The 57,098-nt window shown below is 73.9% G+C and carries 49 protein-coding genes and 3 tRNA genes; 28 read left to right on the top strand and 24 right to left on the bottom strand.

The features are described 5' to 3' along the window. Window positions 1–470: 470 nt before the first annotated feature. The 3 genes from AW16_RS0108065 (at window position 471) to AW16_RS0108055 (ending at window position 1,891) form a co-directional block, all read left to right on the top strand. Window positions 471–929 carry a hypothetical protein gene (locus tag AW16_RS0108065; RefSeq protein WP_029289504.1) on the top strand — a complete coding sequence of 153 codons (459 nt, stop codon included), beginning with the start codon at window positions 471–473 and terminating at the stop codon, window positions 927–929. 78 nt (window positions 930–1,007) lie between these two features. After that, window positions 1,008–1,391, top strand: coding sequence for a hypothetical protein (locus tag AW16_RS0108060; protein ID WP_156044112.1), 384 nt, complete (start codon window positions 1,008–1,010; stop codon window positions 1,389–1,391). Between the two features lie 203 nt (window positions 1,392–1,594). Next, complete coding sequence (locus tag AW16_RS0108055; protein WP_156044111.1) at window positions 1,595–1,891, top strand: hypothetical protein; 297 nt, start codon at window positions 1,595–1,597, stop codon at window positions 1,889–1,891. Between the two features lie 98 nt (window positions 1,892–1,989). Here the strand turns inward: AW16_RS0108055 and AW16_RS0108050 are convergent. After that, window positions 1,990–2,062, bottom strand: a tRNA-Arg gene (locus AW16_RS0108050). A gap of 135 nt (window positions 2,063–2,197) precedes the next feature. On the opposite strand from AW16_RS0108050, the gene AW16_RS0108045 reads away from it, so the two are divergent. The 7 genes from AW16_RS0108045 (at window position 2,198) to AW16_RS0108015 (ending at window position 12,103) form a co-directional block, all read left to right on the top strand. Continuing rightward, entirely contained in the window at window positions 2,198–3,880 is a 1,683-nt protein-coding gene (locus AW16_RS0108045; RefSeq protein WP_051681775.1) for a GTPase domain-containing protein, read from the top strand. Then, entirely contained in the window at window positions 3,877–5,328 is a 1,452-nt protein-coding gene (locus AW16_RS0108040) for a GTPase (protein ID WP_034648421.1), read from the top strand. Before AW16_RS0108045 ends, AW16_RS0108040 begins: the two co-directional genes overlap by 4 nt. A gap of 202 nt (window positions 5,329–5,530) precedes the next feature. Then, complete coding sequence (locus AW16_RS17665; protein WP_156044110.1) at window positions 5,531–6,112, top strand: single-stranded DNA-binding protein; 582 nt, start codon at window positions 5,531–5,533, stop codon at window positions 6,110–6,112. A gap of 196 nt (window positions 6,113–6,308) precedes the next feature. Beyond that, entirely contained in the window at window positions 6,309–7,991 is a 1,683-nt protein-coding gene (ettA, locus tag AW16_RS0108030) for an energy-dependent translational throttle protein EttA (RefSeq protein WP_029289495.1), read from the top strand. A 68-nt stretch (window positions 7,992–8,059) separates the two neighbouring features. Continuing rightward, the gene (locus AW16_RS0108025; protein WP_081861536.1) at window positions 8,060–10,000 is read left to right on the top strand and encodes a dynamin family protein; all 1,941 of its coding nucleotides are present in this window, start codon (window positions 8,060–8,062) and stop codon (window positions 9,998–10,000) included. After that, entirely contained in the window at window positions 9,997–11,583 is a 1,587-nt protein-coding gene (locus AW16_RS0108020) for a GTPase family protein (RefSeq protein WP_029289491.1), read from the top strand. The genes AW16_RS0108025 and AW16_RS0108020 overlap by 4 nt, the downstream gene beginning before the upstream one ends. Window positions 11,584–11,605: 22 nt before the next feature. Continuing rightward, window positions 11,606–12,103 carry a thioesterase family protein gene (locus AW16_RS0108015; RefSeq protein ID WP_029289489.1) on the top strand — a complete coding sequence of 166 codons (498 nt, stop codon included), beginning with the start codon at window positions 11,606–11,608 and terminating at the stop codon, window positions 12,101–12,103. Here AW16_RS0108015 and AW16_RS0108010 read toward each other — a convergent pair. The 5 genes from AW16_RS0108010 to ptsP form a co-directional block, all read right to left on the bottom strand. Then, window positions 12,081–13,700: an SDR family oxidoreductase gene (locus AW16_RS0108010; protein ID WP_081861535.1), complete on the bottom strand. Its 1,620-nt coding sequence runs from the start codon at window positions 13,698–13,700 to the stop codon at window positions 12,081–12,083. The two genes, AW16_RS0108015 and AW16_RS0108010, sit on opposite strands and share 23 nt — an antisense overlap. A 51-nt stretch (window positions 13,701–13,751) precedes the next feature. Continuing rightward, window positions 13,752–14,753, bottom strand: a complete 1,002-nt coding sequence (locus AW16_RS0108005; RefSeq protein ID WP_029289485.1) for a DNA topoisomerase IB — start codon at window positions 14,751–14,753, stop codon at window positions 13,752–13,754. An 82-nt stretch (window positions 14,754–14,835) separates the two neighbouring features. Next, window positions 14,836–15,705, bottom strand: a complete 870-nt coding sequence (locus tag AW16_RS0108000) for an acyl-CoA thioesterase II (RefSeq protein WP_029289483.1) — start codon at window positions 15,703–15,705, stop codon at window positions 14,836–14,838. 55 nt (window positions 15,706–15,760) lie between these two features. Next, the gene (locus AW16_RS0107995; protein WP_029289481.1) at window positions 15,761–16,144 is read right to left on the bottom strand and encodes a globin; all 384 of its coding nucleotides are present in this window, start codon (window positions 16,142–16,144) and stop codon (window positions 15,761–15,763) included. 41 nt (window positions 16,145–16,185) lie between these two features. After that, the gene (gene ptsP, locus AW16_RS0107990) at window positions 16,186–17,877 is read right to left on the bottom strand and encodes a phosphoenolpyruvate--protein phosphotransferase (protein ID WP_029289479.1); all 1,692 of its coding nucleotides are present in this window, start codon (window positions 17,875–17,877) and stop codon (window positions 16,186–16,188) included. Between the two features lie 203 nt (window positions 17,878–18,080). Here ptsP and AW16_RS0107985 point away from each other — a divergent pair, with 203 nt between their 5' ends. Then, the gene (locus AW16_RS0107985) at window positions 18,081–18,311 is read left to right on the top strand and encodes a glucose PTS transporter subunit EIIB (protein ID WP_029289477.1); all 231 of its coding nucleotides are present in this window, start codon (window positions 18,081–18,083) and stop codon (window positions 18,309–18,311) included. 50 nt (window positions 18,312–18,361) lie between these two features. On the opposite strand, the gene AW16_RS17025 is transcribed toward AW16_RS0107985, so the two are convergent. Both AW16_RS17025 and AW16_RS0107975 read right to left on the bottom strand, forming a co-directional pair. After that, on the bottom strand, window positions 18,362–19,408 hold the full coding sequence (locus AW16_RS17025; RefSeq protein ID WP_029289475.1) for a mechanosensitive ion channel family protein: 1,047 nt from the start codon (window positions 19,406–19,408) through the stop codon (window positions 18,362–18,364). Continuing rightward, window positions 19,405–21,597 carry a prolyl oligopeptidase family protein gene (locus tag AW16_RS0107975; RefSeq protein WP_051681773.1) on the bottom strand — a complete coding sequence of 731 codons (2,193 nt, stop codon included), beginning with the start codon at window positions 21,595–21,597 and terminating at the stop codon, window positions 19,405–19,407. Before AW16_RS0107975 ends, AW16_RS17025 begins: the two co-directional genes overlap by 4 nt. Before the next feature lie 111 nt (window positions 21,598–21,708). On the opposite strand from AW16_RS0107975, the gene malQ reads away from it, so the two are divergent. Both malQ and AW16_RS0107965 read left to right on the top strand, forming a co-directional pair. Further along, window positions 21,709–23,835 carry a 4-alpha-glucanotransferase gene (gene malQ / locus AW16_RS0107970; RefSeq protein WP_029289472.1) on the top strand — a complete coding sequence of 709 codons (2,127 nt, stop codon included), beginning with the start codon at window positions 21,709–21,711 and terminating at the stop codon, window positions 23,833–23,835. A 242-nt stretch (window positions 23,836–24,077) separates the two neighbouring features. After that, the gene (locus AW16_RS0107965; protein WP_029289470.1) at window positions 24,078–25,646 is read left to right on the top strand and encodes a glycoside hydrolase family 6 protein; all 1,569 of its coding nucleotides are present in this window, start codon (window positions 24,078–24,080) and stop codon (window positions 25,644–25,646) included. A 74-nt stretch (window positions 25,647–25,720) separates the two neighbouring features. Here AW16_RS0107965 and pepN read toward each other — a convergent pair whose 3' ends face one another. Next, window positions 25,721–28,306 (bottom strand): aminopeptidase N, encoded by a 2,586-nt coding sequence (gene pepN, locus AW16_RS0107960; RefSeq protein ID WP_029289468.1) that lies wholly within the window; start codon window positions 28,304–28,306, stop codon window positions 25,721–25,723. 188 nt (window positions 28,307–28,494) lie between these two features. On the opposite strand from pepN, the gene AW16_RS0107955 reads away from it, so the two are divergent. Further along, entirely contained in the window at window positions 28,495–29,118 is a 624-nt protein-coding gene (locus AW16_RS0107955) for a DsbA family protein (RefSeq protein ID WP_304412822.1), read from the top strand. Between the two features lie 108 nt (window positions 29,119–29,226). After that, window positions 29,227–29,766, top strand: coding sequence for a DUF6636 domain-containing protein (locus tag AW16_RS0107950; RefSeq protein WP_029289465.1), 540 nt, complete (start codon window positions 29,227–29,229; stop codon window positions 29,764–29,766). Between the two features lie 9 nt (window positions 29,767–29,775). Here AW16_RS0107950 and AW16_RS0107945 read toward each other — a convergent pair whose 3' ends face one another. Together AW16_RS0107945 and AW16_RS0107940 are read right to left on the bottom strand one after the other, a co-directional pair. Beyond that, the gene (locus AW16_RS0107945; RefSeq protein WP_029289464.1) at window positions 29,776–30,180 is read right to left on the bottom strand and encodes a YchJ family protein; all 405 of its coding nucleotides are present in this window, start codon (window positions 30,178–30,180) and stop codon (window positions 29,776–29,778) included. Continuing rightward, entirely contained in the window at window positions 30,177–32,153 is a 1,977-nt protein-coding gene (locus AW16_RS0107940; protein ID WP_029289462.1) for a M13 family metallopeptidase, read from the bottom strand. The genes AW16_RS0107945 and AW16_RS0107940 overlap by 4 nt, the downstream gene beginning before the upstream one ends. 59 nt (window positions 32,154–32,212) lie before the next feature. On the opposite strand from AW16_RS0107940, the gene AW16_RS0107935 reads away from it, so the two are divergent. Beyond that, window positions 32,213–32,662: a ribose-5-phosphate isomerase gene (locus tag AW16_RS0107935; RefSeq protein WP_029289460.1), complete on the top strand. Its 450-nt coding sequence runs from the start codon at window positions 32,213–32,215 to the stop codon at window positions 32,660–32,662. A gap of 4 nt (window positions 32,663–32,666) precedes the next feature. On the opposite strand, the gene AW16_RS0107930 is transcribed toward AW16_RS0107935, so the two are convergent. The 9 genes from AW16_RS0107930 to AW16_RS0107890 all read right to left on the bottom strand — a co-directional run bounded on the left by AW16_RS0107930 (window position 32,667) and on the right by AW16_RS0107890 (window position 39,689). Beyond that, window positions 32,667–33,932 (bottom strand): GNAT family N-acetyltransferase, encoded by a 1,266-nt coding sequence (locus AW16_RS0107930; protein WP_029289458.1) that lies wholly within the window; start codon window positions 33,930–33,932, stop codon window positions 32,667–32,669. 53 nt (window positions 33,933–33,985) lie between these two features. Next, on the bottom strand, window positions 33,986–34,312 hold the full coding sequence (locus AW16_RS0107925; RefSeq protein ID WP_029289456.1) for an MGMT family protein: 327 nt from the start codon (window positions 34,310–34,312) through the stop codon (window positions 33,986–33,988). 64 nt (window positions 34,313–34,376) lie between these two features. Next, on the bottom strand, window positions 34,377–35,408 hold the full coding sequence (locus AW16_RS0107920) for an LLM class F420-dependent oxidoreductase (RefSeq protein ID WP_029289454.1): 1,032 nt from the start codon (window positions 35,406–35,408) through the stop codon (window positions 34,377–34,379). Window positions 35,409–35,492: 84 nt separating this feature from the next. Next, entirely contained in the window at window positions 35,493–36,464 is a 972-nt protein-coding gene (locus tag AW16_RS0107915; protein WP_029289452.1) for a DUF1648 domain-containing protein, read from the bottom strand. Beyond that, complete coding sequence (locus tag AW16_RS0107910; RefSeq protein WP_029289450.1) at window positions 36,461–36,808, bottom strand: GntR family transcriptional regulator; 348 nt, start codon at window positions 36,806–36,808, stop codon at window positions 36,461–36,463. Before AW16_RS0107910 ends, AW16_RS0107915 begins: the two co-directional genes overlap by 4 nt. Before the next feature lie 51 nt (window positions 36,809–36,859). After that, the gene (locus tag AW16_RS0107905) at window positions 36,860–37,195 is read right to left on the bottom strand and encodes a DUF4180 domain-containing protein (protein WP_029289448.1); all 336 of its coding nucleotides are present in this window, start codon (window positions 37,193–37,195) and stop codon (window positions 36,860–36,862) included. A 4-nt stretch (window positions 37,196–37,199) separates the two neighbouring features. Next, entirely contained in the window at window positions 37,200–37,775 is a 576-nt protein-coding gene (epsC, locus tag AW16_RS0107900; protein WP_029289446.1) for a serine O-acetyltransferase EpsC, read from the bottom strand. An 83-nt stretch (window positions 37,776–37,858) separates the two neighbouring features. After that, the gene (gene cysK, locus AW16_RS0107895) at window positions 37,859–38,794 is read right to left on the bottom strand and encodes a cysteine synthase A (RefSeq protein WP_029289444.1); all 936 of its coding nucleotides are present in this window, start codon (window positions 38,792–38,794) and stop codon (window positions 37,859–37,861) included. Between the two features lie 508 nt (window positions 38,795–39,302). Next, complete coding sequence (locus AW16_RS0107890; protein ID WP_029289442.1) at window positions 39,303–39,689, bottom strand: PASTA domain-containing protein; 387 nt, start codon at window positions 39,687–39,689, stop codon at window positions 39,303–39,305. A gap of 484 nt (window positions 39,690–40,173) precedes the next feature. On the opposite strand from AW16_RS0107890, the gene AW16_RS0107885 reads away from it, so the two are divergent. Together AW16_RS0107885 and AW16_RS0107880 are read left to right on the top strand one after the other, a co-directional pair. Then, window positions 40,174–41,322 carry a peptidoglycan DD-metalloendopeptidase family protein gene (locus AW16_RS0107885; RefSeq protein WP_029289440.1) on the top strand — a complete coding sequence of 383 codons (1,149 nt, stop codon included), beginning with the start codon at window positions 40,174–40,176 and terminating at the stop codon, window positions 41,320–41,322. 80 nt (window positions 41,323–41,402) lie between these two features. Then, window positions 41,403–42,422 (top strand): LacI family DNA-binding transcriptional regulator, encoded by a 1,020-nt coding sequence (locus AW16_RS0107880; protein ID WP_231495978.1) that lies wholly within the window; start codon window positions 41,403–41,405, stop codon window positions 42,420–42,422. Between the two features lie 49 nt (window positions 42,423–42,471). On the opposite strand, the gene AW16_RS0107875 is transcribed toward AW16_RS0107880, so the two are convergent. Both AW16_RS0107875 and AW16_RS18400 read right to left on the bottom strand, forming a co-directional pair. Further along, window positions 42,472–45,354: an AAA family ATPase gene (locus AW16_RS0107875; protein ID WP_029289438.1), complete on the bottom strand. Its 2,883-nt coding sequence runs from the start codon at window positions 45,352–45,354 to the stop codon at window positions 42,472–42,474. A 29-nt stretch (window positions 45,355–45,383) separates the two neighbouring features. Next, on the bottom strand, window positions 45,384–45,548 hold the full coding sequence (locus AW16_RS18400) for a hypothetical protein (protein ID WP_156044109.1): 165 nt from the start codon (window positions 45,546–45,548) through the stop codon (window positions 45,384–45,386). A gap of 177 nt (window positions 45,549–45,725) precedes the next feature. Between AW16_RS18400 and AW16_RS0107865 the strand changes: the two genes are divergently transcribed. Next, on the top strand, window positions 45,726–46,184 hold the full coding sequence (locus AW16_RS0107865) for a hypothetical protein (protein WP_051681772.1): 459 nt from the start codon (window positions 45,726–45,728) through the stop codon (window positions 46,182–46,184). Between the two features lie 15 nt (window positions 46,185–46,199). Beyond that, window positions 46,200–48,248, top strand: a complete 2,049-nt coding sequence (locus AW16_RS0107860; RefSeq protein WP_156044108.1) for an alpha/beta-hydrolase family protein — start codon at window positions 46,200–46,202, stop codon at window positions 48,246–48,248. 4 nt (window positions 48,249–48,252) lie between these two features. Here AW16_RS0107860 and AW16_RS0107855 read toward each other — a convergent pair whose 3' ends face one another. Then, entirely contained in the window at window positions 48,253–49,527 is a 1,275-nt protein-coding gene (locus AW16_RS0107855; protein WP_029289434.1) for an FUSC family protein, read from the bottom strand. Between the two features lie 55 nt (window positions 49,528–49,582). Between AW16_RS0107855 and AW16_RS0107850 the strand changes: the two genes are divergently transcribed. Beyond that, window positions 49,583–50,065, top strand: coding sequence for a MarR family winged helix-turn-helix transcriptional regulator (locus AW16_RS0107850; protein WP_029289432.1), 483 nt, complete (start codon window positions 49,583–49,585; stop codon window positions 50,063–50,065). A gap of 39 nt (window positions 50,066–50,104) precedes the next feature. Beyond that, complete coding sequence (locus AW16_RS0107845; protein ID WP_029289430.1) at window positions 50,105–50,671, top strand: sugar O-acetyltransferase; 567 nt, start codon at window positions 50,105–50,107, stop codon at window positions 50,669–50,671. Between the two features lie 17 nt (window positions 50,672–50,688). On the opposite strand, the gene AW16_RS0107840 is transcribed toward AW16_RS0107845, so the two are convergent. Next, window positions 50,689–50,759 (bottom strand) — tRNA-Gly (locus tag AW16_RS0107840). 244 nt (window positions 50,760–51,003) lie between these two features. On the opposite strand from AW16_RS0107840, the gene AW16_RS0107835 reads away from it, so the two are divergent. The 6 genes from AW16_RS0107835 (at window position 51,004) to AW16_RS0107810 (ending at window position 56,992) form a co-directional block, all read left to right on the top strand. Beyond that, window positions 51,004–53,229: an MMPL family transporter gene (locus AW16_RS0107835; protein WP_081861531.1), complete on the top strand. Its 2,226-nt coding sequence runs from the start codon at window positions 51,004–51,006 to the stop codon at window positions 53,227–53,229. Window positions 53,230–53,295: 66 nt separating this feature from the next. Then, a tRNA-Pro gene (locus AW16_RS0107830) sits at window positions 53,296–53,369 on the top strand. Window positions 53,370–53,484: 115 nt separating this feature from the next. Next, window positions 53,485–53,862 carry a DUF2809 domain-containing protein gene (locus tag AW16_RS0107825; protein ID WP_029289426.1) on the top strand — a complete coding sequence of 126 codons (378 nt, stop codon included), beginning with the start codon at window positions 53,485–53,487 and terminating at the stop codon, window positions 53,860–53,862. 123 nt (window positions 53,863–53,985) lie between these two features. Beyond that, the gene (tig, locus tag AW16_RS0107820) at window positions 53,986–55,386 is read left to right on the top strand and encodes a trigger factor (protein ID WP_034648415.1); all 1,401 of its coding nucleotides are present in this window, start codon (window positions 53,986–53,988) and stop codon (window positions 55,384–55,386) included. Window positions 55,387–55,638: 252 nt separating this feature from the next. Then, window positions 55,639–56,235 carry an ATP-dependent Clp protease proteolytic subunit gene (locus AW16_RS0107815; RefSeq protein WP_197021589.1) on the top strand — a complete coding sequence of 199 codons (597 nt, stop codon included), beginning with the start codon at window positions 55,639–55,641 and terminating at the stop codon, window positions 56,233–56,235. A gap of 43 nt (window positions 56,236–56,278) precedes the next feature. Continuing rightward, window positions 56,279–56,992 carry an ATP-dependent Clp protease proteolytic subunit gene (locus tag AW16_RS0107810; RefSeq protein WP_029289420.1) on the top strand — a complete coding sequence of 238 codons (714 nt, stop codon included), beginning with the start codon at window positions 56,279–56,281 and terminating at the stop codon, window positions 56,990–56,992. Window positions 56,993–57,098 lie beyond the last annotated feature (106 nt).

Below are 57,098 nucleotides of genomic sequence, written 5' to 3'. Positions count from 1 at the left end.
CTGGCAGTCCTTGCAGGGGTCCACAGACACGAGGCGCGACGGCGCGTCCGCGTAGATGGCGCCGTGGTTACACACGGTCTGCCAGGCGTTGATCGTGGTGACGACGCCCCACTTGCTGAGGTCCGGGTCGTCCTTGTGGCTGCAGCCGCCCTCAAGGTGCGCCTTGCGGCTGGGAGCGATCAGAACACGTGCGCTCGGGGAGCCACGGAGTGGCGTTCGGGGAGCGCAGAGCCCGCACGTCTCGAGCGCCATGTCGTGGATGCAGAGGTCCGTTGTCATGCCCGATGAATCGGCATCACGCGGCCGAAGCATGACTGCGCGCTCCTGAACGATGGCGCTGATGGGACAGACCCGCTCGCCCCTCCCCGTTTCTCATCGCCTTCTGGTCGCCCTGGTTGTTCCTCCGGCCCACGTGAGCGCGGGGCGGCAGACGGTGTGCCGCCCACTGGCGTCGTCGCTATCGTCGCGACATGGACGCAATCTTCGAGATTGATTCGCTGCCGTCACCGTTCCTGGTCGAGGACCAGGTGGTCGACGCGGTGTGCGCGTACCTCGACCGCGCTGGCTGGGCTGATATTCGTCCGAAGTACAGCCACGAGCGGGGCAACGACATCGAAGCGAGCCTCGGGGACCGACGGCTCTTCGTCGAGGCGAAAGGGGCAGGCAGCGCACGAGCCACGTCGAAGCGGCACGGCCAGCCGTTTGAGCGTAAGCAGGTCTACAGCCACGTTGGCGTGGCGACCGTCCGAGCGCTGCGATGGGTCGCAAGCGGCGACGTGCACGCCGCGCTGGCCTTCCCAGACAACGAGGACCATCGCCAGGAGGTCGTCGCCATGCTTCCCGTGCTGAAGCAGCTCAACGTCACTGTGTTCTGGGTAGCCGCGGACCTCTCGGTGAGCGTCGAGGGAGCGTCGTTGCCGACTCTGTAGGACCCGCGCGATCGGGCTCCCGAAATCACCCTGTGCAGCGGGTTGGCGGCGCTGTGCGCTCGGACGAGGATGCTGCTCATGCGCCGTTCGTTCAGCCTTTTGAGCGTCACCGCCCTCGCGGTTGCACTGTCGGGCTGTACATCAGGTGGTGGTGGCTCCGACGCGACACCGAGCCCGAGCATGTCGCTGGTCGATGCACTCGTCGTCGTGCTGTGCGGGGACTATGGAGCGGCGGAGTGGACGGCGCCGCCCGGCGCGAAGGGTTATCGCTGTAGTGAGACCAGCCACCAGGGATTCATCAAGGTGTTCCCTGACAACGCCTCCCAGGTGGCGTGGATGACGTCGTTGAACGACTGCGTCGGCGGCATGGTCGCCGGCGATGGTTGGGTCGTGCACCAGTACGGCGGCAACCTCGCCACGAAGACCCTCCTGATCAGGATGGGTGGCACGGTCATCTGCTGAGCCCAGCAATCCTCCCTCTCCGTTCCCTCATCGTCCTGGTTGCACCTCCGGCCCGCCTGGGTGGGGCGGCACACCGTCTGCCGCCCCGGGTGAGGTGCGGGGAGGGGGCCGAAAAGCGACGAATAGCGTCTAGTCGAGCACCTATCGTTTCTCCACAGAAAGCCCTAAACGGGGCGAATCGTTCTAGTGGTGGAGAGACGAAAATGTGCGATTGGAAACCGGGCGTGCGGTGCTCGGGGCATGCCGAGACCAAGGCGGCGGTGACCCGAGGCGCGTACAAGGAGGCGCACCCGGACGGGCCGGCCATTCACCCGCTAACCGGCGCGACTGAGACGCTCACCGAAATCAACGCGGAGCGCGTCGTCGCTCGCAGGGAAGCCCGGCGTGCGAGCGCCATGTTGCGCAGCGGCGAGCTCACGGACGAGCAGCGGGTGTTCTGGTCTCGCTACCGCGAAGTCCCGGTTCTGAGCGTCGAACTCGAACAGTGCGACGGTCGCTGACGTCGCGTACTCGAGCACGGCGGTCGTGTAGCCGCTCAGCGAGTAGAAGACGCATCGACGGGCGGAGTGGCCGGCGCCGCGCAGTCGACTTGTACGGGCGCCCCCGGCAGGACTCGAACCTGCAACCTACGGATTAGAAGGCCGTTGCTCTATCCATTGAGCTACGAGGGCTGGGCGGTCACCCAGCGTAGTGCGCCCCGGGACGGCGGCCGCGGCGCCTGCCGCAGGCCTGCGCGAGCATCCCGGAGCGGGGTCACCCGCGTGGCGCGTTTGTCCAGGTCACGTCCAGACCGGGAGAATGGCCGGGTGAGCGCGCTGGCAGGGACGGGGTCGGCGTCGGCCATCGCAGCCGACGACCCGCGCTCAATGCTGGCCCGGCCGCTCGCGGCGACGTCGCTGCTGGACGCGGTCGTGGACCTGCGCCGGGACGTCGCGGCGACGAAGTTCCCGCTCGACCTGGAGTCCACGCCCGACGCCGTCGCGTCGCGAGACCGGCTCGTCGACCAGCTCGACGAGCACCTGGTGCCGCGCCTCACGGAGCTGTCCGCGCCGGCGGTCGTCGTGGTCGCCGGGTCCACCGGGGCGGGCAAGTCGACGCTCGTGAACTCGCTGGTGGGAGCCGAGGTGAGCACCGCGGGCGTGCTGCGGCCCACGACGCGTGAGCCGGTCCTCGTGCACCACCCGCTCGACGCCGACCTCCTGTCGCACCACCCGGTGCTGGAGTCGGTGGAGGTCGTCGCCGACGATCACGTGCCGCGCGGCATCGCGCTGCTGGACGCGCCCGACCTCGACTCGGTGCTCGAGTCGAACCGCGAGTCGGCGCACCGGCTGCTCGAGGCCGCGGACCTGTGGCTGTTCGTCACGACCGCCTCGCGGTACGGCGACGCGCTGCCGTGGCAGGTGCTCGAGACCGCGGTCGAGCGCGGCGCGACGATCGCGATGGTGCTCAACCGCGTGCCCTCGGACTCGATGCCGACCGTGCGCGGCGACCTGCTGGGGCGACTGCGCGAGCACGGGCTCGCGAACTCGCCGCTGTTCGTCGTGCCGGACGTCGGCCCGCACCAGGGTCTGCTCTCGGCGTCCGCGGTGTCGCCGATCCACCGCTGGCTCATGACGCTCGCCGGACCGGACCGGGCGCGCACCGTCGTCGGGCGCACGCTGCGCGGCTCGCTGACCGCCCTGCGCGGCTGGGTCGACGAGCTCGCGGAGGCAGTGCAGGAGCAGGCGGACGCGGCCGCTCGCATCGGCACGGTCCTGGACGGCGCGGTCGCGGGTCCGACGAGCGACGCGGCGGACGCGATCCGCGGCGGCGCCGTCGCCGACGGCCCGGTGCGCGCTCGCTGGGCCGAGCTGTCCGCGCCCGACGGCCCCCTCGACGGGCTCGTGAACGCGCGCGGGAAGGTGCGCGGCTCGGCGCGACGCGGCCGCGCGCGCTCGGCGGCGCTCGCGCCGCTCGTCGCCGACGTCACGCGGTCCGCCGCAGCCGTGCTCGCGCAGGCCGGAGCCGAGACGGAGTCCGCGCTGCGGTCCGCGCTCGACGGCGCGGGGGCTCCCGCCGGCGGCGCGTCGATCGTGCACGCGTGGCCGCGCGACGCAGCGGCGTCCCGCAGGACCTCGGCGGCCGACCTCGCAGCCCGTGGCTGGGCGTCGCAGGGTGGTCGCCTGGTGCGTGCGGCGACCGCCGCGAGCGGGTCTGCGGGCCGACGAGCCACGCGCGCCGTGACCGCCGTGGGGGAGGACGGGCTCGCCGCGATCGCGCTCGCGGCGGGCGCCGGGGTCAGCGACGCGCGCGTGCTGCTCACGTCGCTGCTCGGGACCGCCGCCGACGCCGTCGTGGACGAGCTCGTCGACGACCTGGCCGGGCGCGCCGCGTCGCAGGCGGGGCTCGAGCGCACGGTCGTCGGCGAGCTGCTCGACGACCCTCACCTCGCCGACGACGCCGCCTCCCGGCTGCGGCTGCGGCTCGCCGTCCTCAAGGGGCTGACATGACCGACGACGACGCGCTGCGGTCCCGGGTCGACGCGCTGGTCGGAGCGGTCGACGCCGCGGGGGACCGGGTGGAGCCCGCGGTCGCCGAGCGGGTCCGCACGACCGCCGCGGGCGTGCGCGAGCGGCTCGCGCTCGGGGTCGACCACACGATCGTGGCGCTCGTCGGCGGCACCGGGTCCGGCAAGTCGAGCCTGTTCAACGCGCTCTCGCGGCTGCAGTTCGCCGACGTCGGCGTGCGTCGGCCGACGACGTCGCAGGTCACGGCGTGCGTCTGGGGGCCGGGGGCGGGCGCGCTGCTCGACTGGCTGGGCGTCGCCGAGGACCGCCGCATCCAGCGTGAGAGCGCGCTCGACGGCGAGGCGGAGACCGAGCTGCGCGGGCTGGTCCTGCTCGACCTGCCGGACCACGACTCGATCGAGCCCGAGCACCGCGCCGTCGTGGACCGGCTGCTGCCGCAGGCGGATGCGCTCGTGTGGGTCGTCGACCCGCAGAAGTACGCCGACGACGCGCTGCACACCGGCTACCTCCAGCGCCTCGTGGGCCACGAGGCCTCGATGCTCGTCATGCTCAACCAGCTCGACACCGTGCCCGTGCCGGAGCGGACCTCCCTGCTCACGGACGTGTCCGACCTGCTCGTGGCCGACGGTCTGAGCGGCGTGCCCGTGTGGGGCGTCTCGGCGCTCACCGGCGAGGGCGTGGGGGACGTGCGTGCGGCGTTCGCGTCCGCCGTCGCGGCGCGCTCGCTCGCGGCGACGCGTGCGTCGGCCGAGCTGGACGACGCGGTGCGCGCCCTCGGGCCGACGGTCGCGGAGCGCGAGCCCGCGGCGCTCACGGTGTCCTCGGTCGTCGACACGCTCGCCGATGCGGCGGGCCTGCCGGCGGTCGCCTCGGCGGTGGGGGCCGCGTCGCGAGGCCGCGACACGACCGTGCCCGACGTCGGCCCGCTGCAGGCGCACACCGTGGGTCGGGCGCGCGCGGCGTGGCTGGACCCCATCGCGTCCGCGCTGCCCGCGCGATGGTCGGCGGACCTGCGTGACCGTGCGGCGACCGCCGCCCGGCTGGGCGAGGAGTCGGCGCACGCGCTCGCGAGCCTGCGGGTCGAGGTGCAGCGCTCGCGTGCGGCGGTCTCGCTGACCGTGCTGGCCGTGGTGCTCGGGGTCGCCGCGATCGCGCTCGGTGCGGTCGGCGTTGGCTCGCTGACGGGTGCGGGAGCGACCGCGACCTGGGCGTTCGTCGGTGCGGCGGTCGCTGTGGCCGGTGTGGTCGCGTGCGTGCTGGGCGCGGCTGCGGCGCGGCGTTCCGCGGGCCGACGACGCGCCCGGCAGACGCTGCAGGACGGGCGCGCGGTGCTCGAGGACGTGGCGCGTCGGCTGCTGCTCGAGCCGACGCAGGCCGTGCTCGCCGAGCACCGCGCGGTGCGTGAGCAGATGGAGCGGGCGCGCGGCTGACGAGACGCCGGCGGCCTTGGTCGTCGGACCTGCGAGCGCCGGGCGCCCCGTCGGACGCGTCGTCGTCGAACCGTCCACAGGCACGCCTCGGGCCGTGCCCGTCCACCGGTGCGCACGGCCGCGGGCCCGCGGGCCGCAGGTCTCGGGCAGCGTCGCTCGCACGAGCCCCGCGTCTGGCCGGGGCGTGGCCAAGGAGGCACTCATGAGCACGCACAACCTCGACGTCACGGTCGTCGGGTGGGTGGGCAGCGACGTCCGGTTGTTCCCCGCGCGCGACGGTCGGCAGGCGTACGCGACGTTCCGGCTGGGGAGCACGCGACGCTACTTCGACCGCGGCACCGGGCAGTGGCGCGACGGGCGGACCGAGTGGTTCCGCGTGAAGTCGTGGCGGGCGCTCGCGATCAACGCGGAGGTGTCGCTCGTCAAGGGCGACCCGGTCGTCGCGCACGGCCGGCTCTCGACCGAGGAGTGGACCGCCGGCGACGGCACGCCGCGCAGCGGACTGGTGCTCGAGGCGACGAGCATCGGGCACGACCTGGCGTTCGGTACCACCCGGTTCCGCCGCACGATCGCGGGCGCGCAGCGCGCCGCCGAGGGCCCGGTGGACGTCTCGGGCTACGAGGAGGCGCCGCCGGAGGAGGGCGACCGTTGGGTCCCGGGCGATGCCGTCGCCGACCCGGAGCAGGAGGCGCACGTCGACGAGGTGGACGACGACGAGCACGACGAGGTCGACGGCCTCGTCGGCGCGCTGCGCGAACGGGAGCGCGAGCTCGTCGCCCGCTGAGACCGTCGGCGGGCCCGCGCTGCCGCCTCGCCCCCCATCGAGCCGGCTCGAGCGGGTCCGCCGACGCCCCGCGTGGGTCGATCGCCTAGGCTGGTGGACCGGATCGCCGGCGCCACCGCACGGCGCGCGACCGGCCCACCATCAGACCAGCAGCCCCACCCGGGGTCCCCGAGCACGCGAGGCGGACGAAGAGCCAGTGGCTGAGTTCATCTACTCCATGATCAAGGCGCGCAAGGCGCACGGCGACAAGCTGATCCTCGACGACGTCACCCTGAACTTCCTGCCGGGCGCCAAGATCGGCGTCGTCGGCCCCAACGGCGCCGGGAAGTCCACGATCCTGAAGATCATGGCGGGCCTCGACCAGCCGTCGAACGGCGAGGCGCGCCTGAGCCCGGGGTACACGGTCGGGATCCTCCAGCAGGAGCCGCCGCTCAACGACAGCAAGACCGTGCTCGGCAACGTCGAGGAGGGCGTCGCCGAGATCAAGGGCAAGCTCGACCGCTACAACGAGATCTCCGCGCTCATGGCGGAGCCCGATGCGGACTTCGACGCGCTGCTGGCCGAGATGGGCCAGCTGCAGGAGGCGATCGACGCCGCCGACGCGTGGGACCTCGACGCCCAGCTCGAGCAGGCGATGGACGCGCTGCGCTGCCCGCCCGCCGACGCCGACGTGTCGGTGCTCTCGGGGGGTGAGCGTCGCCGCGTCGCGCTGTGCAAGCTGCTGCTCGAGAAGCCGGACCTGCTGCTGCTCGACGAGCCCACCAACCACCTCGACGCCGAGTCGGTGCTGTGGCTCGAGCAGCACCTCAAGGACTACGCGGGCGCGATCCTCGCGGTCACGCACGACCGCTACTTCCTCGACAACATCGCGGAGTGGATCTGCGAGGTCGACCGCGGCCGCCTGTACCCGTACGAGGGCAACTACTCGACGTACCTGGAGAAGAAGCAGGAGCGCCTGCAGGTCCAGGGCAAGAAGGACGCCAAGCTCGCCAAGCGCCTCAAGGAGGAGCTGGAGTGGGTGCGGTCCAACGCCAAGGGCCGGCAGACGAAGTCCAAGTCGCGTCTCGCGCGGTACGAGGAGATGGCGGCCGAGGCGGAGCGCACGCGCAAGCTCGACTTCGAGGAGATCCAGATCCCGCCGGGCCCGCGCCTGGGCAACGTCGTGCTCGAGGCCAAGGACCTGGTCAAGGGCTTCGACGGGCGCACGCTCATCGACGGTCTGAGCTTCACGCTGCCGCGCAACGGCATCGTCGGCGTCATCGGTCCCAACGGCGTCGGCAAGACGACCCTGTTCAAGACGATCGTGGGCCTCGAGCCGCTCGACGAGGGCGACCTGAAGATCGGCGAGACCGTCTCGATCTCGTACGTCGACCAGTCGCGCGGCGGGATCGACCCGAAGAAGACGCTGTTCGAGGTCGTGTCCGACGGGCTCGACTTCCTCAAGGTCGGCAACGTCGAGATGCCGTCGCGTGCCTACGTCGCGGCGTTCGGCTTCAAGGGCCCGGACCAGCAGAAGCCCGCCGGGGTGCTGTCGGGTGGTGAGCGCAACCGCCTCAACCTGGCGCTCACGCTCAAGCAGGGCGGCAACCTGCTCCTTCTCGACGAGCCCACCAACGACCTGGACGTCGAGACGCTCGGCTCGCTCGAGAACGCGCTGCTCGAGTTCCCCGGCTGCGCGGTCGTCGTCTCGCACGACCGGTGGTTCCTCGACCGGGTCGCGACGCACATCCTCGCCTACGAGGGCACCGAGGAAGACCCGGCGAGCTGGTACTGGTTCGAGGGCAACTTCGCCTCGTACGAGGAGAACAAGGTCGCGCGCCTCGGCGCCGACGCCGCGCGCCCGCACCGCGTGACGCACCGCAAGCTGCGCCGCGACTGACGTGGGCCGGGCGCGTCACCGCGGGTCGGCGACCAGCGGTGACGCGCCCCAACGGCCAGACTGAGGGCATGGACGAGCGGTCCGGCACCGGGCAGGACGGGCAGCGCGCGGACCTGCGGGCCGACGAGGGCGGCTCGCAGCTCACCGACGCGTTGGAGCACCTGCGCGCCCGGCTCGGGGCCACGACGCTGCCGCTCGACGTCCCCGGCGCCGAGAGCGCCCGACGTGAGCTCGCCGCCGCGAGGGACCAGCTCGACGACTACGTGCTGCCGCGTCTCCGCTCGCGCGGTGCCCCGATGCTGGTCGTGGTCGGCGGCTCGACGGGGGCGGGCAAGTCGACGCTCGTGAACTCGCTCCTCGGGCGCCAGGTGAGCGACCCGGGCGTCCTGCGTCCCACGACGCGCGCCCCCGTCCTGGTGCACCACCCGCAGGACGCGCGCTGGTTCAGCACCGACCGCGTGCTGCCCGGGCTTGCCCGCGTCTCCAGCGAGCCCGGCCGGCGAGACGACGAGCGTCCCGGTCAGGACCGCGCGGTCCGGCTCGTCGCCGACGACGCGCTCCCGCCCGGTCTCGCGCTGCTCGACGCCCCGGACGTCGACTCGGTCGAGACCGGCAACCGCGAGCTCGCGGCGCAGCTGCTCGCGGCGGCTGACCTGTGGCTGTTCGTGACGACCGCCGCGCGCTACGCGGACGCCGTCCCGTGGGACCTGCTCGACGCGGCGGCCGCGCGCCGCGCACAGGTCGCGCTCGTCGTCGACCGCGTCGACCCCGGTGCCGAGCCCGTGGCCGACGACCTGCGCCGCATGCTCGAGGAGCACGGGCTCGGGTCGGCGCGGCTGTTCGTCGTGCCGGAGGCGACGCTCGTCGAGGGTCTGCTGCCCGAGGAGGCCGTCGGCGAGGTCGCCGCGTACCTCTCGGACCTGGGGGCGGACACGGGCGCCCGCCAGGCCGTCGTCGACGCGACGTTCGACGGCGTCGTCGACGACCTCGTGCGTCGCTCGCACGCGATCGCACGCGCGAGCGACGAGCAGGTCGAGGCGGACGCACGCCTGCGGGCCGTCGTCGGGCGCTACGGCGACGACGCCGTGCGTGCGGTCACCGAGGCGACGTCGGACGGCACGCTGCTGCGTGGCGAGGTGCTCGCGCGCTGGCAGGACTTCGTCGGCACGGGCGAGCTGCTCCGCTCGATCGAGCACGGCGTGGGCAAGGTGCGCGACGCGGTCGTCGGGTTCTTCCGCGGCCGGCCGGCGCAGGCGCCGCGCGTCGAGCAGGCGCTCGCGCAGGGGCTGGAAGCGGTGGTCCTCGACGCGCTCGACGACGCCGCGGAGCGCACGCACGCCGCGTGGCGCGCCGACCCCGCGGGTGCCGCGCTCCTCGACGGGCTCGACCTCGCACGCGCGTCACGCGGCGCGCGGATGCAGGTGGGAGAGCAGATCCGGGCGTGGCAGGGCGACGTGCTCGACCTCGTGCGTGAGCAGGGTGCGGAGCGTCGCGGCACGGCACGCGCGCTGTCGTTCGGGCTCAACGGGCTCGGTGTGGCGCTCATGGTCGCGGTGTTCGCGTCGACCGGTGGGCTCACCGGAATCGAGGTCGGGATCGCGGGCGGGACGGCGGTCGTCGCGCAGAAGCTGCTCGAGGCGGTGTTCGGCGACGACGCGGTGCGCAGGCTCACGACGCAGGCGCGCGAGCGGCTCGACGAGCGGGTGCGCGGGCTCGTCGACGCCGAGCAGGTGCGCTACCTCGCGCAGCTGGATGCGCTCGGGAGCGATCGCGGCACAGGGCAGGACCTGCGCGGCGCGGGGGCACGTGTCGAGCGGGCGGCAGCGATCGCGGTCCGCGACGACGCCCCGTCGGCCGCGCCGATGTCCGGGGGTCCCGAGCTGCGCGGTGCCGCGTCGTGGCGCACCGGCGGGCGCGCGGCCGGCGTCGGGGCTGGGCAGCCGACGGGCCCAGACGAGCCGGCCGCGACTCGGCCCGGCTTCTGGCGTCGGCTGCTCGGGCGCGCATGAGCACCGACCTCGCGCAGCGCACCCAGGCGCTGCAGGACGCCCTCGACGCGGCCGGCGAGCGCCTGCCTGCGGACCTCGCCGCGCAGGCGCGCGCGGTCGTCGCCCGGACGAGAGAGCGTGCCGGCCTGTCCGCGGAGCACACCGTCGTCGCCCTCGCGGGGTCGACGGGATCGGGCAAGTCGTCGCTGTTCAACGCGATCGTCGGCGAGGACGTCGCAGGCGTCGGGGTGCAGCGGCCCACGACGTCGCACGCCCTCGCGATGGTGACGGGCGACGGCGCAGGCCCGCTGCTGGAATGGCTCGAGGTAGGCCGGCGGCACGAGCTCGCGGTCCCGCCCGCCGGCCGTCCCGACGCGGGCTGGGTGCTGCTCGACCTGCCGGACCACGACTCGGTCGTGACGGAGCACCGGGTGCGCGCGGAGCGGCTCGTGGAGCGTGCCGACCTGCTCGTCTGGGTCGTTGACCCGCAGAAGTACGCCGACGCCGCGTTGCACGAGCGCTACCTGCGGCCGCTGGCCCAGGAGCGCGAGCTGGTCACCGTCGTCGTGCTCAACCAGGTCGACCGCCTGGCGCCCGCGGACGCGCAAGCGTGCGTCCGTGACCTGCGCCGACTGCTGGCACAGGACGGCCTCCCGGGTGCGCGCGTGCTCGCGGTGTCCGCCCGGACCGGCCAGGGGCTCGACGAGCTGCGCACGTTGCTCGCCGACGCCGCGGCGCGCCGCGAGGCCGCGACCCGGCGCTGGGCGGCCGACCTGGCCGCATCGGGGCGGGCGGTTCTGGAGTCGCTCGGCGACGGGCCGCCCCGGCGCGGCGCACCGGACGCCGCGCGCCTCGTCGACGGGCTCGAGGCGGCGGCGGGCGTGCCGGTGGTCGTCGACGCCGTGCGTGCCTCGGCGCGCAGGGATGCCGCCGCCTCGACGGGCTGGCCGGTCACGCGCTGGGTCGGCAGGCTCCGGCGTGACCCGCTGCGCAGGCTCGGCCTGCGGACGCCGAGCGCACGGCCCGACCTCGCGCGGTCGTCGCTGCCGGCGGCGTCGCCGAGCTCGTCGGCCGCGGCCCGCACCGCGGTGCGCGACCACGTGGCAGCCGCGACGGCGGGCCTGCCGGATCCCTGGGTGCTCGACGCACGCGCGCGCACGGCCGCGTCGACCTCCGCGATCACGGACGCGCTCGACCAGGCCGTCGTGGGGACACGGCTCGACGCCGAGCGGCGACCGGCCTGGTGGCGTGTCGTCGACGTGCTGCAGCGCGCGCTCGTCGTCGTCGCGGTGGTCGGGCTCGCGTGGCTCGGGCTGCTGTGGGCGGTCGGCTACCTCCAGCTCCCCGAGGTCGGCGTGCCGCACTGGCGCCAGATCCCGGTGCCGACGCTCCTGCTCGTCGGCGGCCTGCTCACGGGGCTCCTGCTCGCGCTCGTGTCACGCGCCGTCGCCGCGCTGGGCGCGCGCCGCCGAGCCGCCCGGGCCCGGCGTCGGCTGCGCCGCTCGGTGCAGGACGTCGCGGACCGGCTCGTCGTCGGACCGGTGGCCGAGGTCCTCGCGGACTGGCGCGGGGCCCGCGACGCGGCCTCCAGGGCGGCGTCCTGACCCGCGGTGCGAGAATCCCCGGGTGACCCGTCTGCACGTGCCCGTCGCCCTGCGCTGGTCGGACCTCGACGCCTACCAGCACGTCAACAACGTCGAGATGTTCCGGCTCCTCGAGGACGCCCGCATCACCGCGTTCTGGCGGCACCCGGACGCGGCCGACGAGCCGTGGCCGACCGCCGTGCTCGACACCGGCCCGCACGCGTCGTCGCACACGCTCGTGGCGCGCCAGGAGATCGAGTACCTGCGGCCGCTCGGGTTCACGCGCAACCCCGTGCGCGTCGAGATGTGGATCGGGCACCTCGGGGGCGCGAGCCTCGAGGTCTGCTACGAGGTCCACGCCGGCCCCGCGCGCTTCGACCGTGTCGGGCCTGCGTCCGGTCAGGTTCCGTACGCGAAGGCGGCGACGACGATCGTCGTCGTCGACGCCATCACCGAGCAGCCGCGTCGCATCACCGCCGACGAGCGCGCCGCTTGGGAGCCGTTCGTGGGGGAGGCCCTCACGTTCCGTCGTCGGCGCTGAGGCCCGGCCCCCGGGCCGGACGGTCCGTGCGCGCCGCCTCGGCCCGCTCCGCCGCGCTCGCGATGTTGCGCTGCATGCCGCCGAACACCACCCCGTGGAACGGGTACACGGACCACCAGTAGAGCTGGCCGGCGAGCCCGTGCGGGTGGAACAGCGCGCGCTGCGTGAACGTCGTCGGCCCGACGAGCGGGTCGTCGGAACCGTCCACGCGCAGCTCGAGCCACGCAAGTCCGGGGAGCCGCATCTCGGCCCGCAGGCGCAGCAGCCGCCCCGGCTCGATCGCCTCGACACGCCAGAAGTCCACCGCGTCGTCGACCAGCAGCCGTCCCGGGTCCCGCCGCCCGCGACGCAGGCCCGGGCCCCCGACGAACCGGTCGAGCACCCCCCGCACGCGCCACGCGAGCGCCCACGAGTACCACCCGCGCTCACCGCCGACGGCCTCGACCACGCGCCACAGCGCCGCCGGGGACGCGTCGACCTGCTCGGAGCGCTCGTCGACGTACAGCGAGCCGCCCGCCCAGTCGGGGTCGCTCGGCAGCGGGTCGCTCGGGGCCCCGGCCAGCGCGGCCGACGACCAGCGCGTGCTGACCGCGGCCTCCTGGATCCGCTGCAGCGCGAGCCGCACCGCGAGGTCGAAGCCGACGAGCCCGTCGGGCGGGTCGGGGACGTGGCGCGCGATGTCGTGCTCGTCGCACACCACCTCGTGCACGAGCGACTCGACGAGCGGCCGCGCGAGGCCTCCGGGGACCGGCGTCACGAGCGAGACCCACAGGCTCGAGAGGCGGGGCGTCAGCACGCCGACGCCCACGATCACCCGTCGGGGCAGCCCCTCGGCCTCGGCGTAGCGCTGCATCATCTCGCGGTACGTCAGCACGTCCGGTCCGCCGATGTCGAAGCCGCGGCTGACGTCCGGCGGCATGGACGCCGACCCGACGAGGTAGCGCAGCACGTCCCGCACGGCGATCGGCTGGATGCGGTTGTCCACCCAGCGCGGCACGGTCATCGCGGGCAGCCGCTCGGTGAGGTAGCGCATCATCTCGAACGACGCGGAACCCGACCCGAGGATGACGGCGGCGCGCAGCACGGTCGTCGGGACGCCCGACGCGAGCAGGATCTCGCCGACCTCGGTGCGCGAGGCCAGGTGCGGCGAGAGCTCCTCGCCCTCGGGGTAGAGGCCACCGAGGTACACGATCCGGCCCACCCCCGCCTCGCGCGCGGCCTGCGAGAACACGAGGGCCGTGTGCCGGTCGCGCTGCTCGAACGAGCGTCCCGAGCCGAGCGCGTGGATGAGGTAGTAGGCGACGTCCGCGCCAGCGAGTGCGGCCGCGATCTGCGCCGGCTCGCCCGCGTCGGCACGGACCACGTCGACCTGGTCGTACCAGTCGCGCCCACGCAGGCGGTCGGGGTTGCGGGCGATCGCGCGCACTCGGTACCCGGCGGCGAGCAGCTCCGGCACGAGCCTGCCCCCGACGTACCCCGTGACGCCCGTGACGGCGGCGAGCGGCGCGTCGGGTCGCGGTCGGCCATCGGGTCCGGTGCCCGGCACCAGGCCGACGAGCGTCGCGGCGGCCGTGCGGGGCTCGAGCGTCGGTTCCATCCGGGCAGTCTGCGTGCGCCGGGCCGTGCCCGCACCCGCAGCGGGACGGCTTCAGCCGCCGAGCAGCTCGAGCGTGCGCCGCTCGGCGACGTGCTGCGACCTCGTCGCGCGGATGGTCTCGCCGTGCTCCCACAGGTCGAACAGGCGCGGGTCGATGTACGACGCGCGGCACACCGCGGGCGTGTTGCCGAGCTCGTCGGCGACATCCGTGACGACCGCCGTCGCGACACGACGCCGCGCGCGCTCGGAGCCCGGGGGAGGTCCGGCGTCCGCGAGGCCGCGTGCGGCCAGCACCGTCGCGTGCCACGTGCGGAAGTCCTTCGCGCTCGCGTCGTCGCCCAGCCGCTGCTTGACGTACGACGACACGTCGGCGCTCGTGACGTCGTGCCACGTGCCGTCGTCGTCGCGCCACGCGAGCAGCTCCGGTCCGTCGTCGCTGCGCCGCACGAGCGCACGGCCGAGGCGTGCCACGTCGTCGTCCTCGACGACCGTGTCGCGCACCTGGCCCGACTTCGCCGGGAAGTGCAGGTGCACGCGCCCCTCGTCGCCATCGTGCGCCGGCGGCAGCACCGTGACGTGCTCACGCAGGAGCGTCGCGAGCCCGTACGAGCCGTGCTTGCTCGCGTACCCCTCGCCGCCGACACGCAGGTATGCGAGGTCGAGCAGCCGGAACGCGAGCGCGAGCACCTTCTCGCGCCCGAAGCCGTCGAGCTCGAGGTCGCGACGGACCCGCCGGCGCGCTGCGGGCAGCCGGCGGGCCACGTCGAGCACGTGGTCGTGCTTGAGCCGGTCGCGGCGCACGCGCCACTGCTGGTGGTACAGGTACTGGCGGCGTTCGGCGGCGTCCAGCCCGGCGGCCTGGATGTGGCCGTTCGGCAGCGGGCAGATCCACACGTCCGTCCATGCGGGTGGGATGGCGAGGCCGACGATGCGCTCGAGGTGCTGCTCGTCGACGATGCGCACCGCGTCGAGGTCCAGGTACACGAACGAGCTGCCGCGTCTGCTCCGTGACCATCCGGGGGAGTCGATCCGTACACGCCGCAGCCGCACCATGTCCCGCAGTGTCACCCGCCGCGACGGCGCCCGCACGGCGGGCGGCACCGGGGCGGGGCGGACCGCGCACGAGCCGGCCGTGCTAGGGAACCCGCACCATGCCCTCCTGCGCGACCGACGCCACGAGGTCCCCGTCACGCGTGAAGACGCGCGCGGCGCCGAGCCCGCGCCCGCCCTGCGCCGAGGGCGACGACTGGACGTACAGGAGCCAGTCGTCCACTCGTACATCTCGGTGCCACCACATCGCGTGGTCGAGCGACGCGATCGACAGCCCCGGGCTGACCCAGGACTCGCCCGTGCGGCGCAGCACCGGCTCGAGCATCACCTGGTCGCACGCGTACGCCAGCAGCGCGCGGTGCAGCAGCTGGTCGTCGGGGAGGGGACCGCGCGAGCGGAACCACACCAGCTGGCGCCCGTCGCGCTCGGCGGCCGGGCCCAGGTAGATCGAGCCACCGACGTGCCGTACGTCGAACGCCGCCTCCTGCGTCCAGAACTTCGCGACGGGGTGGTCGATGCCCGACAGGAGGTCCATCGCGGAGGGAACCTGCTCGGGCGGCGGCACGTCGGACGGCATCGGGTCGGCGTACTCGACGCCGTCCTGACGCTCCTGGAAGGACGTGATCATCGACAGGATCGCCGCGCCACCCTGGAGCGCGTGGGTCCGGCGCGCGGTGAACGACCGGCCGTCGCGCAGGCGCTCGACCGCGAACGTGATGGGCTCGCGCACGTCGCCCGCCCGCAGGAAGTAGCCGTGCAGCGAGTGCGGCAGCCGGTCCTCCTCGACCGTGCGCCCCGCGGCGAGCAGCGACTGCGCGAGCACCTGGCCGCCGAACACGCGGCCGTTGGGCTGCGGCAGGCTCGTGCCGGAGAACACGTCGGGCGACGACGGGTCGCGCTCCACGTCGAGCACGGCGAGCACGGGGGCCATCGGGTCGCGAGGCGCGTCGGTCATGTGCCGAGCCTGCCATGCGCGCGGCTCGGGGCCGTGCCGGCCACGCGCTGGGACGTCAGTCCTCGAACGTGTTGAGCATCGAGTGCGCGGCCCGCTCGAGGTAGTCCCACAGCTCGGCGCGGTGCAGCGGCGCGAGGTCGAGCGAGTCGACCGCGGTGCGCATGTGCGCGAGCCACCGGTCGCGCGCGTCCGGGTTGACCTTGAACGGTGCGTGCCGCATGCGCAGCCGCGGGTGGCCGCGCTGCTCGGAGTACGTCGTCGGCCCGCCCCAGTACTGCTCGAGGAACAGGGTCAGGCGCTCGGCCGCGGGACCCAGATCCGCCTCGGGGTACATCGGGCGCAGCACCTCGTCGTCGGCCACGCCGCGGTAGAACTCGTCGACGAGCGCGACGAACGTCGCGTGCCCGCCGACCGCCTCGTAGAAGGAGTCCGCTCTCACGCGGACATCCTCACACGTGGCGGCGCACCCGCCGGACCGCGCTACAGCCCCAGCTCGGCGAGAACAGGCAGCTGGTCGCGCACGACGGCCCGGGCGTCCGCGGCCGACGACGCGGCGAGCGCGAGCCCCGCGAGGCGCCGGCACTCGTCGAGCGTCACGGTCTCGAGCACGGCGGCGACGTCGGCCAGCGCGCGCGGTGTCATCGACAGCGACGTGACCCCGAGCCCGACGAGCACGACGGCCATCGCTGGGGAGGCCGCCGCCTCGCCGCACACCCCGACAGGCCGTCCCTGCGCGGCACCCCCGCGACAGGTCGCGGCGACGAGCTGCAGCACCGCGGGCTGCCACGCCTGGGACAGGTGCGCGACCGCGCCGAGGAGCCGGTCGGCGGCCATCGTGTACTGCACGAGGTCGTTGGTGCCGATCGACGCGAACCGCGCGTGCGCGAGGATCGGCCCGGACATCAGCGCGGCGCTCGGCACCTCGACCATGACGCCCGCCTGCTCGAGCCCGTGCCGCGCGCACGCGGCGACGAAGTCCTGCGCCTCGTCGACCGTCGAGACCATCGGGGCCATGACCCACACGTGCGCGCTCTCGGCCTGCGCGGCCGTCGCGATCGCGACGAGCTGGTCCTCGAGGATGTCCGGGTGCACGGCCGCCGTGCGCAGGCCGCGCACACCGAGCGCCGGGTTGACCTCGGGGTCGCCCGCGACGAACGGCATCGGCTTGTCGGCGCCCGCGTCGAGCGTGCGGATCACCACCTTGCGGTCCGGGAACGCCGCGAAGACGCGGCGGTACTCGCGCACCTGCTCCGCGACCGACGGCGCCTCGGAGCGGTCGAGGAACTCGAACTCGGTGCGGAACAGACCGACGCCCTCGGCACCGGCCTCGGCCGCCGACTCGGCCGCGCCCGGGTCGCCCACGTTCGCGAGGAGCTCGACGTGGTGGCCGTCCGCGGTACGGCCCGGACCGGTGAAGGTACGGACCAGCGCGGCGAGCGCGCGCGCCGCGGCGACGTCGTCGTCCGAGGGGTCCAGCGTCACGGTGCCGGCGCTCCCGTCGACCACCACCGTCGCGCCGTCGGCCAGGCCGTCGAGCAGCCCGCGTGCCGCGACGACCGCCGGGACGCCGCGGGCGCGCGCGAGTATCGCGGTGTGCGCCGTCGGTCCGCCCTCGGCGGTGGCGATCGCGAGCACGCGGTCGGTGTCCATCGTCGCGACGACGGCGGGCGCGAGGTCCACCGCGACGAGCACGAACGGCTGGTCGCGCTCGGGCACGCCGGGTGCGGCACGGCCGGTGAGCTCCGCGACGAGGCGGTCACGGACGTCGGCGACGTCGCGCGTGCGCTCCGCGAACAGCCCGCCCAGCTCCTCGAACTGCGCGGAGACCGACGCGGCGGCCTCCCAGACGGCACGCTCGGGCACGAGGTGGTCGGACATCACGCGCGCGACCGCGTCGTCGACCAGCGTCGGGTCGGTGGCCATCGCCGCGGTCGTGCGCAGCAGGTCGGCCGCGTCGCCCTCGGTGCGGTCGGCGAGCTCGTCGAGCCCGGCCTTGACGCGCTCCGCGGCCTCGCCGATGCGTGCGGCCTCGGCGTCGTGGTCCGTGCCCGGCGCCAGGCGGCGCCCGGCGGGCGGCTCGGGGACCGGGTCGGGCATGCGGACGGCCGGGGCCGCGACGCGGCCGGGGCTCACGCCGATGCCGGTGACGACCGTGGGGGGCTGCGGGCTCACCTGTGCTGACCTCCTCGTCGAGTCCTCGCAGTCTGGTCCCCGGGCGGCCCCGTGCGCCAGCAGGCACGACACGGCGCGGCCGTGTCGTCCCATCTGCACGACCGTCCGTGAGACGGTCCGGCGCAGGGCGTGACGAGCGTTACCCTTGACGAGACGTCGAACGTCGTGCGGCCAGCCCGCGCCGGCAGAACAGAGGAGTCCAGTTGAGCAAGGCAGAGCAGATCCTCGCAGCGCTGGGTGGCGACTCGAACGTCGTGGACCTCGAGCCCTGCATCACGCGGCTGCGGGTCGAGGTCGGTGACTCCCAGCTGGTCGACGAGGCCGCTCTCAAGGCGTCCGGCGCGTTCGGTGTCGTGCGCTCGGGTCGCATCGTGCAGGTCATCGTCGGCCCCGAGGCGGACAACCTCGCCGCGGAGCTGGACTCCCTGCGCTGAGCGAGTCCGTCACGGCCGGCCCGTCACGCCAGTCCGTGACGCCGGCCGGCTCAGGCGGGTTCCGGCCCCGTCGGCTCGTCCTCCTGCGCTGCCGGACGGTCCGCCGCGTCGCCCGGCTCGTCCGCGGCAGGAGCCACCACCCGCTCGCGGTGCGCGGCGAGCGCATCGCGCTGGCCCGCGAGCGGGACGCCCGCGACCTCGAGCACGTGGCGGGTCTGCGTCCGCAGCGCGCGGGCGACCTCCCACTGCCGCGCCGGTGACGTGCGGATCTTGAGCCGCAGGGTCACCGAGTCGGCGCTGAGCCGCTCGATGCCCGTGATGACGGGCTCGCCCTGCACGTCGGGCCCCACCTGCGGGTCGGCGACCACGCGGGCTGCGGCCTCCTGCAGCAGCGCGCGCACCTCGTCGAGGTCCGCGAAGTAGTCGACGTCGACCTCGACGACAGCGGTCGACCAGCCCTGCGTCTTGTTGCCGACGCGCACCATCGACCCGTTCGGGACGTACCAGAGCGTGCCGTCGGCGTCGCGCACCTTCGTCACGCGCAGCGTCACTGCCTCGACCGTGCCGTTGGCGGGGCCGACGTCGACGACGTCGCCCACGCCGTACTGGTCCTCGAGCAGCATGAACGTCCCGGTGAGGAAGTCCTTCACGAGGCTCTGCGCACCGAAGCCGAGCGCGACGCCGACGATGCCCGCGGACGCGATGAACGGCGCGATGTTGACGCCGAGCTGGTCGAGCACGAGGAACAGCGCGATCGCGCCGACGAGGATCGACGCGGTCGAGCGCAGCACCGAGCCGAGCGTGCGCGCACGCTGCGCGCGTCGCGCCGTCGCGAGCGGGTCGGCCTTGAGCAGCGCGCTCCCGACGGCGGTGTCCTGCAGGCCGGCGCGTGCCGCGATCGGGGTGCCCTCGGCCACGTGGTCGGTCACGGTCCGGATGACGCGACGCAGCAGCGCCAGGACGACGCTGCTGACGCCGACGATGATGATGACGTTCAGGGGGATGCCGACGAACCACTCCCAGAGCCCGCTCGGCGTCGCCTTGTCCGGCAGCACGCCGGGCGTCGCGCTCGGGTCGGGGGACGGGGCGAACCTCATGCCGCACCCCCGTCGTGCCCGGCGGTGTGCCCGGCGACCGCGACGAGCCCCGTGGCCGTGGCGAGCCCGGTGGCCGTGGCGACGAACTGCAGCTGCTCCGCGGTGAGGCCCACGGTCCGCGACAGCGACCGCCCGCCGTGCCCGACGCCGGTCTCGCGCCGCACGAGCACCGGTGCCTCGCCGCTCGTCGCGGCCTGCAGCGCCGCCGCGAGCTTGCGCGCGTGCAACGGGTCGACGCGCGTGTCTCCCTCGAAGACGGTGAACAGCGTCGCGGGGTAGCGGGTCCCGTCGACGACGCGGTGGTACGGCGAGTACCCGAGCAGCCAGCCGAGCTCGACGGGGTCGCCGGCGTCGCCGTACTCCTCGGTCCACGTCACGCCCAGGCCGAAGCGCTGGTAGCGCACCATGTCGAGCAGCGGCGCGGAGCACACCACCGCGGCGAACAGCTCGGGCTGCTGCGTGAGCGCGGCGCCCACGAGCAGGCCGCCGTTGGAACCGCCCCAGCAGGCGAGTTGCTCGCTCGTGGTCCAGCCGTGCTCGACGAGCCACCGTGCGACCGCGTGGAAGTCGTCGAACACGTTCTGCTTGTGCTCACGCATCCCGTCGCGGTGCCACCGCTCGCCCTCCTCGCCGCCGCCGCGCAGGTTCGCGACGACGTGCACCCCGCCCGCCTCGACCCATGCGAGCGTGGACGCGGAGTAGGCGGGGTCGAGCGAGATCTGGAAGCCGCCGTAGCCGTAGAGCACGGTCGGTGCGGGGGACAGCGGCGTCCCGTCGTCGGCCAGGGCGTCCGCGCGCGCGACGACGAAGGCCCGGACCGTCGTCCCGTCGGCGCTGGTGACCTCGACCTGCTGCACGCGCACGTCCGGTACGTCGGCGACGGTCCCGGGCGGCGAAGCCCAGAGCTCGACGCGGCCGGTCCTGGCGTCGTACCGGTGCACCGCGGGCACGGTCGTGTGGTCGGTGTACGTGAACCACACGTCCGGACCGCCCTCGGGCCGGGTGACCAGCCCGGAGACGGACCCCAGACCGGGCAGCGTCACCTCGCCGGTCCGTTCTCCCGTGGCGGGGTCGTGCGCCGTCACCTCGGACACCGCGTGCCGGCGCCAGCTCGCGAGCAGGTGCGTCGGCGCCGAGGGGTCGCCGTCGTCGGTGAAGGCCACGCCCTCGAGCACCGCCGTCTCGTCCTGCTCGAGCACGGTGCGCCAATGCCGCACGCCTGGGCGCGTCGGGTCGGTCACGGCGAGCCTGCCGCGCGGCGCGTCGAGGTCGGTGTGGACCCACAGCCGTCCGTCGCGGCCGACCCAGGCGCCCGTCTCGGCGTCGAGGCCGACGACGACCTCCTCGAGCTCGGGCACGCCCGGCGTGTCGAGGTCGGCGATCCAGACGTCGGTGCGCGGTGCGGTGCCGGCGGAGGCGGAGACGATCAGCCAGCGACCGTCGCGCGAGACGGACACGCCGTAGTAGTTCGTGAGCTCCAGACCGGCGCCGAACACCTCGACGTCCTCGGCGGGGTCCGCACCGACGCGGTGCAGCCACACGCGGCGGTGGTACTGCTGCTCGTCGGCCGGGACACGGTCGGGCGCGAGCCGCCGGACGTAGAAGAACGCGTCGCCCCCCGGGAGCCAGGCGACGGGGGAGTAGCGGGCGCGGTCGATCGGGCCGTCGACGAGGTCGCCCGTGGCGACATCGAGCACGTGCAGGACGCTCTCCTCGGTGCCGCCGTGCGAGACCTGGTAGGCGAGCAGATCGCCCTCCTTCGAGGGCTGCCACGAGTCGAGCGTCGTCGTCCCGGCGGGGTCGAGCACCATCGGGTCGACGAGCACGCGCTCGCTGCCGTCCGGCTCGGCCACGACCACCACGGCGTGCTCCTGGTCCCCCGCGCGCCGCGAGAAGAACCTGCGGTCGCCGCGCCACGCAGGGGTGCCGACGAAGCCGGCACCGAGCAGCTCGTGCAGACGGGCGACGAGGCGTGCCGAGGCGAACGGCCCCTCGTCGGGGTACGTCGAGCGGTGGGCCCCGTACAGATCGTCCTGCTCGTGCGACCACGCGCGCGTCTCGTCCGCGCCCGCGTCCTCGAGCCAGCGGTAGGGGTCGGCGACGAGGTGGCCGTGCAGGTCCTCGACGAGGTCGAGGCGCGGGGCGTCGGGGTACGTGCGCGCTGCGGGGGGCAGCGAGGGGGCCGTCATGGTCCGCAAGGCTACGACGAGCTCGCGACGCCGCGTCGTCGCACCCGGCCTCGACCCGCGCCGGGTTGCCTCGTCCTGCGCCGTGGCCTGGGCCTCTGGCAGGATCGGGGTGTGGTCGACGAGAACGACGTGCCCTCCGAATCGTTGCTCCGCCTCGCGGCGGCGCACGGGGTCGCGCCCGACCACTGGGGCTTCCACGGCGAGCTCAAGGCGGCGTCCGCGACGACGCTGCGCAACGTCCTGCGGGCGCTCGGGGTCGATGCGTCGTCGCCCGAGCGCATCGACGTCGCCCTGGCCCACGTGGACGACCAGCCGTGGCGGCGCGTGCTGCCGCCCGTGGTCGTCGTGCGCAGCGGTCGCACCGTGCACGTCCCCGTGCACGTGACCGACGGCGACCCGGTGTCGGTGTGGATCGAGCTCGACCCCGAGGTCGGGGGAGGCCGGCGGGACGTCCCGCAGGCCGACGTCTACGTCGCGCCCCGCTCGGTCGACGGCCGCATGGTGGGGCGGGCGTCGTTCACCGTGCCGTCCGACCTGCCGCTCGGCTGGCACGAGCTGCGCGCCGACGGCCCGAGTGCGCGTGCGCGCTGCGTGCTCGTCGTGACGCCGGACCGGCTCGAGCTCCCGCCCGAGCTCGAGCACGGGCGCATGTGGGGCCTCATGGCGCAGCTCTACTCGGTGCGGTCCCGTCGGTCGTGGGGCGTCGGCGACCTCGTCGACCTCGCGGACCTCGGGGTGCTCGCAGGCGACGTGGGCGCGGACTTCCTGCTCATCAACCCGTTGCACGCCGCCGAGCCGGCGGTCCCCATGACGCCGTCGCCGTACCTGCCGACGACCCGCCGGTTCGTGAACCCCCTGTACGTCCGTCCCGAGGCGATCCCCGAGGCGGCGTACCTCTCGTCGGCCGACCGCTCGCTCGTCGAGTGGGCCGCGGAGCCCGTCGTGGCGCTCGACACGGACCCGGGCCCGATCGACCGCGACGCCGCGTGGGAGGCCAAGCTCGCGGCGCTGCAGGTGATCTTCACCGTGCCGCTCCCGGCAGCACGCCAGGTCGCGTTCGACGCGTTCGTCGCCGAGCAGGGACCGGGGCTGGAGACGTTCGCGCTGTGGAGCGCTCTCGCCGAGAAGTACGGCGCGGAGACGATCCCGACCGAGCTCGAGGACCCCGCGTCGCCCGCGGTCGCCGCGGAGCGTGAGGCGCTCGCGGACCGGGTTGCCTTCCACACCTGGCTGCAGTGGGTGAGCGACGAGCAGCTCGCGGTGGCCCAGCGCACGGCGCGCGAGTCCGGCATGGCGATCGGGATCATGCACGACCTCGCGGTGGGCGTGCACCCCGCGGGCGCGGACGTGTGGGCGCTCGGCGACGTGCTGGTGCGCGGCGCGACCGTGGGCGCCCCGCCGGACATGTACAACCAGCAGGGTCAGAACTGGTCCCAGCCGCCGTGGCACCCGCAGGCCTTGGCCCGCGCGGGCTACCGGCCGTACCGGGACATGCTGCGGACCGTCCTGCGGCACGCGGGGGCCATCCGCATCGACCACGTCATCGGCCTGTTCCGGCTGTGGTGGGTCCCGGAGGGCGCGGGGGCCGACGAGGGCGCCTACGTGCGCTACGACCACGAGGCGCTCGTGGGCATCCTGGCGCTCGAGGCGCAGCGCGCGGGCGCGATCGTCATCGGCGAGGACCTCGGCGTGGTCGAGCCCTGGGTGCGCGACTACCTCAGCGAGCGGGGTGTCCTGGGCACGTCGGTGCTGTGGTTCGAGCACGACCTGCACGGCGGGCCGCTCGCACCGCAGGACTACCGACGGCTCGTGCTGGCGACCGTCACGACGCACGACCTGCCGCCCACCGCGGGGTACCTCGCGGGCGAGCACGTCGCGATCCGCGAGCGACTGGGTCTGCTGACCGATCCCGTTCCGGTGGTTCGCGCCGCGGCTGACGCCGAGCGCGAGCGGATGCTCGCCGCGGTGCGCGAGCGTGGGCTGCTCGGTGACGACCCGTCGGAACGTGAGGTGGTCGAGGCGCTGCACCGGTACGTCATGGCGACGCCCGCGGTGCTGCTCGGCGTCGGGCTCGTGGACGCGGTGGGGGAGCGGCGCGCGCAGAACCAGCCGGGGACGGACCAGGAGTACCCCAACTGGAAGGTCCCGCTCGCGGACTCCTCGGGCACCCTCGTGCTGGTCGACGACCTGTTCACGAACGCGCGGCTGCGCTCGCTCGCGGCGGTCCTCGGCTCCTGAACCCGCACGTCCCGACGGCCTCGGCGCACGTTCGGGTGGAAGCGCGTCCACACCTCTGGCGCGAACCCGGGCGAACGGTGCACACTGGGCGCGGGTCGTCTCCCCCTCGGGACCCGCGCAGGATCGGAACGGGAACCCACGCGGCACGAAGATGCGTCGTGTGACCTGCGACGTCACCTCCGGCGACCCTCGACAGACCGACGCGACGGAGCGTCGGCCCGGCAAGATTGGAAGCGCTACCAATGAGATCAGCCGTACGCCGCCGCGCGATCACCGCGGGCACGTCGTTGGCCGTCGTCGCAGGGCTCTGCCTCGCGACGGCCACGTCCTCGAGCGCGAGCACGTCCCCCGCACCGAGCGCGGGCTCGTCGTCCGACCGCCTCTACATCGACGTCGCGGGCACGGCGGCGCAGGCCGCGGCCTCCCGCACCGGCCAGGCGCGGGCCGACGCGCTCGCCATGGCCAACCAGCCGACCGCGCGCTGGTTCACCAAGGGCACGCCCGCCGAGGTCCGCGCGAGCGTCGACGCCTACGTGAGCTCCGCGGCCGCGGACGGCTCGGTGCCCGTCCTCGTCGCCTACGACCTGCCGTTCCGCGACTGCTCGCAGTACTCCGCGGGCGGCGCGGCCGACACCGCGGCCTACGCCGCCTGGATCGACGCGATGGCCGCGGGGATCGGGCACCGCAAGGCCACCGTGATCCTGGAGCCCGACGGCCTCGGGATCATCCCCTTCAACACCGACATCAACGGCAACGCCGAGTGGTGCCAGCCGGCCGAGGCCGACCCCGCCACGGCCGTCGCGAACCGGTACGCGCAGTTCAACCACGCGGTCGACTCGTTCAAGAAGAACGCGGCGACGAAGGTCTACCTCGACGCCGGCAACACCAACTGGCTCTCGGTCGGTGACATCACCGACCGGCTCATCAAGGCAGGCGTCCAGCGCGCCGACGGCTGGTTCGTGAACTCGTCCAACTACGGCCCCACGGACCAGTCGGCGAAGTACTCGTCGTGGATCTCGCAGTGCCTCGATCTCGTGACGAACGCGGGATACCAGCCCGCGTGGTGCGCGAGCCAGTACTACCCGGCGAGCCCGGGCGACTTCTCGACGTGGGCGCTCACGGACGCCGCCTACGCGACCGCCTACGCGAACGCGAACCGCACGCCGGACCCGGCGACCATGAAGCACGGCGTCATCGACACGAGCCGCAACGGCAAGGGCTACTGGACGCCGCCCGCCGGCAAGTACTCCGACGCCGAGACCTGGTGCAACCCGCCGGGACGGGGTCTGGGCGACCTCCCGACGCTCAGCACCGGCGACGCGTACGTCGACGCGCTGCTGTGGATCAAGATCCCCGGCGAGTCCGACGGCAAGTGCTACCGCGGCACCGGAGGGCCGACCGACCCCGAGCGCGGGATCGAGGACCCCGACGCCGGGCAGTGGTTCGACCAGCTCGCACGTGAGCTGGTCCAGAACGCCAAGGTCGCGCTGCCGACGCCGACGTGCAAGGTCACGCAGGTCACGAGCAAGGCGTGGCACGGCGCGTTCGTCTCGAGCGTCGTCGTCAAGAACACCGGCAAGACGGCCATCAAGGGCTGGAAGCTCACGTTCGCGTTCTCCGGGACGCAGAAGGCGAAGGCCGACCTCGGAGCGAAGATCACGCAGGGCGGTCAGGTCGTCACGGCGACGAGCGTGCCGCTGACCTCGACGATCGCGCCCGGGAGGTCGATCGCGTTCGGCTACCTCGGCACGGGCGCGGACGCGGGTCTCAACCCGGCCGTGCACGTCCTGAACGGTCAGGCGTGCGCCTGACGGCCGCCTGACAGTCGACCGACGACGACCGGCCCCCGCACCGTCCGGTGCGGGGGCCGGTCGTCGTCGATGCCTCAGGCCCGGCGGTCGGTCTCCTGGGCGGCGAGGGCGCGGCGCACGCCGTCGCGCGACTCGAGCACCAGACGACGCAGCGCGGCCGGTGCCTCCGTGTGAGACCCGAGCCACGCGTCGGTCGCGCCGAGCACGTCGACGTGGTCGGCCAGGAGGGTGGGGTAGAGGCCCACGACGACGTTCTGCGCCATCTCGTTGGTCCGCTCCGCCCACACGCGCTCGAGCGCGTCGAAGTAGGGCTCGACGAACGGCACGAGCAGCGCGCGGTCGTGCACGCGCTCGAGGCCGGCGATCGTCGCCGCCTGCAGCGCGTTGGCGAGCTCGCCGTGCTCGACAGCGGCGTCCCACGCGGCCCGCTTGTCCGCCGCGGTCGGGACGGCGGCGCGCGCGGCCGCGGCGGCGCGGTGACCGGTCGCGGTCGGGTCGTCGGCGAGCTGGACCGCGATCTCGGTCTCGCCCGAGCGGCCGCCCGCGACGAGCGACGTCAGGAGCTCCCAGCGCAGGTCGGTGTCGATCGGCAGCCCGTCGAGCTCGTCGCGCCCGTCGAGCACCGCGGCGACGGCGTCCAGCTGCGCGTCGGTGCTCGCGCGCGCTGCGAACGCCTTGACGAGCTGCAGCTGCGCGTCCGAGCCGCCCTGGGCGGCACGCGCGAGGTCGAGCAGCCGGTCCGCCGCGGCGGCACCGACCGCGTCGCGGTGCTCGGGCGCGACGTACAGGTCGAGCGTCGTCGTCAGCTGCCGCAGCAGGACGAGCACCACCGAGGAGTCGGTCTCGTGCGCGATGTTGCCGAGCACGAGGTCGACGAAGTCGCGCGCGGGCGTCTCGCCGTCGCGCGTCGCGTCCCACGCAGCCGCCCACACCAGGGTCCGGGGCAGCGAGTCGTCGAACGCGCCGAGGTGCTCGATCGCGGCCGCCCACGACTGCTCGTCGAGGCGCACCTTGGCGTACGCGAGGTCGTCGTCGTTGACGAGCAGGAGCAGCGGGCGCCGCGTGCCGACCAGCCGGGGGACCTCGGTGCGCGGGCCGTCAACGTCGAGCTCGACGTGGACCGTGCGCGCGAGGCGCTCGTCGACGAGGTCGTACCCGCCGATCGCGAGGCGGTGCGGGCGCTGCACGGGGTGCTCGTCGGGCACCTCCTGCAGCACGGCGAACGATGTGATCGTCCCGTCGTCGTCGGTCTCCAGGTCGGGCCGCAGGAGCGTGACGCCCGCCTTCTCGAGCCACAGGCCGGACCACGAGGTGAGCTCGCGCCCGGACGTCGCCTCGAGCTCGACGAGCAGGTCCCGCAGCTCGGTGTTCCCCCACGCGTGCTTGCCGAAGTACGCGCGCACTCCCTCGAAGAACCTGTCCTGGCCGACCCACGACACGAGCTGCTTGAGCACGCTCGCGCCCTTGGCGTACGTGATGCCGTCGAAGTTGACCTCGACGTCCTCGAGGTCGCGCATGTCGGCGACGATCGGGTGGGTCGACGGGAGCTGGTCCTGGCGGTAGGCCCAGCTCTTCTCGAGCGAGGAGAACGTCGTCCAGGCGCTGGTCCAGCGGGTCGCCTCGGCCGTCGCGAGCGTCGAGACGTACTCCGCGAACGACTCGTTGAGCCACAGGTCGTCCCACCAGCGCATCGTCACCAGGTCGCCGAACCACATGTGGGCGAGCTCGTGCAGGATCGTCACGGCCCGGCGCTCGACCGTCGCGTCCGGCACCTTGGACCGGAACACGTAGGACTCGAGGAAGGTGACCGCGCCGGCGTTCTCCATCGCGCCCGCGTTGAACTCGGGCACGAACAGCTGGTCGTACTTCGCGAACGGGTACGGCACGCCGAACGTCCGCTCGAAGAAGTCGAAGCCCGCGCGCGTGATGTCGAGGATGTTGTCGGTGTCGAGGTGATCGGCGAGCGAGCCGCGGCAGTACACGCCCAGCGGGATCTCGCGACCGTCGCTGCTGGTCAGCGAGCCGTGCTCGTGGTGGTACGGGCCGGCCACGACGGCGGTGACGTACGGTGCGAGGCGCGGGGTGGTCTCGAACGTCCACGTGGCCGTGCCCTCGTCGACACCACCGTTGAGGTTGGTGCCGCCCTCGACAGGCACGGGCTCACCGAGCGCCGGGTAGTTGGAGACGACGACCCAGTGCGCGGGCGCGGTGACCGTGAACGCGAACGTCGCCTTGAGGTCGGGCTGCTCGAACACCGCGAACACCCGCCGCGAGTCGGCCACCTCGAACTGCGAGTACAGGTACACCTCGTCGTCGACCGGGTCGACGAAGCGGTGCAGACCCTCGCCGGTGTTCATGTAGGCGCAGTCGGCGACGACGAGGAGCTCGTTCTCCTCCGCGAGGTCGTCGAGCGCGATCCTCGAGTCGGCGAACACCTGCGCGACGTCGAGCGACCGTCCGTTGAGGACCACCTCGTGCACCGTCGGGGCGATGAGGTCGACGAACGTGCTCGCACCGGGCGTTGCCGAGAACCGGGCCACCGTGCGCGACGCGAACGTCGTCGGCCCGGTGGTGAGGTCCAGGGTCACGTCGTACGAGTGGGTCGTCACGACGGCGGCGCGACCGCGCGCCTCCGCCCGGGTGAGGTTCTCGGCGGGCACGCGGGTCTCCTTCGAGCGTGTGGGGGTCGGCTCGTGGCCGGGTCACCATGATCCCACGCAGCACGCGGACGGCAGGTCGGGTCGGAGCCGGGATGCGGGCCGCGGGTGTCCGACCTGCGGAGGAGTGCTGCACGTCCGCCGGTCCGGGGTGAGGATGGGGCGTCCGTCCGCACGACCGAGGAGACCCTGTGCCCGAGATCGCCGTCCCGCTGACGCCCGTCGTCGACTTCTGGTTCGACCCGGCCTGCCCGTGGGCCTGGATGACGTCGAGGTGGATGGACGAGGTCGCGCGGCACCGCGACGTCGACGTGCGGTGGCACGTGATGTCGCTGTCGGTGCTCAACGAGGGGCGCGACGACCTGCCGCAGCGCTACGTCGACCTGATGACGGACGGCTGGGCAGCCGTGCGCGTGGTCGTCGCGGCGCAGCGCGACCACGGCGATGGCGTCGTCAAGCCGCTGTACGACGCGCTGGGCAGCCGTCGCCACCCCGGTGGCCGCAGCGACACCGCGGCGATCATCGAGGAGTCGCTCGCCGAGGTCGGCCTGCCCGCCTCGCTCGCGCAGGTGGGCGGCACCGACGAGGTCGACGACCTGCTGCGCGCGTCGCACGCCGAGGCGATCGCGCTCGTCGGCGACGACGTGGGCACGCCCGTCGTCGCGATCGACGGCGTCGGCTACTTCGGCCCGGTCGTGACCCCGGCGCCGACGGGAGAGGCGGCGCTGCAGCTGTTCGACGGCCTCGTCGCCATGACGCGCGTGCCGGGCTTCTACGAGCTGAAGCGCTCGCGCACCGACGGCCCGCGGTTCTGAACGTCGTCCACGGGTCACGGACGCGCGCTGACCAGCCGGTTGGCACGTCCGGTTCGTCCCGTGTGATCCTGGTCCGGCCCCCGACCCCGGCCCCGAGGTGACGAGCTCATGACCTGGACGCGAACCACCCGCACGTGGCTCGTGGTCGACGTCGTGCTCGTGCTCCTGCTCGTGGTCATCGCCGTCACGACGTCCGGCGGGGGGTCCCCGCAGGGGCAGGGACCGTCCGGGCCGCCGTCCACGTCGACGCCCGGCGCGCCCGCGACGACAGGTGCGAGCGGGACGGCGGACGGGCCGACGCAGTTCGGCCTGCCGAGCCGCAACATCGGGTGCGTCATGCAGGACGACGGTGTGACGTGCACGATCGCGAGCTACACGTACTCGCAGCCGAAGGCGAACGGTTGCGACGGCGAGCGCGGGCACGTCATGGCCCTGCACGGCAGCGACGTGTCGTTCCCGTGCCAGTCGTCGTCCACCACCACGAGGGCCGTCGCGACCGACGTACCCGTGCTCGAGTACGGGATGTCCGCTAACGCGGGCGACTACACCTGCACGAGCGCGACCGACGGCGTCACGTGCGTCAACGGCAAGGGCGACGGCTTCCGGCTCTCGCGCGCCTCGTGGGAGAAGGTCGGCAACGCGACGTAGGCGCGCGCGTCAGCCTCGCAGGTCCCCGTCCACGTACTGCCAGCCCTCGTCGCCCCGCACGAAGCGGCTGAGCTCGCGCAGCGAGCCGGGCTCGCCGTCGCCGCGCCGGGTCGGACGGTGGAAGGCCTCGAACTCCACGGCTCCGGTGGCGTCGAACGGGCCGCCCGCGCTCGTCGCGAGCACGTCGAGCCGGTACCACCGCACGTCGGGGTCGAGCTCGAGACGGTCGGGGCGCGTGCTGCGGTGCCACGAGCGCAGCAGGTGGTCGGCGTCGCCGAGCGCGAACGCACTGAAGCGGGACCGCATGAGCTGCTCGGCCGTCGCTGCGGCCCGCTCCCCGCGGTGCACCGGGCCGCAGCACTCCTCGAACGTGAGGCCGCTGCAGCACGGGCACCGCGAGGAGCTCGAGGTCACCAGATACGCACCCGGTCCTCGGGAGCGAGGTACAGCGCGTCGCCCGGCTGGACGTCGTACGCGTCGTAGAACGCGTCGACGTTGCGGACCACGCCGTTGCAGCGGAACTCGTTGGGGGAGTGCGGATCGGTGGCGAGGCGACGGACGACCTCCTCGTCGCGACCCTTCGACTGCCACACCTGGGCCCAGCCCAGCATCACGCGCTGCACGCCCGTGAGGCCGTCGATCACCGGTGCGTCCTCGAGCGGCGTGCCCAGTGCGATGCGGTACGCCGTCAGCGCGATCGACAGCCCGCCCAGGTCGCCGATGTTCTCGCCGATGGTCAGCGCCCCGTTGACGTGGTGCGAGCCGTCGAGCTGTGCGGGAGAGAACGCGTCGTACTGCGCGACGAGCGCCGACGTGCGCTTCTCGAACTCGGCGCGGTCCTCGGCGGTCCACCAGTCCTCGAGCCGGCCGGCGCCGTCGTACTTCGAGCCCTGGTCGTCGAAGCCGTGCCCGATCTCGTGGCCGATGACCGCACCGATCCCGCCGTAGTTGACCGCGTCGTCGGCATCCGCGTCGAAGAACGGCGGCTGCAGGATGGCCGCCGGGAAGACGATCTCGTTCATGCCCGGGTTGTAGTACGCGTTGACGGTCTGCGGCGTCATGAACCACTCGTCGCGGTCGATGGGCCGGCCGATCTTCGCGAGCTCGCGGTCCTGCTCGAACGCGTTGGCGCGCCTGACGTTGCCGACGAGGTCGCCGGCCTGCACCGTCAGAGCGTCGTAGTCGCGCCAGCGCACGGGGTACCCGATCTTCGGCGTGAACGCGTCGAGCTTGGCGAGCGCCTTGACGCGCGTCTCCTCACCCATCCAGTCCAGGGCGGTGATGGACTCGCGGTACGCCTCGACGAGGTTGGCGACGAGCACGTCCATGCGCTCCTTGTGCGTGGGCGGGAAGTGCCGCTCCACGTAGACCTTGCCGACCGCCTCGCCCAGCACGCCCTGCACGAGCGCCACGCCGCGCTTCCAGCGGTCGCGCACCTCCTGGGCACCGGTGAGCGTGCGGCCGTAGAAGTCGAAGTTGGCCTGCACGATCTCGTCGGTCAGGTACGGCGCACGGTCGCTGACCACGTGGTAGGTGAGCCACGCCTTCCAGTCCTCGACAGGTTCCGACTGCCAGAGCGCTGCGAACGTCTCGGCGAACGACGGCTCGCGGACGACGACCTGGTCGAGCGAGCCGGCCGGTGCCCCCAGCGCGACGGCCCACGCGTGCCAGTCGAACCCGGGCGCGGACGCGGCGAGCGCGGCGAGCGTCGTCGGGTTGTACGTCAGGTCGGCGTCGCGGTCCTTCACGACGTCCCAGTGCCCCGCCGCGAGCTTCTTCTCGAGCCCCACGACGCGAGCGGCGGCGTCGGCTGCGTCCGCGACACCGGCGAGCGTGAGCATCCGCTCGACGTGCGGACCGTAGGCCTCGAGCACCGCGGCGTACTGCTCGTCGCGGTAGTACGACTCGTCGGGCAGGCCGAGGCCCGACTGGTAGAGGTAGACGACGTACCGCTCGGGGTCCTTGGCGTCGTTGTCGATCCAGAAGCCGACGGCCCCGCCCGCGCCCGTGCGCTGCAGCGCGCCGAGAGCACCCGTGAGCTCCGCCTGCGACGTCGCCGCCTCGACGAGGGCGAGGTCGGTCCGCAGCGGCGCCGTGCCCGCGGCCTCGATCGCCTCGGTGTCCATGAAGCTCGCGTACACGGCGCCGATCTTCGCCTCGACCCCGTCGGCGTCGGCCGTGGCCGCCGCGTCCGTGATGATGTCGCGCACCTGCTCCTCGGCCTGGTCGTGCAGCGCGCGGAACGAGCCGTCCATCGCGCGGTCGGCCGGGATCTCGTGCGCCGCCACCCAGCGGCCGTTGACGTGCCGGAAGAGGTCGTCCTGCGGGCGGACGGCGGGGTCGAGGGCGGTCAGGTCGATGCCGCTGCGCGGCGCGGGGCTCGTCATGGGCACAGCCTACGGATCCGTACCGACACGGACGGGTCCGGGTGCGGCAGGATGGGCGCATGCGCATCCACATCGGTTCCGACCACGCCGGCTACGAGCTCAAGGTCGCGCTCGTCGAGCACCTGCGAGCGGCGGGGCACGACGTCGCCGACCACGGCGCGCACGGGTACGACGAGTCCGACGACTACCCGCCGTTCTGCTTCGAGACGGGTGAGGCCGTCGTCGCCGACGCCGGCTCGCTCGGCATCGTGATCGGCGGCTCGGGCAACGGCGAGCAGATCGCGGCCAACAAGGTCGACGGCGTGCGCGCCGCGCTCGCGTGGAACCTCGACACCGCGCGCCTGGCCCGTCAGCACAACGACGCGAACGTCGTCTCCATCGGCGCTCGTCAGCACTCGGTCGACGAGGCCACCGAGCTGGTCGACGCGTTCCTCGCCGAGCCGTTCAGCCGGGGCGAGCGCCACCAGCGGCGCATCGACCTGCTGACCGCCTACGAGCGGGAGCGCTGAGCTCTCACCACACGTACGAGCACACCGGCGCGAGCGGCGACGAGAAGGCCGTCGTGACAGCCGCCGCCGCTCCGGGGCGGTGCTCGGCGGCGAGGCCCGCGCGCACCATCGCGGACATCGAGCGGCCGCCGAGGTAGGCCGCGCCCAGCTCGCGCACGTCGAGCGCGACGTCGGCCGCTTCCTCGGTCCGTGCGGCCCGCGCCGCCCATGTCCCGTCGTCGCGCACGTCGGTCGTCGTGAGCCGCCAGCGGCCGGCGTTCGCGGGCACGCGCGCGTCCGTCAGCTCGAGCACCACGTCGAGCGGGGCGGCGTACGACCGGCCCTCGAGAGCGCCAGCGACGTCCAGCACGCGCACCCAGAGGTTGTCGACGAGCGAGAGCTGCGCGCCGCGCACGTCGAGCAGCAGCTGGAGCAGGACGTCGTCGGTCGCGAGGTTGGCGACGCCCACCTCGGAGGTGAGGTCGAGGTCGAGCAGGAAACCCCACAGCCTGCGGGCGGCCGCCGCGTCGAGCGCCACGACCTCGCGCAGACGCACGGTGTACCGGGGACCCTGCGGGGCCCACGTCTCCTTGCGACGCACGAGCGCGTAGCCGCGCGGCTCGCCCTCGGCGTCGTGCACGGTCGCGATGCGCAGGGGCTCGCCGCCGTCCCGCCAGGCGGGCGGGTCGGCGACCGCACGACGACGCCAGGCGTCGGTCGACCGCGTGAACCACCCGGGCCGTCCGGCGCCCGCCGCGACGTGCAACTGCTGCACCAGGTCCGTGTCCCGCTCGGGGGCCACGGTGTCGAACCGGACCGTGAGCCGGTCGGCGCCCGGCACGTCGCGCAGGGGAGCGCGGCGCGCGAGCGTCGCCTCGACGTGCGTCGACGCGGCGCCGTAGCCGAAGCGACCGTAGATCGCCGACTCGGCGGCCCACAGCGCCGAGACGACCTCGCCGCGTGCGAGCGACCGCGCGAAGTGCGCGTCGATCATGGCCGAGAGCAGTCCCCGCCGGCGCTCGTCGGGACGCACGCCCACCCAGGTCAGCCCGGCGCACGCCACGTCCCCGCCCGGCACGGGCATGCGGTAGCGGTACGACGAGTGGACGGCGGCGAGCTCCCCGTCGGGCCGCTCGACGCCCGCGGTGCGGTCCCACTCGAGCGTGATCGGCACGATGGCCGCGGTCTCGGCCGAGGTCGCGAACGCGAACGCCAGCTCGTCGACGTGCAGGAGCTCGTCCTGCCGGTCCTGGGCGATGTCGACCATGCGGTAGCCGTCGGGGAGCGTCATGGCGACATCGTGTCGTGCGTCGGCGCGAGGCCGCCAGCGAAATGGGGCGCCCGTCAGTCCGGGAACCAGATCGCGGCGCGCAAGGCGACGCGCGTGCCGTCGGCCGAGAGCGGCGTGCGCTCGGCGCGCAGCAGCGCGAGCGCGCGCGTCGTGTGCCGTGCGGGTGGCGAACCGGCGGCGTTCACCACGCGCCACCACGGCACGCCCGAACCCGCGCGCGCCATCACCTGGCCGACCTGACGGGGGCCGCCGCGTCGTGCGAGCCCCGCCGCGGCGAGCTCGTCGCCCACGACCTCCGCGACAGTCCCGTAGGTCATCGCGCGCCCCGCGGGGATGCGCGCGACGAGGTCGAGCACGGCCTCCACGTAGTCGTCGTCCATCGAGCCGTGCGGTCCCTCGGATGTCGTCGGATGGTCGCGTCGCCGCGGCGGCGCGGTGCGGGCGTCAGCCGGCGAAGACGCCCGCGATCGTCGCGAGCCGGCGCGGGTCGGCCTGCACGAGCATCGTCGTCACGGCCGTCGAGCGCCAGGGGGCGAGCTGGGCGCGGATGTCGTCAGGGGTCCCGACGAGGCCGATGTCGAGCACCAGCTCGGTCGGCACCGCTGCCGCGGCACGCTCCTTGTCGCCGGCCAGGTAGTGCGCCTGGATCTCGTCGCACGCCTCGCCGTACCCGAGGCGGTCCAGGACGTTGCGGTGGAAGTTCGCGCCCTTCGCGCCCATGCCGCCCGCGTAGAGCGCCACGAAGGGGCGGACCTGGTCGGCGGCCGCCTCGACGCTCTCGTCGACGACCACCGGGACCGCGGCGGTGACCTCGAACTCGTCGGGATCGCGCAGGCCGCCCTGCCGCACCGCGAAGCCCTCGGCGAGCAGCGCGCGGTACTCGTCGTCCATGCGCGGCGAGTAGAACAGCGGGAGCCACCCGTCGGCGATCTCGGCCGACAGCGCGATGTTCTTGGGCCCCTCCGCGGCGAGGTGGATCGGCAGGTCGGCGCGCAGCGGGTGCACCGTGGGACGCAGCGGCTTGCCCAGGCCGGTGCCGGCGTCGAGCGGGAGCTGGTAGAACTCGCCGTCGAACGTCACCGGCGCCTCGCGCGCGAGCACCTGCCGCACGACCGCGACGAACTCGCGCGTGCGGGCCAGCGGTCGCGGGAACGGCTGCCCGTACCACCCCTCGACCACCTGCGGGCCGGAGGCGCCGAGCCCGAGCACGAAGCGGCCGCCCGACAGGTGGTCGAGGGTGAGGGCCGCCATCGCCGTGGCCGTGGGCGTGCGTGCGGACATCTGCACGATGGACGTGCCGAGCCGGATGCGCGACGTGCTCGAACCCCACCACGCGAGCGGCGTGAACGCGTCCGACCCGTACGCCTCGGCCGTCCACACGGAGTCGAACCCGAGCTGTTCCGCGGCGAGCACCGTCTCCTGCGCGCCTCGCGGGGGACCCGCCTGCCAGTAGCCCAGGTAGTAGCCCAGCCGCATGGTGCGTCCTCCAGTCCGTGCGCGTCGTCGGTGACGCGGTCGCCCAGGCTACCGGGGGTTACTCGCGAGTAGCCAGCGGTCGTCTCACACCGCGCGCGAGCGGTCGGCGAGCGCGTTGAGCAGGGCGGCTGCCGTCGCTGCGTCGTCCACGGTCACGACGAGGATGCGCCCGCCCGTGCGGTGCACCTCGAGCCCGTCGCCCTTGCGCAGGACGATGCCCGTGCGCCCGCCCCGACCCACGCGGTACCCCCAGCCGCCGAACTCGCTGATCGGCTCGACCTGCCGCGCGACGGCACGTTCGACCTCGTCGAGAGGCACGCGGACACGCGGCCACCCCAGCAGGCTGCGCACGTCGAGCCCGCGCTCGTCGACCGTCGCGTCGAACGCGACCATCGAGCACAGGAGCGCCGCGAGCAGCACGGCCAGGAGCCCGAGCGCCCACATGCGGGTGAGGACGGTCGCCACCAGGACGGCGAGGACGGCCACCGTGCCGACGACGAGGGTCGGGCGCGAGTGCACGCTGCGACGCCACACGGCGCGCTCGGAGTCGCCGAGGTCGAGCCGGGGTGCGTCGCGGTCGACGCGTGCCGTCGTCGGCTGCGGTCGGTCGGTGCGCACGAGCGCCGCCGCCGCGACACCGAGGACGAGGCCGGCGATCACGGCGACCAGCAGCGTCGGACCGAAGCCGCCCGCGTCGACCGCGTCCGCGAGCCCGCGCTGGCCGGCGAGCGAGCCCACCATGATGCAGCCGAGGAAGGCGGCGAGCCCGACGCTCGTGCCCGTCGCGATCCGTCGCGTCGCCGACGCGCGGCCGGCCCAGAACGCGAGCGCCCAAGCGCCGACGGACGTCACGACACCGGTGAGCAGCATCGGCCAGATCGCCGAGGCGAGCGACCCGAACCCGTCGGGGCCGTCGGTGCCCCAGTGCACGGCGACGGGGTCGGGCAGGTCGTCGGCCCAGCTCAGCGCCACGGCCGTGGCAGCGGCGAGGAGGGCGACCGGGACGACGAGCGTCAGCAGCGTGGTGCGCAGGCGGTCGGGGACGGGGTTGCTCATCGCAGTGCCTCCTTGAGCAGGGCCATGGTCGTCGCGGGGGGGACGTCGAGGTCGCGGGCCGCCGCGACGACCTGGTCGATCGCCGCGTGCAGCCGGGCGTGGTCGGGCACGTCGGCGACGACGGCACCCCGGCCGCGCCGCAGCTCGATCACGCCGTCGTCGCGCAGGTCCTGGTACGCGCGCAGGACGGTGTGCAGGTTGACGTCGAGCGACGTCGCGAGGTCTCGCGCCGCGGGCAGCCGGGTGCCCGCGGCCAGGTCTCCGCGCGCGACGAGCGAGCGCACCTGCGAGCCGATCTGCTCGAAGAGCGGCTCGGGCGACGAGGTGTCGATCCGCAGCAGCATGCGACCAGTCTAGTTGTTATGGCTCAACTAGAACAATCCGAACGAGGGAGGTCAGAGGCGGGCGGTCAGCGCGTCGTCGTCGACGACGAACCACACGTGCCGCCCTCGGTTCGACTCGACGACCCACGCCGCGAACGCCGAGCTGCGCTCCTCGTGCGCGCGCACGTCCCCGACGACCGCGAGCACCAGGTGGTAGTTGACGAACTTCTGCGTGAGCTCGCCCGCGACGCCGCTCGCGAGCTCGAAGAACGCGGGGTCGAGCCTCGCGACGGGCACGGCGACGACGTCGGCCTGAGCGCCCCACGCCGAACCGATCAGGTCGTTCGCGTCGGCGTCGGTCAGCAGCGGCCCGTCGTCGGGCAGCCGGAGCACAGCGAGCGGAGGCACGGGATCAGATGTAGATCGCGGGGTCGTCGACCTCGACGTCGAACGGGGCGGCCGGCGTGCGCAGCCGGATCGTCGCGGGGACGCCGACGGCGATCGCGCCCGGCGGGACGTCGTGGATCACCACGGCGTTCGCGCCGATCTGCGCGCCGTCGCCGACCCACACGGGCCCGAGCACCTTGGCGCCCGCGCCGACGACGACGCCGTCGCCCAGCGTGGGGTGGCGCTTGCCCTTGCGCATCGACTTGCCGCCGAGCGTGGAGCCGTGGAACAGCACGACGTCGTCGCCGACCTCGGCGGTCTCGCCGATGACCACGCCCATGCCGTGGTCGATGAACAGCCGGCGTCCGAGCCGGGCACCGGGGTGGATCTCGACCCCCGTGACGGCACGTGCCAGCTGGGACACGAGGCGCGCGGGGAACTGCAGGCCGGGGCGACGCCACATGCGGTGGGCGACCCGGTAGGTCCACACCGCGTGCAGGCCGGGGTAGACGAGCGCCACCTCGACGAGGGAGCGCGCGGCGGGGTCACGACGGCGTGCGGCGTCGAGGTCCTCGCGCAGCGCGGACAGCAGGGTGGTCATCGTTCCTCGGGGGCGCGTGGGACGGGTTCGGGACCTGGTCCGGGCCGGCGCTCGCGTGAGCGCCGGCCCGGACGTGTGGCGGGTCAGTCGAGCAGGTCCGCGTACAGCACGGTCGACAGGTAGCGCTCACCGAACGACGGGATGATCGCGACGATCAGCTTGCCCGCGTTCTCGGGGCGCTCGGCCAGCTGCTTGGCGGCCGCGAGCGCGGCGCCCGACGAGATGCCGACGAGCAGGCCCTCCTCGGCGGCGGCACGGCGCGCGAACTTCACGGCGGTGTCGGCGTCGATGTCGATGACCTCGTCGTACACGCTCGTGTCGAGGATCTCGGGCACGAAGTTGGCGCCGAGGCCCTGGATCTTGTGCGGACCGGGCTGTCCGCCGTTGAGGATGGGCGACTCGGCGGGCTCGACGGCCACGATCTGCACGCCGGGCTTGCGCTCCTTGAGCACCTGGCCGACGCCGGTGATGGTGCCGCCCGTGCCGATGCCCGCGACGAGGATGTCGATCTCGCCGTCGGTGTCGGCCCAGATCTCCTCGGCGGTCGTCCGCCGGTGGATCGCGGGGTTGGCGGTGTTCGCGAACTGGCGCGCGAGGATCGCCCCGTCGCGCTCGGCGGCGATCTCGTTGGCGCGGTTGACCGCACCCTTCATGCCCTCGGAGCCCGGCGTGAGGATCAGCTCGGCACCGAACGCACGCAGCAGCGCGCGCCGCTCCTTCGACATGGTCTCGGGCATCGTCAGGACGACCTTGTAGCCGCGCGCCGCGCCGACGAACGCGAGCGCGATGCCCGTGTTGCCGGACGTCGCCTCGACGATCGTGCCGCCCGGCTTGAGCTCGCCGGACTCCTCGGCGGCGTCGATGATCGCGACGCCGATGCGGTCCTTGACGGAGTTGGCGGGGTTGTAGAACTCGAGCTTGCCGACCACGGTGGCCGGGGCGCCGTCGGTGATCTTGTTGATGCGGACGAGCGGGGTGTTGCCGATGAGCGCCGTCGCGTCGTCGTAGATGCGTGCCATGGTTCCTCTTCGGTCGAGCCGTCGTCTCGCGGCGACGGCGGGGGGTGCTGGATGCTGCGAACGGCGCGGTGGTGTGCCGCTCGCGGGGTGGCGGGGCCGGCTCCGGGCCGACGGTCAGGGCGACGGGGGCTGTCGCTCCTGGGCGGGGCGAGCGCTGGGCACAGGGATCACCTCGGGGTGCGGACCTGGGGCCGCACGAGGGGGCCAGCGCTCTACAGACAGCGACAACAGGTCGCGGCGGCGACCTGGGCGCGCGCGACCACGGGGGCAACGGTGCAGTTCTGCACGCTCATCGCTCTCCCTCGCACGGCTCATGGGACCGGACCGGGCGGGTGCCCGGGCATCGGTCGCTCCGACGGTAGCGGTAACGCCGCGAGGGGTGCAAAGGTTCCCGTCCCTCGGACGTCGTGCGATGCGGGTCCGGGTACGACGATGCCGCGGCGACGCGAGGTCGCCGCGGCATCGTGGCGTGCGGGGTGCCGCGCTCAGGCGGCACCGGCGTGGGAGCTCAGCTGGCCTTCTTGACCGTGAGCGTGACGACGGAGCCGGCGGGCACGGTGCCGGTCTCCGGGTCCTGCTTCACGACGAGCCACGTGTTCGCGTCGTCACCGACCGTGACGTCCTTGCCGTCGGTGTCGACGACCTTCGTCTTGAGGCCGAGGAGGTCGAACGTGCCGTTGGCGGCGTCGAGCGTCAGGTTGGTCTGCGACACGACCTCGACGTCGCCCGACGGCGTGGCCGCCGCGGACGTGCCGTCGGTCGAGGCGTCGGTCGACGTGGCGGTCGTCGTCGCACCCGAGGTGGCCGCGTCGTCCGACGAGTCGTTCGAGCAGCCCGCGAGGAGCATGGTCGAGGTGAGCAGCGCGATGCCTGCGCCGGCGATGGTCTTCTTCATGGATCTGCCCCCAAGGGTCGTCCTGATCATGAGCGTGCCCCCCGGTGGCCGCGGTGCGACTTCCTCGAGGGCGGTCGCCGGACCTGCCGGCGACGGTGGCCACGGTCGCCGAGCGACCGAGGCGAGCTGCCCGGACAGCGGTCTCCGGCCATGGCCGGGCACCGCGCGCGGGCGACCGGACGACCGTATCCCCGACCACTGACACGAGAACCACTCATTTCCACCCAACCGCCGCATGGTGGACAGCGACGTACATCACCCCAGGTCACAGGCCGTCGTTGCTGCGGGCTATCGCCGGCGACCGCGATGACGCGTCGAGCGGTGCGTCTGCTGGTCGCGGGTGCAGCCCGTGTGCACACATGTGCCGGGCGGTCGGACAGATCGTGCGCGTCGGACACTCAGGACGCGGGCCTCGTCGGCCGATGGGGTGAGGGGCGCACCCTGCTCGTCGGGCGCCCGACCACCGAGCACCTGGAGCACCGCCATGCGACCCCTGACAGCCCTGCGCACCGGAACCCGCCTCGTCGGCGCAGCCACCGGGGCGGTCCTGCTCGGCTCGCTCGTGCTCACTCCCGCGACCGCCGCGACCTCGTCTCCCCAGACGACGGCCACCCCGAAGCCGACGGCGACCGCGACGGCGACGCCGACCGCGACCCCGACCGTCACGCCGACGCCCACGCCCACGCCGACGCCGACCGCGACCCCCACGCCGAAGCCGACGATCCCCAAGAAGCTCACCCGCGCGACCACTCCCGGCGGCACCACGATCGTGCTGCCGCTGGTCGCGAAGACGTATGCGATCACCTCGGGCTACGGCGCGCGCTGCATCCCGGTGCGCGGCGGCTCGACGTTCCACTACGGCCTCGACATGGCCACCAAGGACGGCACGCCGATCTACGCGGTCGCGTCGGGGACGGTGACGAGCGTGCACCGGCCGAGCGGAGGCACCGCCGGGTACGTCACGGTGCGCAGCGTCGTCGACGGCCAGGTCACGTACCTCGCGTACATCCACATGTGGAACCCGGCGAAGTACGTGCGCCTGGGGCAGGCGGTCTCGGTCGGGCAGCACATCGCCGACGTCGGCGCGTCCGGCCCGGCGACCGGACCGCACCTGCACCTCGAGGTCTGGAACGGCGCGTTCTACGGTGCGGGCACGTCGGCCGACCCGCGCACCTGGCTCACGGCCAACGGTCTCGCGGTGACGTCGCTCGCGACGGCGGACCGCTCGGTCGCCGCGCCGACGAGCTGCACCTACTACTCGACCGCGCGCCTCAACGTCCGGGCGGGCGCGTCGACGTCCACCAAGGTCCTGACCACGGTGCCCGCCAACACGCGCCTGTCGAACAAGCCCGGCGTGAAGGTCAACGGGTTCATCCCCGTGACCGTCACCACCGCCGCCGGCGCGAAGGTCAAGGGCTGGGTGCACACCGACTACATCCTGCGCTACCGCACGTACTCGACCGCGAAGAAGGTCGACGTGCGCTCGCGGCCGTCGTCGTCGGCGCACCGTGTGCTGCGTGCCGCCAAAGGTCGGCCGGTGACGCTCCTGGCGCACAGCGGCTCGTGGACCAAGGTGCGCGTGTCCGGCTACGCCGGCTGGGTGCCGACCAAGGCCGTCCGCAGCGGCCTGTAGCCGGGTCGTCGCGAGCGCTGCCCGGTCTGGCACGCGACGGGGTGCAGCACCCCACGTCGCGCGTACGGCACGATGGCCCCGTGGTGACACCTGCGCCCAGCTCCGTGCCGACGCTCGACGAGGTCGCGCGCCACGCGGGTGTCTCGAGGGCGGTCGCGTCGCGGGTGATCAACGACGCCCCGCACGTGAGCCCGGCGAAGCGGGCCGCGGTCGAGGCCGCGGTGCGCGAGCTCGGCTACGTGCCCAACCCCACGGCACGTGCGCTCGCCACGCGTCAGGTGGGCTCCGTCGTGCTCGCGATGCCGGACGAGGGGCCGGACCTGTTCGCCGAGCCCTTCTTCGCCCGGGTGGTCCGGGGAGTCAGCGAGGCGCTCGCGCCGACCGACCTCGACCTCATGCTGCTGGCCACGTCCGGTCACGGCCGCGAGCGCGTGCAGCGCCTCGTGCGGCACCGGCGGACCGACGGCCTCATGCTCATGGCCGTGCACGGCGACGACCCGCTGCTCGAGCTGGCCGGGACGAGCGACGTCCCGATCGTCTTCGGGGGCCGCCCCCTGCACACCGAGCCGCGGTGGTACGTCGACGTCGACAACGAGGCCGGCGCTCGCACCGCGGTCGAGCACCTGGTCGCGACCGGGCACCGGCGCATCGGCGTCATCACCGGCCCGGTCGACATGCAGGTGGCGCAGGCGCGGCGGCAGGGCTTCGTCGACGCGATGCGCGCGGCGGGGCTCGACCCGTCGTGGGTCCAGGTGGGCGACTTCTCGGAGCCGAGCGGCACCGCGGCGACCGTCCGGCTGCTCGCCGCACACCCGGACGTCGAGGCCATCTTCGCCGCGTCGGACAACATGGCCGTGGGGGCGATCCGGGCCCTGCGCGCGGCAGGGCGCAGCGTCCCGGGGGACGTGTCCGTCGTCGGGTACGACGACCTGCAGACCGCCCGCCTGAGCGACCCGATGCTGACGACCGTCCACCAGCCCGTCGCCGAGCTCGGTCGGCAGATGGCCGCGATGGTGCTCGCGCTCCTCGCGCGGCAGACGCCGGCACCGGTGCTGCTCGCGCCCCACCTCGTCGAGCGCGACTCCGTGCGTCGGCGCTGACCGGGGCCGACGAGAGCGGACCCCGAGGGTGGCGGTCCGCCGCGTTCGGTCAGCCCCTCGCCTCGGTGAGCAGCCCCCGGCGGTGCGCGACCGAGACGGCCTCGGCCCGTCCGGACGCGTCCAGCTTGGCGAGCACACGCGACACGTGCACCGAGACCGTCTTGCCCGAGATGAACAGCCGGGCGCCGATCTGGTTGTTCGACAGCCCTTGCGCCACGAGCCCGAGCACCTCCAGCTCGCGCGCCGTCAGCACGTCGGACGAGCCGACGGAGACCCCCGGCACGGCGAGCCGGCCGCGCCGTGCGAGGTCCCGGACCGCGGCGGCCAGCGGCTCGGCGCCCATCTCCTGGGCCTCGGCGAGCGCGATCGCCGCCTCGACCTGCGCCCCGTCGCGGTCGCCCCGCGCGAGCATGGACCCGGCCCAGCGCCACCGGCTGCGCGCCTGCTCGTAGCGGTGCCCGTACCCGAAGGCGTCGACGGCGGCGCGCCACAGCTCCGGGTCGTCGGCCGCGCCACCCTCGAGACGGGCCGCCTCGGCGCGGGCCCGTGCGATCCAGGCCAGGCCCTCCGGGCCCATGCCGCGTCCCGGCGGCAGCGGTCGCCGCACGGTGCGTTCCAGCCGCTCGCGCAACGGAGCGCCCGCGGCCACGCGGTGGCTCGCATCGCGCCCGTGCAGGCGGTCGTCGTCGGCGGCGTCGGCGAGCGCGGCGAGCCCGATGGCCGAGAGCCAGATGCCCCCGAAGAACTCCGGCGTCCAGGCCTCGCTGAGGTGCTCGACGGCGCGCGTGACGACGTCGAGCGCCTCGTCCCAGCGTCCGTCGCGTGCCAGTGCGTCCGCGGCGCAGCCACCCGCGACGAGGGCGATCATGCCGTCGCGGACCCAGAGCGGCTCGAGCGCCCGGCAGCGGTCGACGACGTCGGCGTCGCCGCGCGCCGTCGCGGCGTACAGCACCGCCAGGTCGAGCAGACCCCCGTCCTCGTCGGGGCCGCGTGCGGGCACCTCGACGGCTCGTAGGTCGCCCTGGACGTACGCGGCGAGCGTGGCGTAGCCCGCGAGGTCGAGACCGTGGTCGGTGTTGGCCAGCCCGCGCTCGCGCGCCAGCGCGGAACCTTCCTGTGCGAAGCGGCGCGTCCCGTCGAGGTCACCGATCTCGTACCTGTTGGCGGCGAGGTTGGCGAGGATCCTCAGCTCGGTCGCGGAGTCGCCCACGGTCCGGGCGCGTGCGAGCGCCTGCCGCAGCAGGTCCTCGGCCTGGTCGCCGTCGTCGTCGGCGACGAGCACCGCGAACGTCGTCAGCGCGTCCGACTCGGCGTCGAGCGCGCTCACGGCTCGGGCGTCCGCGAGCGCCTCCTGCACGGCGGCGAACGCGTCGACCCGTCGGTCGAGGAAGACGAGCGAGCGCGCGTGCGTCGCGAGTGCCCACGCGCGCGCGGCGTCCGGGGTCGTGGGCAGCTCGGCGAGGGCGAGGTCGGTCTGCTCGAGGGCGTCGTCGGCCCGCTCGGCGGCCTGCAGGTGCCGTGCCAGGGCGATGCGGCGGCGTGGCCGCCGGGCCGGGTCCGCGGCATCGACCGCCGCACGCGCCAGCTGGATCGCGCGCTCACGGCGTGCCGCCGCCGCCGCTGCCGAGGCCGCGCGCGCGAGCACGTCGTCGTGCGCCTCGTCGTCCGGTGCGACCGCGTCCCACAACCTGAGCGCGACCTCGAGGTGGCGCAGCTCCTCCTCCGGAGCCAGCAGCGCGTGCGCGTCGCGAGCGGCGGTCAGGGATGCGGACAGCGCGGTCGGCAGGTCGGGGGCGGCGAGGGCGTGCGCCGCGAGCTCGGCCGCGGTGCCACGCGTCGGGTCGTCGCGCAGCGCGTGCACGTACGCACGATGCAGCGCCGAGGTCTCGCCGGGAAGCAGGTCGGCGGCGACGGCCTCCGCGAGCAGCGCGTGCCGGAACGCGAGGTGCTCACCCTCCACGGCGAGCACGTGGTGCCCGACGAGCTCCCGCAGCGACGAGTCGAGCGCTGGGGCGAGGGCCGGGTCGAACGCCGCCACCGCCGCACGCAGGAGCGCCTCGTCGACACGGCGTCCGCTCACGGAGGCGACCCGGGCGACCTGCTGGACGTCCGGGTCGAGCTGCTCGACGCGTGCCCGCAGGACGTCGGCCAACGAGCCGGGCAGGTCGTCGTCGGGCTGCTCGAGCAGCTCCTGCGCGAAGTAGGCGTTGCCGCCCGATCGCTCCGCGACGCGCTGCAGCGTCTCGGGGTCGGGCGGCTCGCCCGTGAGCGCGACGGCGAACGCGCGCACCTCGTCGTGCGTGAACGGCGGGAGCTCGATGCGCTGCACGCGCGGGTGTCGCGCGAGCTCGGCGGCGACGGGCCGCCACGGGTGTCGTCGGTGCAGGTCGTCGGTGCGGTACGTCACGACCAGGACCACGGGCTCGTCGCGCAGGCGCGCGACGAGGAAGCGCAGCACGTCCCGGCTCGAGGCGTCCGCCCAGTGCGCGTCCTCGACCACCAGCAGGAGCGGCTGGTCGGGCCGTGCGACCGCACCGAGCACCTCCGCGAGCGCGTCGAACAGCTGCAGCCGGTCGGCGTCGTCGTCAACCGCACCGCGTCCCAGGAGGCGTCCCAGCTCGGGCCGGCGGTCCTCGACCTCGGCGACGACCTGCGGGCACGTCTCCCGCAGTCGGGTGACCGCCTCCGCGAAGGGCAGGTACGGCAGCCCGATCTCGCCGAGGTCGACGCAGTGCGTCACGACGACCGCTGCGCCCTCGTCGACCGCCCGGCGTGCGAGCTCACGCACGAGCGCGGACTTGCCGACACCCGCGTCGCCCGCGAGCAGGAGAGCCCCGGGCACGCCCGTGCGCGCCCGGTCCAGCGCGTCCTGCAGGACGTCGACCTGGTCCGAGCGCGCGACGAACGGGGTCTCGAGGGGTCCGCGGCTCACGCAGTCGATCTTGTCAGCGACCACCGACGTCACGCAGCGACGCGGGTGTCACCGGTGCGGGTGCGGTCGCCCGCGCGCCGGCGCGGCGGACGGTGCCGCCCCCGGCGTGCGCGGGCCGCCTGCAACCCGTCGACGATGCGCTCGCGGTGGTACGCCAGCTCGACGTCCGCGGTCCGTGCCCAGAGCTCGATCATCGTGCTCTCCTCCCGTGCTGCCCTCATGGATCCGACACCACGACACTGGTCGTGAGGTGGGGTCCGCCGGATCGGGCGACCGCCCATGCATGGACCCTGAGGAGTTCGGTCCGCGCGACTGAGGTACCTCACAGCCGGGTCGTTGACGCCGACGGGGTCGACCGTCACGATCCGGGTGTGACGCAGCACGCCGGCCGCGAGTCGTGGGCCCTGCACGTCGTCGACCTGTTCGTCTACGTCGTCGTCCTCAACCTGACGACGCAGCTCGTGCCGTCGGTGCTGACGGAGTCGTTCGCGGTCTCGCTGCTGACGGCGGTCCTGCTCAAGGTGGTGCTCGAGCTTGTGGTCGCTGTCAAGACTCGCCTCGTCGCTCGCCTGCGTGCCGCCCGAACGGCCACTCGTCGGGCCGTGTCCGCGGGCATGCTCCTGCTGGTGCTTCCGGGCTCGAAGCTGCTGGTGCTCGAGGCGGTCGACGTGGTCTTCGGCGACCGCGTCAGCCTCGGCGGCTTCGTCCCGGTCACGGGCCTGATCGCCGTGCTGATGCTTGCCCGCGTGGGTGTGCGCCGGATCCTGGGCGTGCAGGCGGAAGGAGCCACGGTCGACACGCTCGCGGTGCCGGACCTGCGGGGGCATTGACGGGAGAATCGTGGCATGGACGCATCGAAGGCACTACGCGGGTTGGGCGCGCTCGTGGCGGGCAGCGATCCCGCGGAACGTACTGCCGCACTCGTCTCGACGGCCGCCACCGGGGCCTCCTTCATGCCCGGCCTGCTGGCGCGCGACGGCCGCGACCAGGCTGTCGCCACCGGGTTGGTCGCGGCGACCGAGTACGGGCTGGTCGTGACGTCGCAGTCGGTGTCGGTCGCGATCGCGCGACACCTCGTCGGCGACGACGGCAGCGCGTCGGCGCGCGCGCGGCGGTTCGCGGTGCAGGCGGGCGCCGGGCTGGTGCTCGCGGCTGCGGGGGCCTTGGTCGAGAAGGCCGTCCCTCCGCGGCACGGTGAGCGCGTGCGACGCGCCGCCGTCCGGACGCTCGGCCGGCGCACGTTCCGCGTCGGCCTCTCGGGCGTCGCGGTCTCGGCGCTCGCGTCCGCCGACGCGCGCACGGACGGACGTCACGGCGGGCTGCGTGCGCTGTCCGCGAGCGCCGGGCTCGTGGCGGGCACCGCGCTGGCCGCGACGCAGATCCGCAGGTTCCGGGCCGACGACGAGCACGAGGCCGCGCGGCTCGCACCCGCGACCGACCCGCTGACCGGCAGCACGGGCGACGACACGGCGCCTGCGACCGTGCCGCTGCCGCCGCTCGCGCGCTCGCTCGCGCTGGGCGCCGCGGTCAACGTGGGGCTGCAGTCGTTCGCCGCGCTCGAGGGACTGTTCGCGCGTTCCGTGAGCGCGGGCGTCCGGCGCGTCGCCCCCGGGGCCGGACGCACCGCGGGAGCCGTAGGCCACGCGGTGGCGCTCGGTGCGACGGTCGCGGGGGCGTACGCCGCGGTCGAGTACGCGCTGCGGACGGCCGAGGCGGGCGGTGCCGCGATCGACGCGGCGTACACGAGCCCGCCGACCGGTGCGAACGTCAGCGGCGGACCGGCGTCTTCGATCGAGTGGCCGTCGTTGTCGCGCGAGGGCGTGCGCTTCGTCAACATGGCGTTGACCTCGAAGGACATCGCCGAGGTGACGGGCGTGCCGCAGGACCGGGTCCGCGAGCCGGTGCGCGCCTTCGCGGGGTTGGCCAGCGCGCCGACGGTCGACGCCCGGGTCGACCTCGTGATGCGTGACCTCGAGCAGCTCGGCGCGTTCGAGCGCAGCGTCATCTGCGTCGCGTCGCCCACGGGCACCGGCTACGTGAACTACGTGGCCGTCGAGACGCTCGAGTACCTCACGCGCGGCGACTGCGCGACGGTCGCGCTGCAGTACTCGCTGCGGCCGTCGTTCCTGTCTCTCGACCGGGTCGCGATGGGCCGTGAGCAGAACCGTGCGCTGCTGCACGCGCTCACGTGGCGACTGCGCGGCATCCCCGAGGACCGGCGGCCGCGCCTCGTCGGGTTCGGCGAGTCGCTCGGCGCGCACACGCTGCAGGACGCGTTCCTGCACGAGGGCGTGCGCGGCCTGCAGCGCGTGGGCATGGACCGCGCGCTGTTCGTCGGGACGCCTGCCGGCAGCGCGTGGGCGCGGCAGTGGCGGCTCGACCCGGAGCACGACGACCCGGACGGCCAGGCCGTCGAGGTCGCGTCGTGGGAGCAGTGGCGCGCGCAGGACGACGAGCGTCGCGCGGCCCAGCGCTACGTCCTGCTCTCGCACGACGAGGACCCGATCACCAAGTTCGACGTCGCGCTCGCGGTGCAGCAGCCCTCGTGGCTCGGCCCGGTCGACGAGCGTCCCGACGGGGTGTCCCGGCGTTCGCACTGGTACCCGCTCGTGTCGTTCGTGCTGACCCTGGTCGACCTGAAGAACGCGACGGCCTCGGTCCCCGGCGTGTTCGTCGCGCGCGGGCACGACTACCGGGCGGACCTCGCGCGCATGGTCGCGGCGGCGTACGGCCTGGACGTGGCCGACGACGAGCTCGAGCGGATCGAGCACGCGCTGCGCACGCGTGAGGCGGCATGGGCCGAGCGACGACTCGTCGCCGAGCAGCTGCACCGTGCCCGTGAGGCGGTGCAGCGCCAGCTCGACGGGTGGGGGACCGCTCCGGCGGCGCCGTAGGCGCTCAGGCCGCGCCGGACGATCGGCGCGGGACGACGACGAGCACGGCGACCGCGACGACCGCACCGACGACGGTCGCCGTGACGCGCTCGAACGCCAGGGTGGTCGGGTCGCCGGGTGCGGCGAGCGTCGTCATGAGCAACGCCATCGGCGTGATCGTCAGCATCGCGACGCCGTAGTGACGCATCACGACGATCTCCGTCACGAGCTGCAGCACCACGACGAGCGCCGCGACCGCCCAGAACCCCAGGTGCGCCTCGAGCAGCGGCCACGCGACGACCGCGCCGATCGCCGTCCCGGCGGCTCGCTGCGTGCCGCGCACCACCGAGTGCGCGGCCGACGTGCCCTGCAGGGTCGCGGTCGCACCCATGACCGCCCACGCTGCGTGCCCGGTGCCCGCGAGGACCGCGAGCGCCCCGGCGGCGAGGCCCGCGACGAGGACGCGTGCGAGCTCGCGGCCGTCGACGCGGCGGACCTCCACGGCGAGCGTGGCGCGCAGCGTGCGCCGACGCGGCAGGGGGAGCGGGGGGTCGCCGAGCGCCGACGAGAGGTCGTCGCACACCATACGGAGGTCGGCGGTCGCGGAGCGTCCGCGTGGGTGCGATGCGTCGTCGGCCAGGACGTCGCGGGCGCGTCCGACGAGGGCGAGCGCGTGCTCGCGGGGGCCCGGCAGCCCGGTGCTGGCCGCGGAGCGGGTGGCGTCGGCCGCGCGCCGCACCGCGATGCGCGCGGGGCCCGCCGGGTGCACGAGCCATCCGGAGCAGCAGACGGCCCAGGCGACGACCGCGCCGCCGAGGGTCGCGAGCGCACGCGTTCCGAGGTCCGAGGCCGTGGGCGCGCCCGCGAGCCCGGCCCCGACGGCGAAGACCACGATCGTCGCTCCCGGTGCCCCGACGCGCAGGAGCGCGCAGAGCGCGGTCATGGCCGTGGCCACGAGCGCAGCGAGGAGCACCGTCACCGACACGGGTGCCCCCGTCGCGGCGACGCCGGTGCTGGCGACGACGGTCGCGGCGATCGCCCCGCCCATGACGGCGAGCAGCGCCGCACGCCGCCGGTAGGGCTCCCACCGGCCGTACAGCGAGGTCAAAGCGCCCATCGCGGCGAAGCCGGCCAGCTCTCGGTGGCCCGTGAGCGCGCTCGCGGCGACCGCGACCGCGACGGCGGCTGCGCACCGGACGGCCGCGGCGGCGGTCGAGTCCGCCGGTGTGGTGCGCAGGGCGGCCCGCAGGTGTGCGGGGTCGAGCACGGTGCGGGCGGAGGCGGCGAAGGAGACGGTCATCGTGAGCGATGATAGTTCACCAGTAAATCAATCGTGAAATGATAGCGTCGCCCGCATGGATGCGGTCGAGCGCGCGCGTGCGCAGTGGGCCGGGCACCGGCCCGACGTGGACACCACGGGGATGGCGGTCGCCGCGCGCGTCCGACGGCTCGCGGCGCTGCTCGAGCGCGCGCACGACGACGGGCTCGGGACCCACGGCGTGACGACGGGCGAGTTCGAGGTTCTGGCCGCGTTGCGCCGGGCCGACCGCCCGCTGCGCGCGCACGAGGTCGCCACGCTCACCGCGAGCCCCGGCGCGACGCTCACCAAGCGGCTCGACCGCCTCGGGGCCGCGGGCCTCGTCGTCCGCGAGACCCTGGCGCGCGACCGCCGCGGCGTGCTCGTCTCGCTGTCCGACGAGGGGCGCTCGCTCGTCGACGCCGCGTTCCCCGAGCAGGCGTCCCGAGAGCTCGCCGTCCTGTCCGGCCTGGACGACGACGAGCGCGCCACCCTGACGGACCTGCTGACCCGCGTGCTGGCGACGGCCGAGCGCGGCTGACGACCTCACCGTTCTCGCTCGTGTGGCACCGTCGTCGTCATGAGCACTCAGGACTCCCGCACGCAGTACGAACGCATGGTCGCCGGCGACTGGTACGAGGCCGACGCCGAGATCCACGCCCTCACGACCGCCGCCGCGGCGCGCTCGGAGCGCTTCGCCGAAGCGGTGCGCTCGGGGGCCGACGACGCCGAGGACCGGCTGCGCGAGCTGCTCGGCTCGCTCGGAGAGGGCTCCTGGATCCGGCCGCCGCTGCACGTCGACCTCGGCGTGCACCTGCACCTCGGTGACCGCTCCTTCGTCAACTTCGGCCTCGTGGCGCTCGACGTCGCGCACATCCGCATCGGCGACGACACCAAGATCGGCCCGAACGTCCAGCTCCTCACGCCGATCCACCCGGTCGACCCCGACCCGCGCCGCGCGAAGCTGGAGGCGGCGAAGCCGATCACGATCGGCAACAACGTGTGGCTCGGCGGCGGGGTGATCGTGTGCCCGGGCGTGACCATCGGCGACGACACCGTGGTGGGCGCGGGGTCCGTGGTGGTGCGGGACCTGCCCGCGCGCGTGCTCGCGGTGGGGAACCCGGCGCGGGTGGTGCGCTCGATCTGAGCCGGGCTCGTGCTGGGAGCGGACGACGGGAATCGAACCCGCGTAGCCAGTTTGGAAGACTGGGGCTCTACCATTGAGCTACGTCCGCGCAGGTCGTGGCGCCGTGGCGCGCTGACCGCGGCACCAAGGCTACCGGCTGCGCGGGGGTGCGCGGTCCACAGGTCTCCGAGGCACGTCGCCGTGCCGGCCCCGGGGGTTGACCCCCGTCCGAGACGGGCACACGCACCACAGACTGCGCCTCGTCGTGTGCCCAGGATGGATCAGGTCCGGCGGACCGCTGCTCGGATCTGATCGACGATCAGCGGATCGAGTCCGGACGGACGGCCACCGGCATGACGCAGACCACCTCCCGTACCCAGAGCGCCCCTCCTGACCGCAGGTCGGCGCAGCAGCCCCCACGTGACGGCCTCACCACCCGCGTGGCGATGTGGAGCGCGACCCACCGCTGGACCGCGATCGCCCTGTGGGCCGTGATGGTCGTCGCGCTCGCGGGGATCAGCGCGCTGGTCGCGCCGCGCGAGGCGACGAGCCTCGACCTCGGGGTCGGCGAGTCGGGACGCGCCGCGCAGGTCGCGGCCGACGCCGGCTACCCGTCGCCCGTCGTCGAGAACGTGCTCGTGACGTCCCGGTCCGGCGCCCTCGACGAGCAGGAGGCCGACGTGGTCGCCACCGCGCTGTCCAGCCGCCTCGGGACGCTGACGTCCGTGGCGGACGTTGCGCAGCCGGTGCCGTCCGACGACGGGTCGGCGGTGCTCGTGCAGGTCACGATGGCCGGCGACGAGACGAGCGCCGCCGCCGGGGTGGCCGACGTCGAGGACGTCGTTCGCGGCGTGCAGGAGGACCACCCCGACCTGAACTTCGGGGAGACCGGCAGCGCGTCGGTGAACGCCGAGCTCCAGGAATGGCTCGGCACGCAGCTCGGCAAGGCGACGACGCTGAGCGTGCCGCTGACGCTCGTCATCCTGCTGATCGTCTTCGGGTCGCTCGTCATGGCGACCGTCCCCGTCGTCCTGGGCCTGTCGTCGGTCGCCGCGGGGCTCGGGCTGTGGGCGGCCGCGTCGCACCTGCTGCCCGACCCGGGCACGGTCACCGACCTGCTGGTGCTCGTCGGGATGGCCGTCGGCGTCGACTACTCCCTGTTCTACCTGCGCCGGTTCCGCGAGGAGAAGCGGCGCCCGGGCGGGCGGGGGAGCGATGTCGACGCGATCCGGGTCGCGGCGCGCACGGCCGGGCACTCGGTCGTCGTCTCGGGCTGCGCGGTGGTCCTGTCCATGGCGGGGCTGTTCCTCGCCGGTGACTCGTCGTTCGGGGCGATGGCGACGGGGTCGATCCTCGTGGTGCTCGTCGCGCTCGTCTCGTCGGTGACCGTGCTCCCGGCGCTGCTCGCGGTGCTCGGCCGGTGGTCCGAGCGTCCGCGGGTCCCGGTGCTGTGGCGGCTTGGCGGGCGAGAGCCGCGTCTCGTGCCGGCCGTGCTCCGCCCCGTCCTGCGGCGGCCTCTCGCGGCGACCGTGGTCTCCGTCGTCGGGCTCCTCGCGCTCGCCGCGCCGGTGCTCGGGATCTCGCTCGAGTCCGACGACACGAACGACCTGCCCTCCACGCTGCCGACCGTGCAGACCTACGACCGTCTCGTCGCGCTGTTCCCGCAGGGTTCCCCGCCGAGCGTCGTCGTCACCCACGTCCAGCCCGGCCAGCAGGACGCGCTGCGCACGCAGGTCGACGCGCTGCGCACCGCCGTCGCGGCGGACACCGACGCGCTCGCGGGGTCGCAGCAGCCGTGGTTCTCGCCCGACGGCCGGACCGCGGTGGTGCTCGTCGCACCCGCGCTGGCCGACGCCGCGGTCAACGCCGACGACCCGGGAGCGGCCGCCGTCACCGCCCTGCGCGACACGATCGTGCCCCGGACCGTCGGAACGATCGCGGGCGCGACGGCCGACGTCGGCGGCGACGCGGCCGCGGGCACGGACTACACGGCGAACCTGCGCCGCGCGGTGCCGGTCGTGGGGTCGGCGGTCCTCGCACTGACGTTCCTCGTGATGCTCGTCGCGTTCCGGTCGGTGGCCGTGGCGGGGCTCACCGTCGTGCTCAACCTGCTGTCGATGGCCGCGACGTTCGGCGTGCTGGCCGCGGTGTTCCAGGGCTCGTGGGCGCAGGGGGTGCTCGACTTCACGTCGACCGGGCACGTCGTCGCATGGGTGCCGCTGCTGCTGTTCGTCGTCCTGTCCGGCCTCTCGCTCGACTACCACGTGTTCGTCGTGAGCCGGATCCGGGAGAACGCCGCGCGCGGCATGTCGACGCGGGACGCGATCCTCGACGGGGTCTCGCGCACGGCCGGGACCATCACGAGCGCCGCGGCGGTCATGGTCGGGGTGTTCTCGCTGTTCGGCGTGCTCGGTTTCATCGAGCTCAAGCAGTTCGGGGTGGGGCTCGTCGTGGGCGTCGTGCTCGACGCGACGATCATCCGGCTGGTGGTGCTGCCCGCGACGATGATGCTCGCGCGGTGGGTGCTGTGGTGGCCGGGGACGCCGGTGCCGCCTCGGGAGACGGCTGCGGTCGCGTAGGGGCCGGGCCGGTACGATCCCGTGCAGCAGCGTGCGACCGGTCCCCGGGGCCGGTCGCACGCGGCACGGGATGTGGCGCAGGTTGGTAGCGCGTCCGCTTTGGGAGCGGAAGGTCGTGGGTTCGAATCCCGCCATCCCGACGTCGTCCCCGCGTGGCCCCGCCGCCCGTGCTGCACAGACCTTCACAGGATCGGCCCGCACCGTGCGCGAGCCTGCCGCCGGACGTCCCGGGCCGGGCACCTAGCGTCACGTCGTGTGACCCGTCCCCGCCTGGCCGTCGCGCTCGCCGTCCTCGTCGCCCTCGGCCTCGTGCTCGCCACCCGGTTCACCGGCGCGCTCGTCGACGCCGCGGGGGACGCCGCCTACGCCGCGGCGGTCACGCTCGCCGTCCTGCTCGTCGCGCCGCGGCTGGACGTGCGCGCCGCCGGTGCGGTCGCGCTCGCGGTGTGCTGGATCGTCGAGCTCGCGCAGCTCACCGGGGGACCGGCATGGGTCGTCGCTCGGGTGCCGCCGGCCCGGTTCGTGCTCGGTACGACGTTCGTCGCGACCGACCTGATCGCTTACGCAGTCGGTGTGGTCGTCGTGGTCGCAGCAGGACGTGCGACTTCGCGGCGGCGTGTCCCCGTGGCGTAGCATCGAGGGTCGCGTGCGCGAACCCCGACCCGTCGTCATGACGTCCACGGCCGCGCTGCGCCTCTCACGTGCCCGTCGTCGGACCCGCCACGACGGACCCCTGACCAGTTGGAGACCATCGAAGTGAAGAGCGCCGTCGAGACCCTGGAGCCCACGAAGGTCAAGCTGACCGTCGAGGTGACGTACGACGAGCTCAAGCCGAGCATCGACCACGCGTACGAGCACATCGCGCGTGACATCTCGATCCCCGGCTTCCGCAAGGGCAAGGTGCCCCCGCGCATCATCGACCAGCGCGTCGGCCGCCCCGCGGTCATCGAGCACGCGGTCAACGAGGGCCTGTCCGGCTTCTACGCCGAGGCCGTGCGCGAGAACGACCTGCGCCCCATGGGCCAGCCCGAGGTCGAGGTCACCAAGGTCCCCGGCCTGGTCCCCGGCGAGGAGACCGGCGAGCTGCACTTCAGCGCCGAGGTCGAGGTCCGCCCCGAGGTCGAGGTCCCCGCGCTCGACGGCCTGAAGGTCACGGTCGACAGCCCGCGGGTCACCGACGAGGACGTCGAGGGTCGCCTGGACGCGCTGCGCGAGCGCTTCGGCACGCTCGTGGGCGTCGACCGTCCGGCCGCCGAGGGCGACTTCGTCGTCATCGACCTGGTCGCGGCCATCGGCGACGAGCAGGTCGACAACGTCTCCGGCGTGAGCTACCAGATCGGCTCGGGCAACATGCTCGCGGGCCTCGACGAGGCGCTCACGGGTCTGTCGGCCGGCGAGACGACGTCGTTCGAGACGGCCCTCGCGGGCGGCGAGCACGAGGGCGAGCAGGCGCAGGTCACGGTGACCGCGACGACGGTCAAGGAGCGCCAGCTCCCCGACGCCGACGACGACTTCGCGCAGCTCGCCTCGGAGTTCGACACGCTCGACGAGCTCAAGGACGACCTGCGCGAGCAGGCCACGACGACGAAGGCCTCGAACCAGGCCGTCCAGGCGCGCGACCTGCTGCTCGAGCAGCTCCTCGCCGCCACCGACATCCCGGTCCCGACCGGCGTCGTCGAGGCCGAGGTGCACCGCCACCTCGAGTCGGAGAACCGCCTCGAGGACGACGAGCACCGCGCCGAGGTCACCGAGCAGGCGACCACCGCGCTGCGCAACCAGATCCTGCTCGACACGCTGGCCGAGAAGCTCGAGGTCAAGGTGTCGCAGGGCGAGCTCGTCGACTACCTCGTGAGCGCGTCGCGCCAGTACGGCGTGGACCCGAACACGTTCATCCAGTCGCTCGACCAGGGCGGTCAGATCCCGGCGATGGTCGCCGAGGTCGCGCGCTCCAAGGCGCTCGCGCTCGCGCTGCGCGAGGTCACGGTGACCGACGCCGACGGCGGCGCCGTCGACCTGTCCGAGTTCATCGGCTCCGACGAGGAGGACGCGGCCGAGGAGGCCGCGGCCCAGGCCGCGGGCGGTGCCGCGGACATCTCGTCCGTCGCCGACGCGACGGACGAGGCCGACGTCCTCGACGAGGCCGACACCAAGGCCTGACGCACGACCCTCACAGGGCCCGGTACCGCCTCGGCGGTACCGGGCCCTGTGCCGTCCCTGCGCGGGGTCGCGGCAGGCTCGCGCGGGTGACGAGGACGGCACGTCGTGCGCCGTGAGCGAAACGGGCCGGACCGGGAGCGGACGCCCGTGCCGGTCGCGTTAGGGTCGCTGCAGCGCACGGCCCCAGGGGCTGCACGCAGGACACAGCAGACGTCAGACGGAGGAGCCTTCGTGAACGAGCACGTGCCGCCGATGGGCCGGACGGAGACCCAGGGCCTGGGCCTCAACGACAGCATCTACAACCGCCTGCTGCGCGAGCGCATCATCTGGCTCGGCTCCGAGGTCCGCGACGAGAACGCGAACGCCATCTGCGCGCAGATGATGCTGCTCGCGGCGGAGGACCCGGACAAGGACATCTGGCTGTACATCAACTCGCCCGGCGGCTCGATCACCGCGGGCATGGCGATCTACGACACCATGCAGTACATCAAGCCCGACGTCGCGACGATCGCGATGGGCATGGCCGCCTCGATGGGCCAGTTCCTGCTCTCGTCGGGGGCCAAGGGCAAGCGCTACGCGCTGCCGCACGCCCGCGTGATGATGCACCAGCCCTCGGGCGGGATCGGCGGCACCGCGACCGACGTACGGATCAACGCGCAGCTCATCCTGCACATGAAGACGGTGCTCGCGGAGCTCACGGCCGAGCAGACGGGCAAGCCCGTCGAGCAGATCAACTCGGACGCGGACCGCGACCGGTGGTTCACCGCCCAGGAGGCGCTCGAGTACGGGTTCATCGACCACGTCGTGGAGTCGGCCGGCTCGGTCACCGGCGGCGGCGGCACGGCCTGACCCGCCCGCCCCCTTCGACGACGGATACGACAGGAGACACACCGTGAGCATGGAGTCCCAGTTCATCGCCCGCGCCGGGCGCCTGGCGGGCCCGGGCGGGCTCGCACCGGCCTCGCCGTCGAGCCGGTACGTGCTGCCGCAGTTCGAGGAGCGCACGGCCTACGGCTTCAAGCGCCAGGACCCGTACACCAAGCTCTTCGAGGACCGCATCGTGTTCCTCGGCGTGCAGGTGGACGACGCGTCGGCCGACGACGTCATGGCACAGCTGCTGGTGCTCGAGGGCACCGACCCCGACCGTGACATCACGATCTACATCAACTCGCCCGGTGGCTCGTTCACGGCGCTGACCGCGATCTACGACACGATGCAGTACATCAAGCCGCAGATCATGACCGTGTGCCTCGGCCAGGCGGCCTCCGCCGCAGCGGTGCTGCTCGCCGCGGGCTCGCCCGGCAAGCGCCTCGCGCTGCCGAACGCGCGCGTGCTGATCCACCAGCCCGCGATGGAGGGCGGCGGCTACGCGCAGGCCTCGGACATCGAGATCCACGCCAACGAGCTGATCCGCATGCGCGAGTGGCTCGAGGAGACGCTCGCCCACCACACGGGGCGCGACCTGGAGCAGGTCCGCAAGGACATCGAGCGGGACAAGATCCTCACCGCCAAGCAGGCGCTCGAGTACGGGATCGTCGACCAGGTGCTCGCGAGCCGCAAGGGTGCGCAGCCCACGGTCGTCGAACCCAAGGCGATCGAGGGCTGACCTCGGCGGGGGCGGCGGGGGGGCGCCCCCCGGCGCGCCCCCGCCGTCCGTCCGTCTCGGGCCTGTTCGGGGGACACGCCGCCCCCCCCCCCCCCGGGGCCCCGCC

This window comes from Cellulomonas sp. HZM, from assembly GCF_000708885.1.
Classification (GTDB): domain Bacteria; phylum Actinomycetota; class Actinomycetes; order Actinomycetales; family Cellulomonadaceae; genus Cellulomonas.
This window is presented reverse-complemented; position numbering and strand designations above follow the sequence as displayed.

Coding starts and splice junctions, on each gene's coding strand:
- AW16_RS0107965 (WP_029289470.1), top strand. CDS start 24,078: ATGAGATCAGCCGTACGCCGCCGCGCGATCACCGCGGGCACGTCGTTG.
- AW16_RS0108065 (WP_029289504.1), top strand. CDS start 471: ATGGACGCAATCTTCGAGATTGATTCGCTGCCGTCACCGTTCCTGGTC.
- AW16_RS0107890 (WP_029289442.1), bottom strand. CDS start 39,689: ATGAAGAAGACCATCGCCGGCGCAGGCATCGCGCTGCTCACCTCGACC.
- AW16_RS18400 (WP_156044109.1), bottom strand. CDS start 45,548: ATGATCGAGCTCTGGGCACGGACCGCGGACGTCGAGCTGGCGTACCAC.
- AW16_RS0107950 (WP_029289465.1), top strand. CDS start 29,227: ATGACCTGGACGCGAACCACCCGCACGTGGCTCGTGGTCGACGTCGTG.
- AW16_RS0107850 (WP_029289432.1), top strand. CDS start 49,583: ATGGATGCGGTCGAGCGCGCGCGTGCGCAGTGGGCCGGGCACCGGCCC.
- AW16_RS0107930 (WP_029289458.1), bottom strand. CDS start 33,932: ATGACGCTCCCCGACGGCTACCGCATGGTCGACATCGCCCAGGACCGG.
- AW16_RS0107860 (WP_156044108.1), top strand. CDS start 46,200: ATGGACGCATCGAAGGCACTACGCGGGTTGGGCGCGCTCGTGGCGGGC.
- epsC (WP_029289446.1), bottom strand. CDS start 37,775: ATGACCACCCTGCTGTCCGCGCTGCGCGAGGACCTCGACGCCGCACGC.
- AW16_RS0107975 (WP_051681773.1), bottom strand. CDS start 21,597: ATGACGGCCCCCTCGCTGCCCCCCGCAGCGCGCACGTACCCCGACGCC.
- AW16_RS0108040 (WP_034648421.1), top strand. CDS start 3,877: ATGACCGACGACGACGCGCTGCGGTCCCGGGTCGACGCGCTGGTCGGA.
- AW16_RS17025 (WP_029289475.1), bottom strand. CDS start 19,408: ATGAGGTTCGCCCCGTCCCCCGACCCGAGCGCGACGCCCGGCGTGCTG.
- AW16_RS0108000 (WP_029289483.1), bottom strand. CDS start 15,705: ATGACCGACGCGCCTCGCGACCCGATGGCCCCCGTGCTCGCCGTGCTC.
- AW16_RS0107920 (WP_029289454.1), bottom strand. CDS start 35,408: ATGCGGCTGGGCTACTACCTGGGCTACTGGCAGGCGGGTCCCCCGCGA.
- AW16_RS0107845 (WP_029289430.1), top strand. CDS start 50,105: ATGAGCACTCAGGACTCCCGCACGCAGTACGAACGCATGGTCGCCGGC.
- AW16_RS17665 (WP_156044110.1), top strand. CDS start 5,531: ATGAGCACGCACAACCTCGACGTCACGGTCGTCGGGTGGGTGGGCAGC.
- AW16_RS0108005 (WP_029289485.1), bottom strand. CDS start 14,753: ATGGTGCGGCTGCGGCGTGTACGGATCGACTCCCCCGGATGGTCACGG.
- cysK (WP_029289444.1), bottom strand. CDS start 38,794: ATGGCACGCATCTACGACGACGCGACGGCGCTCATCGGCAACACCCCG.
- AW16_RS0107940 (WP_029289462.1), bottom strand. CDS start 32,153: ATGACGAGCCCCGCGCCGCGCAGCGGCATCGACCTGACCGCCCTCGAC.
- AW16_RS0107915 (WP_029289452.1), bottom strand. CDS start 36,464: ATGAGCAACCCCGTCCCCGACCGCCTGCGCACCACGCTGCTGACGCTC.
- AW16_RS0108060 (WP_156044112.1), top strand. CDS start 1,008: ATGCGCCGTTCGTTCAGCCTTTTGAGCGTCACCGCCCTCGCGGTTGCA.
- AW16_RS0108010 (WP_081861535.1), bottom strand. CDS start 13,700: ATGGAACCGACGCTCGAGCCCCGCACGGCCGCCGCGACGCTCGTCGGC.
- AW16_RS0108055 (WP_156044111.1), top strand. CDS start 1,595: ATGTGCGATTGGAAACCGGGCGTGCGGTGCTCGGGGCATGCCGAGACC.
- AW16_RS0107910 (WP_029289450.1), bottom strand. CDS start 36,808: ATGCTGCTGCGGATCGACACCTCGTCGCCCGAGCCGCTCTTCGAGCAG.
- AW16_RS0107935 (WP_029289460.1), top strand. CDS start 32,213: ATGCGCATCCACATCGGTTCCGACCACGCCGGCTACGAGCTCAAGGTC.
- AW16_RS0107885 (WP_029289440.1), top strand. CDS start 40,174: ATGCGACCCCTGACAGCCCTGCGCACCGGAACCCGCCTCGTCGGCGCA.
- AW16_RS0108020 (WP_029289491.1), top strand. CDS start 9,997: ATGAGCACCGACCTCGCGCAGCGCACCCAGGCGCTGCAGGACGCCCTC.
- AW16_RS0107815 (WP_197021589.1), top strand. CDS start 55,639: ATGGGCCGGACGGAGACCCAGGGCCTGGGCCTCAACGACAGCATCTAC.
- AW16_RS0107855 (WP_029289434.1), bottom strand. CDS start 49,527: ATGACCGTCTCCTTCGCCGCCTCCGCCCGCACCGTGCTCGACCCCGCA.
- AW16_RS0108025 (WP_081861536.1), top strand. CDS start 8,060: ATGGACGAGCGGTCCGGCACCGGGCAGGACGGGCAGCGCGCGGACCTG.
- AW16_RS0107835 (WP_081861531.1), top strand. CDS start 51,004: ATGACGCAGACCACCTCCCGTACCCAGAGCGCCCCTCCTGACCGCAGG.
- AW16_RS0107925 (WP_029289456.1), bottom strand. CDS start 34,312: ATGGACGACGACTACGTGGAGGCCGTGCTCGACCTCGTCGCGCGCATC.